Source organism: Streptomyces yatensis (assembly GCF_018069625.1).
GTDB classification, from domain to species: Bacteria; Actinomycetota; Actinomycetes; order Streptomycetales; family Streptomycetaceae; genus Streptomyces; species Streptomyces yatensis.
The window spans coordinates 4298540-4353896 of sequence record NZ_CP072941.1 but is presented as its reverse complement, the minus strand read 5'-3'; the positions used below and the strand labels follow the sequence as shown (position 1 = coordinate 4353896).

General features: G+C 71.3%; 53 protein-coding genes and 1 tRNA gene (2 of these 54 cut by a window edge). 31 read left to right on the top strand and 23 right to left on the bottom strand.

Features of this window, described 5'->3' with window-relative positions:
- Nucleotides 1-46 carry the 5' portion of a hypothetical protein gene (locus J8403_RS17880; protein WP_086709795.1) on the bottom strand. Its footprint begins 110 nt before the window's first position, so only the first 46 of its 156 coding nucleotides appear in the window; its start codon is at nucleotides 44-46; its stop codon lies off the left edge, out of view.
- Nucleotides 47-196: 150 nt separating this feature from the next.
- On the opposite strand from J8403_RS17880, the gene J8403_RS17875 reads away from it, so the two are divergent.
- Nucleotides 197-826, top strand: coding sequence for a TetR family transcriptional regulator (locus J8403_RS17875; RefSeq protein WP_211124073.1), 630 nt, complete (start codon nucleotides 197-199; stop codon nucleotides 824-826).
- On the opposite strand, the gene J8403_RS17870 is transcribed toward J8403_RS17875, so the two are convergent.
- A complete protein-coding gene (locus J8403_RS17870; RefSeq protein ID WP_211124072.1) occupies nucleotides 792-2123 on the bottom strand; it encodes a M6 family metalloprotease domain-containing protein in 1332 nt (443 codons plus the stop codon). The genes J8403_RS17875 and J8403_RS17870 overlap by 35 nt on opposite strands.
- A gap of 289 nt (nucleotides 2124-2412) precedes the next feature.
- On the opposite strand from J8403_RS17870, the gene J8403_RS17865 reads away from it, so the two are divergent.
- Nucleotides 2413-3063, top strand: a complete 651-nt coding sequence (locus J8403_RS17865; RefSeq protein WP_137967065.1) for a TetR/AcrR family transcriptional regulator — start codon at nucleotides 2413-2415, stop codon at nucleotides 3061-3063.
- 176 nt (nucleotides 3064-3239) lie between these two features.
- Nucleotides 3240-4748, top strand: a complete 1509-nt coding sequence (locus J8403_RS17860) for an MFS transporter (RefSeq protein WP_211124071.1) — start codon at nucleotides 3240-3242, stop codon at nucleotides 4746-4748.
- Nucleotides 4749-4907: 159 nt separating this feature from the next.
- On the opposite strand, the gene J8403_RS17855 is transcribed toward J8403_RS17860, so the two are convergent.
- On the bottom strand, nucleotides 4908-5408 hold the full coding sequence (locus J8403_RS17855) for a MarR family winged helix-turn-helix transcriptional regulator (RefSeq protein ID WP_211128305.1): 501 nt from the start codon (nucleotides 5406-5408) through the stop codon (nucleotides 4908-4910).
- A 120-nt stretch (nucleotides 5409-5528) separates the two neighbouring features.
- Between J8403_RS17855 and J8403_RS17850 the strand changes: the two genes are divergently transcribed.
- Nucleotides 5529-6311: a dioxygenase family protein gene (locus J8403_RS17850; protein WP_059148803.1), complete on the top strand. Its 783-nt coding sequence runs from the start codon at nucleotides 5529-5531 to the stop codon at nucleotides 6309-6311.
- A gap of 355 nt (nucleotides 6312-6666) precedes the next feature.
- Here the strand turns inward: J8403_RS17850 and J8403_RS17845 are convergent, their stop codons facing one another.
- Together J8403_RS17845 and J8403_RS17840 are read right to left on the bottom strand one after the other, a co-directional pair.
- Nucleotides 6667-7782 (bottom strand): questin oxidase family protein, encoded by a 1116-nt coding sequence (locus J8403_RS17845; RefSeq protein WP_211124070.1) that lies wholly within the window; start codon nucleotides 7780-7782, stop codon nucleotides 6667-6669.
- 166 nt (nucleotides 7783-7948) lie between these two features.
- Nucleotides 7949-8365: a hypothetical protein gene (locus J8403_RS17840; RefSeq protein WP_211124069.1), complete on the bottom strand. Its 417-nt coding sequence runs from the start codon at nucleotides 8363-8365 to the stop codon at nucleotides 7949-7951.
- Nucleotides 8366-8737: 372 nt separating this feature from the next.
- Between J8403_RS17840 and J8403_RS17835 the strand changes: the two genes are divergently transcribed.
- A complete protein-coding gene (locus J8403_RS17835) occupies nucleotides 8738-9742 on the top strand; it encodes a sigma-70 family RNA polymerase sigma factor (RefSeq protein WP_211124068.1) in 1005 nt (334 codons plus the stop codon).
- Between the two features lie 207 nt (nucleotides 9743-9949).
- Here J8403_RS17835 and J8403_RS17830 read toward each other — a convergent pair whose 3' ends face one another.
- Nucleotides 9950-10687: a 3-oxoacyl-ACP reductase family protein gene (locus J8403_RS17830; protein WP_211124067.1), complete on the bottom strand. Its 738-nt coding sequence runs from the start codon at nucleotides 10685-10687 to the stop codon at nucleotides 9950-9952.
- A 340-nt stretch (nucleotides 10688-11027) separates the two neighbouring features.
- Here J8403_RS17830 and J8403_RS17825 point away from each other — a divergent pair, with 340 nt between their 5' ends.
- The 3 genes from J8403_RS17825 (at nucleotide 11028) to J8403_RS17815 (ending at nucleotide 14951) form a co-directional block, all read left to right on the top strand.
- Entirely contained in the window at nucleotides 11028-11789 is a 762-nt protein-coding gene (locus J8403_RS17825) for a DeoR/GlpR family DNA-binding transcription regulator (protein ID WP_211124066.1), read from the top strand.
- A complete protein-coding gene (pfkB, locus tag J8403_RS17820) occupies nucleotides 11786-12730 on the top strand; it encodes a 1-phosphofructokinase (protein WP_211124065.1) in 945 nt (314 codons plus the stop codon). Before J8403_RS17825 ends, pfkB begins: the two co-directional genes overlap by 4 nt.
- An 85-nt stretch (nucleotides 12731-12815) precedes the next feature.
- Nucleotides 12816-14951 (top strand): PTS fructose transporter subunit IIABC, encoded by a 2136-nt coding sequence (locus J8403_RS17815; protein WP_211124064.1) that lies wholly within the window; start codon nucleotides 12816-12818, stop codon nucleotides 14949-14951.
- A gap of 7 nt (nucleotides 14952-14958) precedes the next feature.
- Here J8403_RS17815 and J8403_RS17810 read toward each other — a convergent pair whose 3' ends face one another.
- Nucleotides 14959-16020, bottom strand: coding sequence for an FAD-dependent oxidoreductase (locus J8403_RS17810; RefSeq protein WP_211124063.1), 1062 nt, complete (start codon nucleotides 16018-16020; stop codon nucleotides 14959-14961).
- 85 nt (nucleotides 16021-16105) lie between these two features.
- The gene (locus J8403_RS17805) at nucleotides 16106-17248 is read right to left on the bottom strand and encodes a P1 family peptidase (RefSeq protein WP_211124062.1); all 1143 of its coding nucleotides are present in this window, start codon (nucleotides 17246-17248) and stop codon (nucleotides 16106-16108) included.
- A gap of 202 nt (nucleotides 17249-17450) precedes the next feature.
- On the opposite strand from J8403_RS17805, the gene J8403_RS17800 reads away from it, so the two are divergent.
- Nucleotides 17451-17993 carry an AMP-binding protein gene (locus J8403_RS17800; protein WP_246585882.1) on the top strand — a complete coding sequence of 181 codons (543 nt, stop codon included), beginning with the start codon at nucleotides 17451-17453 and terminating at the stop codon, nucleotides 17991-17993.
- Between the two features lie 3 nt (nucleotides 17994-17996).
- A complete protein-coding gene (locus tag J8403_RS17795; protein ID WP_211124061.1) occupies nucleotides 17997-18185 on the top strand; it encodes a hypothetical protein in 189 nt (62 codons plus the stop codon).
- 7 nt (nucleotides 18186-18192) lie between these two features.
- On the opposite strand, the gene mscL is transcribed toward J8403_RS17795, so the two are convergent.
- The 5 genes from mscL to J8403_RS17770 form a co-directional block, all read right to left on the bottom strand.
- Nucleotides 18193-18660: a large conductance mechanosensitive channel protein MscL gene (gene mscL, locus J8403_RS17790; protein WP_211124060.1), complete on the bottom strand. Its 468-nt coding sequence runs from the start codon at nucleotides 18658-18660 to the stop codon at nucleotides 18193-18195.
- A 132-nt stretch (nucleotides 18661-18792) separates the two neighbouring features.
- Nucleotides 18793-19461 (bottom strand): RcpC/CpaB family pilus assembly protein, encoded by a 669-nt coding sequence (locus tag J8403_RS17785; RefSeq protein WP_211124059.1) that lies wholly within the window; start codon nucleotides 19459-19461, stop codon nucleotides 18793-18795.
- Nucleotides 19462-19633: 172 nt separating this feature from the next.
- Nucleotides 19634-20479, bottom strand: a complete 846-nt coding sequence (locus tag J8403_RS17780) for an S-methyl-5'-thioadenosine phosphorylase (RefSeq protein ID WP_211124058.1) — start codon at nucleotides 20477-20479, stop codon at nucleotides 19634-19636.
- A gap of 97 nt (nucleotides 20480-20576) precedes the next feature.
- Complete coding sequence (locus J8403_RS17775) at nucleotides 20577-20942, bottom strand: FmdB family zinc ribbon protein (RefSeq protein WP_211124057.1); 366 nt, start codon at nucleotides 20940-20942, stop codon at nucleotides 20577-20579.
- Nucleotides 20943-21108: 166 nt separating this feature from the next.
- The gene (locus J8403_RS17770; protein WP_211124056.1) at nucleotides 21109-22614 is read right to left on the bottom strand and encodes a potassium/proton antiporter; all 1506 of its coding nucleotides are present in this window, start codon (nucleotides 22612-22614) and stop codon (nucleotides 21109-21111) included.
- 234 nt (nucleotides 22615-22848) lie between these two features.
- Between J8403_RS17770 and J8403_RS17765 the strand changes: the two genes are divergently transcribed.
- Nucleotides 22849-25611, top strand: coding sequence for a penicillin acylase family protein (locus J8403_RS17765; protein WP_211124055.1), 2763 nt, complete (start codon nucleotides 22849-22851; stop codon nucleotides 25609-25611).
- Between the two features lie 126 nt (nucleotides 25612-25737).
- Here the strand turns inward: J8403_RS17765 and J8403_RS17760 are convergent, their stop codons facing one another.
- Nucleotides 25738-26337, bottom strand: coding sequence for a 5-formyltetrahydrofolate cyclo-ligase (locus tag J8403_RS17760; RefSeq protein WP_281427995.1), 600 nt, complete (start codon nucleotides 26335-26337; stop codon nucleotides 25738-25740).
- A gap of 85 nt (nucleotides 26338-26422) precedes the next feature.
- Between J8403_RS17760 and galU the strand changes: the two genes are divergently transcribed.
- The 7 genes from galU to J8403_RS17725 all read left to right on the top strand — a co-directional run bounded on the left by galU (nucleotide 26423) and on the right by J8403_RS17725 (nucleotide 31865).
- A complete protein-coding gene (galU, locus tag J8403_RS17755) occupies nucleotides 26423-27325 on the top strand; it encodes a UTP--glucose-1-phosphate uridylyltransferase GalU (protein WP_211124053.1) in 903 nt (300 codons plus the stop codon).
- Nucleotides 27326-27329: 4 nt separating this feature from the next.
- Nucleotides 27330-28649, top strand: coding sequence for a molybdotransferase-like divisome protein Glp (glp, locus tag J8403_RS17750; protein WP_211124052.1), 1320 nt, complete (start codon nucleotides 27330-27332; stop codon nucleotides 28647-28649).
- Nucleotides 28650-28714: 65 nt separating this feature from the next.
- A complete protein-coding gene (gene moaC, locus J8403_RS17745; RefSeq protein ID WP_014054375.1) occupies nucleotides 28715-29197 on the top strand; it encodes a cyclic pyranopterin monophosphate synthase MoaC in 483 nt (160 codons plus the stop codon).
- Nucleotides 29194-29745, top strand: coding sequence for a MogA/MoaB family molybdenum cofactor biosynthesis protein (locus J8403_RS17740; protein WP_211124051.1), 552 nt, complete (start codon nucleotides 29194-29196; stop codon nucleotides 29743-29745). The genes moaC and J8403_RS17740 overlap by 4 nt, the downstream gene beginning before the upstream one ends.
- Entirely contained in the window at nucleotides 29742-30365 is a 624-nt protein-coding gene (locus J8403_RS17735; protein ID WP_211128303.1) for a GNAT family N-acetyltransferase, read from the top strand. The genes J8403_RS17740 and J8403_RS17735 overlap by 4 nt, the downstream gene beginning before the upstream one ends.
- 142 nt (nucleotides 30366-30507) lie before the next feature.
- Complete coding sequence (gene sepX / locus J8403_RS17730; protein ID WP_246585881.1) at nucleotides 30508-31716, top strand: divisome protein SepX/GlpR; 1209 nt, start codon at nucleotides 30508-30510, stop codon at nucleotides 31714-31716.
- Between the two features lie 75 nt (nucleotides 31717-31791).
- Nucleotides 31792-31865, top strand: a tRNA-Ala gene (locus J8403_RS17725).
- Between the two features lie 191 nt (nucleotides 31866-32056).
- Here J8403_RS17725 and J8403_RS17720 read toward each other — a convergent pair.
- Genes J8403_RS17720 through J8403_RS17705 form a run of 4 tightly spaced genes read right to left on the bottom strand, consistent with a single transcriptional unit; the run spans nucleotide 32057 to nucleotide 34509 of the window.
- Nucleotides 32057-32566: a GNAT family N-acetyltransferase gene (locus J8403_RS17720; protein WP_211124049.1), complete on the bottom strand. Its 510-nt coding sequence runs from the start codon at nucleotides 32564-32566 to the stop codon at nucleotides 32057-32059.
- Entirely contained in the window at nucleotides 32563-32991 is a 429-nt protein-coding gene (locus tag J8403_RS17715) for an arsenate reductase ArsC (RefSeq protein ID WP_211124048.1), read from the bottom strand. Before J8403_RS17715 ends, J8403_RS17720 begins: the two co-directional genes overlap by 4 nt.
- Nucleotides 32984-34108, bottom strand: coding sequence for an ACR3 family arsenite efflux transporter (gene arsB, locus J8403_RS17710; protein ID WP_211124047.1), 1125 nt, complete (start codon nucleotides 34106-34108; stop codon nucleotides 32984-32986). Before arsB ends, J8403_RS17715 begins: the two co-directional genes overlap by 8 nt.
- Nucleotides 34108-34509 carry an ArsR/SmtB family transcription factor gene (locus tag J8403_RS17705; protein WP_211124046.1) on the bottom strand — a complete coding sequence of 134 codons (402 nt, stop codon included), beginning with the start codon at nucleotides 34507-34509 and terminating at the stop codon, nucleotides 34108-34110. Before J8403_RS17705 ends, arsB begins: the two co-directional genes overlap by 1 nt.
- Before the next feature lie 80 nt (nucleotides 34510-34589).
- Between J8403_RS17705 and J8403_RS17700 the strand changes: the two genes are divergently transcribed.
- Together J8403_RS17700 and J8403_RS17695 are read left to right on the top strand one after the other, a co-directional pair.
- Nucleotides 34590-35057, top strand: a complete 468-nt coding sequence (locus J8403_RS17700; RefSeq protein ID WP_211124045.1) for an ArsI/CadI family heavy metal resistance metalloenzyme — start codon at nucleotides 34590-34592, stop codon at nucleotides 35055-35057.
- A 202-nt stretch (nucleotides 35058-35259) separates the two neighbouring features.
- A complete protein-coding gene (locus J8403_RS17695) occupies nucleotides 35260-36315 on the top strand; it encodes a hypothetical protein (RefSeq protein ID WP_211124044.1) in 1056 nt (351 codons plus the stop codon).
- A gap of 70 nt (nucleotides 36316-36385) precedes the next feature.
- On the opposite strand, the gene J8403_RS17690 is transcribed toward J8403_RS17695, so the two are convergent.
- On the bottom strand, nucleotides 36386-36886 hold the full coding sequence (locus J8403_RS17690; RefSeq protein WP_211124043.1) for a Dps family protein: 501 nt from the start codon (nucleotides 36884-36886) through the stop codon (nucleotides 36386-36388).
- A gap of 336 nt (nucleotides 36887-37222) precedes the next feature.
- Between J8403_RS17690 and J8403_RS17685 the strand changes: the two genes are divergently transcribed.
- Nucleotides 37223-38389: a trypsin-like serine peptidase gene (locus J8403_RS17685; protein WP_211124042.1), complete on the top strand. Its 1167-nt coding sequence runs from the start codon at nucleotides 37223-37225 to the stop codon at nucleotides 38387-38389.
- A gap of 61 nt (nucleotides 38390-38450) precedes the next feature.
- Here the strand turns inward: J8403_RS17685 and J8403_RS17680 are convergent, their stop codons facing one another.
- Complete coding sequence (locus J8403_RS17680; RefSeq protein WP_211124041.1) at nucleotides 38451-39005, bottom strand: GNAT family N-acetyltransferase; 555 nt, start codon at nucleotides 39003-39005, stop codon at nucleotides 38451-38453.
- 63 nt (nucleotides 39006-39068) lie between these two features.
- Between J8403_RS17680 and J8403_RS17675 the strand changes: the two genes are divergently transcribed.
- Nucleotides 39069-39872, top strand: coding sequence for an exodeoxyribonuclease III (locus J8403_RS17675; RefSeq protein ID WP_211124040.1), 804 nt, complete (start codon nucleotides 39069-39071; stop codon nucleotides 39870-39872).
- Between the two features lie 48 nt (nucleotides 39873-39920).
- Here J8403_RS17675 and J8403_RS17670 read toward each other — a convergent pair whose 3' ends face one another.
- On the bottom strand, nucleotides 39921-40622 hold the full coding sequence (locus J8403_RS17670; RefSeq protein WP_246586346.1) for a MerR family transcriptional regulator: 702 nt from the start codon (nucleotides 40620-40622) through the stop codon (nucleotides 39921-39923).
- Nucleotides 40623-40810: 188 nt separating this feature from the next.
- Here J8403_RS17670 and J8403_RS17665 point away from each other — a divergent pair, with 188 nt between their 5' ends.
- From J8403_RS17665 to J8403_RS17650, 4 genes are all read left to right on the top strand, one after another.
- A complete protein-coding gene (locus J8403_RS17665; RefSeq protein WP_211128302.1) occupies nucleotides 40811-42340 on the top strand; it encodes a flavin-containing monooxygenase in 1530 nt (509 codons plus the stop codon).
- Entirely contained in the window at nucleotides 42337-43287 is a 951-nt protein-coding gene (locus tag J8403_RS17660; RefSeq protein WP_211124038.1) for an alpha/beta fold hydrolase, read from the top strand. The genes J8403_RS17665 and J8403_RS17660 overlap by 4 nt, the downstream gene beginning before the upstream one ends.
- On the top strand, nucleotides 43284-44189 hold the full coding sequence (locus tag J8403_RS17655; protein WP_211124037.1) for an SDR family oxidoreductase: 906 nt from the start codon (nucleotides 43284-43286) through the stop codon (nucleotides 44187-44189). The genes J8403_RS17660 and J8403_RS17655 overlap by 4 nt, the downstream gene beginning before the upstream one ends.
- Before the next feature lie 119 nt (nucleotides 44190-44308).
- The gene (locus J8403_RS17650; protein WP_211124036.1) at nucleotides 44309-44626 is read left to right on the top strand and encodes a hypothetical protein; all 318 of its coding nucleotides are present in this window, start codon (nucleotides 44309-44311) and stop codon (nucleotides 44624-44626) included.
- 169 nt (nucleotides 44627-44795) lie between these two features.
- On the opposite strand, the gene J8403_RS17645 is transcribed toward J8403_RS17650, so the two are convergent.
- Nucleotides 44796-48158, bottom strand: coding sequence for a S41 family peptidase (locus J8403_RS17645; protein WP_211124035.1), 3363 nt, complete (start codon nucleotides 48156-48158; stop codon nucleotides 44796-44798).
- Nucleotides 48159-48291: 133 nt separating this feature from the next.
- On the opposite strand from J8403_RS17645, the gene J8403_RS17640 reads away from it, so the two are divergent.
- From J8403_RS17640 to J8403_RS17620, 5 genes are all read left to right on the top strand, one after another.
- Complete coding sequence (locus J8403_RS17640; RefSeq protein WP_237513745.1) at nucleotides 48292-48909, top strand: TetR/AcrR family transcriptional regulator; 618 nt, start codon at nucleotides 48292-48294, stop codon at nucleotides 48907-48909.
- A gap of 135 nt (nucleotides 48910-49044) precedes the next feature.
- On the top strand, nucleotides 49045-51288 hold the full coding sequence (locus J8403_RS17635; protein ID WP_211124034.1) for an MMPL family transporter: 2244 nt from the start codon (nucleotides 49045-49047) through the stop codon (nucleotides 51286-51288).
- A gap of 194 nt (nucleotides 51289-51482) precedes the next feature.
- On the top strand, nucleotides 51483-52622 hold the full coding sequence (locus J8403_RS17630) for an energy-coupling factor ABC transporter permease (protein WP_211124033.1): 1140 nt from the start codon (nucleotides 51483-51485) through the stop codon (nucleotides 52620-52622).
- Nucleotides 52623-52624: 2 nt separating this feature from the next.
- A complete protein-coding gene (gene cbiQ, locus J8403_RS17625; RefSeq protein ID WP_211124032.1) occupies nucleotides 52625-53389 on the top strand; it encodes a cobalt ECF transporter T component CbiQ in 765 nt (254 codons plus the stop codon).
- Nucleotides 53386-54156 carry an energy-coupling factor ABC transporter ATP-binding protein gene (locus J8403_RS17620; protein WP_211124031.1) on the top strand — a complete coding sequence of 257 codons (771 nt, stop codon included), beginning with the start codon at nucleotides 53386-53388 and terminating at the stop codon, nucleotides 54154-54156. The genes cbiQ and J8403_RS17620 overlap by 4 nt, the downstream gene beginning before the upstream one ends.
- A 277-nt stretch (nucleotides 54157-54433) precedes the next feature.
- On the opposite strand, the gene J8403_RS17615 is transcribed toward J8403_RS17620, so the two are convergent.
- On the bottom strand, nucleotides 54434-55357 hold the 3' portion of the coding sequence (locus J8403_RS17615) for an ATP-binding protein (protein WP_246585880.1). 150 nt of this gene lie beyond the right edge of the window; only the last 924 of its 1074 coding nucleotides appear in the window; its start codon lies beyond the right edge, outside the window — the gene reads right to left on this strand; the stop codon is at nucleotides 54434-54436.

Genomic DNA, 55357 nt, shown 5'->3' with positions numbered 1-55357 from the left:
CCAGAAGAACTCCCATCAGGGCGAGTGCCGCGACGATGAAGAGCATGTGAGCCTCTCTCGAAGTGACGATCCGGATGCGGTTGGCGTGCGGATGGTAATTGTTCGGTGAACAGTTGGAATCACAACTGTTCACTGAGTTCTAGAGTACCCCTCCCGCCCCTGGAAAAATTCAGCGAACAGCTGTTTACTGAATGATATGAGTCACACGTCCGGGGTCCGGCAGGCCCAGAAGGAGAAGACCCGGCGCGCCCTGATGGACGCGGCGTTGGGGCTGCTGGAGGACCAGAGCCTGAGCAGTCTGGGGCTGCGTGAGGTCACGCGGGCGGTGGGGGTGGCGCCGGCCGCCTTCTACCGGCACTTCCGGGATCTGAGCGATCTCGGGGTCGCGCTGGTCGAGGAGTCCCTGGGCAGCCTGCACCATATGATCGGCGCGATACTCGCAGGTCAGGACGGTGACGAGGAGCGGATCGACGCCACCGTCGAGGCCGTCGCCGAGCATGTCCGCCGCTATCCCGCGCATATCCGCTTCATCGCACGTGAGCGGCATGGTGGGGTGCGTGCGGTGCGCGAGGCCATCGCCGCCGAGCTGGACCGATTCGCCGATGAGGTGGCCGCCGACTTCTCGCCGCGGCTGACGCCGGACGGGTGGCCGCCGGAAGATGTCCGAATGCTTGCGGAGCTGTATGTGGACCACATGGTGATGACGGCGACGGCGTTCCTGGAGGCGCAGCCGGATCATCCGCGGCTGGAGCGGCGGGTCGCCGACACCGCGCGCAAGCAGCTGATGCTGATCAGCCTCGGGCGCCGCCACTGGCGCGACGGGTGATCTCCACGCCGAAGTCCCCGGCCGCGTCCCGGCCGGTGACGCGGACGCGTATCCGCAGGCCGTTGGTCTCCGTGCGGAAGGTCTCGCCGGGCGCGTAGGTCGCGTCGCTGAGCCCGGGGTGGACATTGCGCTCCCGGGTGCAGCCGCGGCCGTGGGGGGTGGAGTCCATGATGGTGACGGGGCCGCCGCCGGAGTCGACACCGGTGTCCACCCGGGAGATCAGCACACCGGGCTTGCATATGGCCTCGTCGTTGCCGCCGCTCGCGCGCGCCTCGATCGCATAGCCGGTGGACGGCGAGACGGGGACGAAGACCAGCTTGGTGCCCTCCGGGCGGCTCAGTGGGGACAGGGCGTGCGCGAAGACCCCGGAGCGGGCGGCGCAGGCGATCTGCCGCGGGCCGAGCCAGCCCAGCTTCCACTTGTGCCAGGCCAGCAGGTCGTTGCCGGCGCCCCAGTCCTCTGACATCACATCCCAGTGGCCCGCCTTGTCGCCGCCGCCCCGGGTGTAGAGGTCGGGCAGCCCGAAGACATGGCCGTTCTCATGGGGCAGGACGCGGAAGCCGGTGCGGCGCAGCGAGCCGGAGCCGTCGTCCTGGCGGCTGTAGACGAAGGAGACATTGGCCAGCGGCACGCCGTCGGCGGTCGGGGCCTGCTGGTTGTCGGCGTAGGTGACGGAGAGCACGGCATGCGCGGCAGGCGGCCCGGCGTTCGGGGTGACCAGGACGTTCACCAGGTCGTAGCGGCGGAAGTCGACCTTGGGGTCGGCGGCCTTGGCGATATCGGCCACCAGTCTGCGATAGCCCGGGTCGAAGGGGCTGCCGCGCTTGATGCCGTAGGCGCGGAACGAGCGCGGCATCCGCAGCCAGTGGGTGATCGGCATCTCGGGGCGGTAGTCCAGCCGTCCGTAGGAGCTCTGCGTGAACCACCGGGTGGTCTGGGGGAAGAACTCCGCGAAGCGCTGGCGGGCGGTGCCCTGGCCGCGCACATCCGGGAAGTCGATCATGAGGTTGAGGGCGTGGACCTGGCCGGTGCTGCGGCTGTAGCCGCGGCCGGTGGGTATGCCCTCGGACATCTGCAGCCCCGGTCCCGAGGCCAGGGCGCAGGGGGCGAGCGAGCCGAAGGCCGGTCGCCCGGAGGGTGCCGGGGCCAGCTCGGGGGGTGCGGGGGACGCGGGGCGCGGAGTCGCCGCCGGGGCGACCACCGCCACCGTGAGCACGGCGGCAGTGGCGAATGCGCTGCCTCTGCGGGGCCGGCGTATTCGTATGCGGTGGCGGGTGGTCCCATGCGTCTGCCTCATTGCCGACCACGGTGTGACGGCTCGGGCCGGGGCGCTCGTGGGGTGCCGCCGAGAGAGGGAATGACCTGCTCCGTTTGGGCGACGAGGGGTGCCGAGCAGGTGTGAGGCAGGTCACCTACGGACGCGGAAATTCCGGGGAGTGATTCCCCGTTTAACCGGGTGACCGCATAAACGGGGACGGACTCCCCGGAAATGTTGAAGCTCGAACGTCTGGGCCGGGGCCTGGTGTCGCCACCAAGCCGCCGGAGAACCGTACGCATGGATGCCGTACGCAGAAAGGAGTGCTGTCATGGCCGCCGACACGATGACCGCGAAGTCCGCGCAGCCCCGGCTGCGTGCGGACGCCCTGCGCAATCGGGAGCGTATTGTCGTGGCCGCCCGCGAGGTGATCGTCGAATCCGGGGCACAAACCCCCCTCGATGAAATTGCTCGACGGGCAGGGGTCGGGAATGCCACGATCTACCGGCACTTCACGGACCGCCGTGAGCTCATCCACCATGTGGCGCTTTCGGTGATGTCCGGCGTCGCCGACCAGGCCGAAGCCGCCATGGCCGAGGAGGCCGACTCCTTCTCGGCGCTGCGGCGCTTCGTCCATGCCGCGGCGGACGAGCGCATCGGCGCGCTGTGCCTTCTGCTCTCCGACGGCCTCGACAAGGAGCACCCTGACCTCATTGCCGTCCGCGACCGTCTGTCCGCCGGAGTCGAGGCCCTGATGGGGGCCGCGAAGGCCGACGGCCGACTGCGCACCGACATCGGCGTCGGTGACCTGATGGTCGCGCTCAACCAGCTCACCCGGCCGCTGCCCGGCAGCTTCTGTGTGGACTTCGACGCCTTTGTGCACCGGCATCTGCAGCTGTTCCTGGACGGATTGCAGGCCCCGGCGCGCTCCGAACTACCCGGCAAGTCCGTGACCTTGGAGGATCTGCAGCACCGGCCGTGACATAGATCGCACCCGGCCGATCCCGGAGCACCGCTTATTTCGCGCGCGTTCACAAGTCTTCCCTACGTGCGTCGACGCCTCTCGCTACCTGTTACCCAACGCCCTGCGTCGGCCTGACTTCAGCCGGCCCCACTCGTCCCATTTATCACTCTCCGCACCGCTAGGTAGGCTCACCCATGCCTGAAACGGCACAATTCGTGGATCCCCGGCGCTGGAAAGCGCTGATATTCATCGCCCTCGCCCAGCTGATGGTCGTGCTCGACGCGACCATCGTGAACATCGCGCTGCCCAGCGCCCAGGCCGACCTCGGCATCTCCGACGGCAACCGGCAGTGGGTCATCACGGCCTACGCCCTCGCCTTCGGCGGACTGCTGCTCTTCGGCGGCCGGATCGCCGACCTGTGGGGACGTAAGCGGACCTTCATCGTCGGCCTGGCCGGCTTCGCGGCCGCCTCGGCCATCGGCGGCGCCGCGCTGAACACCGGTGTGCTGCTGGGTGCGCGTGCGCTGCAGGGTGTGTTCGGCGCGCTGCTCGCCCCCTCCGCGCTCTCGCTGCTCGCGGTGATGTTCACCGACCCCAAGGAGCGCGCCAAGGCGTTCGGTGTCTTCGGTGCCATCGCGGGTGGTGGCGGTGCCGTCGGTCTGATCCTCGGCGGTGTGCTCACCGAGTACATGGACTGGCGCTGGACCTTCTTCGTGAACATCCCGTTCGCCATCGTCGCCGCGATCGGCGCGGTCGCCGTGATCCGCGACCCGGTGGAGAGCCGCAACACCTCCCGGCTGGACGTCCCCGGTGTGCTCCTGGCCACCTCGGGTCTGGTCTCGCTGGTCTACGGCTTCACCCGCGCCGAGTCCGACGGCTGGTCCGCGGGGCTGACCATCGGTCTGTTCGTCGCCGCGGCCGTGCTGCTGATCGCCTTCGTGGCCGTCGAGTCGCGGGTGAAGGCGCCGCTGCTGCCGCTGCGCGTGGTCACCGACCGGAACCGGGGCGGTGTCTACGCCTCGCTGGGTCTCGCCATCATCGGCATGTTCGGCCTGTTCCTCTTCCTCACCTACTACATGCAGGTCGTCAAGGGGTACAGCCCGGTCAGGACCGGCTTCGCCTTCCTGCCGATGGTCGCGGGCATGATCACCGGCTCGACGCAGATCGGCGCCCGGCTGATGACCCGGGTCCCGGCGCGGCTGCTGATGGGGCCGGGCTTCCTGGTCGCCTCGGTGGGCATGCTGCTGCTGACCCAGATCGACCTGGACACCTCGTACCCCGCGCTGATCCTGCCCGGGTTCCTGCTGCTCGGCCTCGGCATGGGTACCGCCTTCATGCCGGCGATGAGCCTGGCCACGCATGGCGTGGAGCCGCGTGACGCGGGTGTCGCCTCGGCGATGGTCAACACCTCGCAGCAGGTGGGCGGCGCCATCGGCACCGCGCTCCTGAACACCATCGCGGCGAGCGCCACCACCGCGTACGCCAAGTCGCATGCTGCCGGGGCCCCTTCCCGCACGGCGCTGCAGCTGCAGTCGATGGTGCACGGCTACACGGCCGCCATCTGGTGGGCGGTCGGCATCCTGGTGCTGGCCGGGGTGATCGCCATCACGATGGTCAACGCCGGACATCAGGGAGGCGGCGGCGCGGTCGCCGGCTCCGATGAAGGAGCGGCGGAGGACGCCATTCCGGTCATGGCGCACTGACATGGCGCACTGACGCGCTGAGGCGGTTCGTACAGCGGAGATCATCCGTACGGAGGCGAAGGCCCCGTTCCCCTGGGGAGAATCCCGGGGGAGCGGGGCCTTCGTCCGTCCTGCCGTCGTCCTTTGGGCGTCGGTCCTGGGCGTGCTGGGGCGGAGGCGTCAGCGCAGCCAGGGCAGGTCGGCGCCCTCCGGCTGCAGACCGTCCGCGATGATCCGGCAGATGGTGCCGAACTGCTCGATCTGCTCGGGGGTGAGCCGGTCGAAGACGGCCGTCCGCACGGCGGACACATGGCCGGGGGCGGTCTCCTCCAGCACCTTGAGTCCCTTGTCGGTGAGGACCGCGTTCTGCCCGCGCTTGTCGTCGGGGCAGTCCTCGCGTCGGACCCAGCCGTCCTTCTCCATGCGCGCGATGGCATGGGACAGCCGGGATCGGGTGATCGTGGCGGCCTCGGCCAGTTCGGTCATCCGCATCCGGCGGCGGGGCGCCCAGGAGAGCTTCACCAGCAGGCCGTAGTAGACGTGGGGCATGCCGGCGTCCCGCTGCAGCTGGCGGTCGAGGTGATCCTCCAGAAGCATGTGTGCGTGGCGGTACGCCAGCCAGCTGCGCTGCTCGTCATCGGTCAGCCAACGCGGCTCGTCGGCGTCTGAGGGGGTCTTCATGGCGTTGTCCACGCGTCCATTCTAGAGAACACTTTTTGAACTTTAAACAAGTGTGCGATACAGTGATGATTGTTTGATTGAGACTTCAAGTACCTTGTCGGGCTCTGCCGAGGAGACTTCATGTCCGCGCTCGACGGGCGTATGCCCGCCCTCTACCTCAGCCATGGTGCTCCGCCACTCGCCGACGATCCGATCTGGCCCGGACAGCTCGCCGCCTGGGCCGCGGGCCTGCCCAGGCCCCAGGCCATTCTCATGATCTCCGCCCACTGGGAGGAGGCGCCCCTGGCGATCGGGGCCACCCAACAGGTCCCGCTGGTCTATGACTTCTGGGGATTCCCTCAGCACTACTACCAGGTGCGGTACGCGGCGCCCGGCGCCCCGGAACTCGCCGAGCGGATCCGCAAGACGCTGCGCACGGCGGGTACGCCGGTCCAGGACATCCCCGAGCGGGGGCTGGACCACGGGGCGTATGTGCCCCTGGTCGAGATGTATCCGGAGGCCGACATCCCGGTCCTGCAGGTCTCGATGCCGACCCTCGACCCGCGGAAGCTGATGGAGATCGGGCGGAAGCTGGCGCCGCTGCGCGACGAGGGCGTCCTGATCGTCGGCAGCGGCTTCTTCACCCACAACCTGGCCGCGATGCGGCAGACGGGCCCGACGCCGCCCAGTTGGTCGACCGAGTTCGACGACTGGGGGCAACGGGCCCTGGACGCACAGGACATCGACGCGCTGCTGGACTTCGAGCACACCGCCCCGGCGGGACGGCTCGCCCACCCGCGCACCGAACACTTCGCGCCGTTGTTCGTCACGCTGGGCGCGGCGGAGGCGGAGTTGCGCAGCCAGCGGAGCGTGATCGACGGCTTCTGGATGGGGTTGGCGAAGCGGTCGCTGCAGTTCGGGTGAGCCGGGGGGCTCCGTGAGGGGGTGGGTCGGGGTGGGGACGGACCGGCCCGGGTGGGCCCGAGCGGGTACGGACGGGCTCGTCGGGTACGAGCGGGCTCGTCGGGTACGAGCGGGCTCGTCGGGTACGGACGGGCTCGTCGGGTACGGACGGGCTCGTCGGGTACGGACGGGCTCGTCGGGTACGAGCGGGCTCGCCGGGTACGGATGGGCTCGTCGGGTACGGATGGGCTCGTCGGGTACGGATGGGCTCGTCGGGTACGGACGGGCTCGTCGGGTACGGACGGGCTCGTCGGGTACGAGCGGGCTCGTCGGGTACGGACGGGCTCGTCGGGTACGGACCCGGCTCGTGCCCGCCTCAGAGTGCCGGGTCGATCATCGCGCAGGCGTGCAGTGCCGCGGCCAGGGCCAGGGCGTCCGGGCCCTGGGCGACGTCGAGGGCGGTGTCGGTGAGCTTGATGGCGTGCTCGTCGCCGTGCGCGGCGGCGCGGGCGAAGACCTCCTCGGGGGTGACGCCGGCCGCGGACGGCAGCCGGTCGGCCGGGAGCGGCTCCCGCGGCGCGTACACCGCCGTGACCGCGGCGCTCGCCGCCCAAGCCGCGTCCAGACTCGGCGCCCACAACTCCCGCGGCAGCGCGGGCAGGACGCGCAGTACGGCGTTGGGCGCGGTGGCGGCGTGGACCAGCATGACCGGTGAGCCGTGGCCGTGGGTGGCGTAGCGATGGGTCGCGGCCCGTACGAGTTCGGTCAGCCGCCGGCGCGCCTCCTCCGCCAAGTCGGCGGCGTCGGGGGCGTCGGGGGCGGTCGTCCGGCCGGTGGGCTGTGAGACGGGCGGCTGATCGAGCGGCCGGGTGGGCGGCCAGGTGGGGAAGGCGGTGAGCCGGGCCAGCCGCGCCCGGATGCCACCGCTCTGGTCGGCGACCGGTTCCACGGCGGCCAGTGCGTCGGCCGCCGACCCCGAGGCGGGGCCCGGCTGCTGCCGGAGGGGCGGCAGCGGGGCGTGCCGGGCGGCCCAGTAGCCGAGGGCGTGGGCCAGTTCGGCGGTGCGGGGAGCGGTCGGCGTGCCCGGGTCGTCCAGAAGGGCCCGTACGGCGTGGCCGACCCGGATCACCGGATGCGTCGCGCCGCCCGCGATGCCCGGCAGCAGTCGTGGCCACCACACGGCGAGCACGTCCCGCCAGGGGCGGTCGGCGAGCTCCCGGTCGAAGTAGGCGGGCCAGTCGGCGAGACGGCGCGGATCGCCGAGCGCCTCGTGCCAGTTCTCCTCGGTGATCCGGGCGTACGAGTCCGGCATCTCCTCGAGCTTGTCGCGATAGCGGTCCAGCCACCGGTGCACGGTGCGCCCCTGGCCGTGACGCACCAGCGCCTCCACGGCCATCGGCGCGTGATTGCTCAGCCAACCCTCGCGCTCGGGGCCGGAGGTGTGCAGTCGCTCGAGGGCTTCGTCGAGGGTTCCACTCGTGTCGTCTGTCATGGGCTCACGCTAGGGAGGGCGGGGCGGCCCCGAATCGGGCCGGGGACGGAAGCGTGCGGGGACCAACGACCTAAGCCGGGGCCGGGGCGGGGGCCGGGGGGCCTCGGCCGGAGGCCCGGGGCGGGCGCTACGGCGGGCCGGGGCGGGCCAGCGGGCTGCCGCCGGGCTACTGCGGGGGGCGCTCCTCGCGTACGTGGAAGATGTAGAACGCGATGCCGATCATCGCGAGCCCCGCCCCGAGCCCGATCCCCGCGGACCGGTACACCGAGCCTCCGCTCACGGCGTGCAGAAAGCCGAGCGCACAGCCGAGGAGTGTCCCATAGAGCACGGCCCGGATCTCCGGCATCAGGCCCGGCGTCATCCTGCCGAGGGCGTAGCAGAGCACCCCGACCACCACCGCCGACACCACGCCGAGGACGGCGGACGCGGGGATGGTGGAACCCTGATTGTGGTCCACGAACATCACCCAGCCGCCGAAGAGCACCGCCAGAACGACGGGGATGCCCCAGGAGGCGGAGGGGTGCAGCGGGAGCTGGAGCCGCGGATGGTGGCGGTGGCTCACCGGGACTGTGGGGGCATTCATGACGAACCTCCTCGTCGCCGCGTCCCCGCCCTGACCTGTCACTTTCCAGCGCACACCCATGCGGAGGGCAGGGCAACCCGGCGCGATGGGCCATCCGGGCAACCGAGAGCCCGCGAGATTCGTCTTGACAGATGAGAGACGGGCGGGAAAGCCGTGAAAGACGGTGGTACAGGGGGTCTGACCTGCGCTTCCCGCCGCTTCGGCAGTGCGCTGAGCCCCGTGTGGGTGGACAGGATACTGCATGATCGTAAAAAGGTGGGGGCCTGATGGGAATTCTGTCCTGATTCCAGTCGTTGTTTCCTTCGGACGGGGCACCCGACACCGGAGAGTCCGTCCATAGTCCGCGCCCGATCCATCTGTAAGGGAGCACGCATGGCAACCCGTGCCGTCGCCCGTAATCAGTCCGCCGCCGCTGGTGGCGCTGATGGGGCCAACAGCGTTCGCGCCTCAGGCGGGGAGATCGCCGATCGCGACCTGGTCGGCATGTATCTCGACGAGATCGCTCGTACCCCGCTGCTGGACGCGGCGAAGGAGGTCGAGCTGTCCCAGTCCATCGAAGCGGGGGTGTATGCCCAGCAGATCCTGGACGGCGAGGTTGAGGAGGCCCCTGCCGCAGGTGCGAGCCGCGAGGAGCTGGAGGCGATAGCCGCCGAAGGTGCCCGCGCCAAGGACATCTTCATCCGCTCCAACCTGCGCCTCGTCGTGGCTGTGGCGCGCCGCTATCCGCGCAGTGGGCTGCCCCTGCTCGACCTGATCCAGGAGGGCAACGCGGGCCTGGTGCGCGCGGTGGAGAAGTTCGACTACACCAAGGGATTCAAGTTCTCGACCTATGCCACGTGGTGGATCCGTCAGGCCATCACGCGCTCGATCGCGGACCAGTCCCGTACGATCCGGCTGCCCGTCCACCTGGTCGAGGAGCTCGGCCGGATCCGCCGGGTGCAGCGGGAGTTCAACCGTGAGCACGGCCGTGAGCCGGAGCACGCCGAGATCGCCGAGGAGCTCGGCTCCACGATGGAGCGGGTCTCGGATGTGCTCGACTGGGCCCGCGACCCGGTCAGTCTGAACATGTCGGTCGACGACGAAGGGGAGACCCAGTTCGGCGATCTGCTGGAGGACACCTCGGCCGTCTCGCCCGAGCAGTCGGTGATGACGCTGCTGCGCAGCGAGGAGCTGGAGGACCTGATCGGCCGCCTCGACGACCGCACCGCCTCCATCATCAAGGCGCGGTACGGCATCGACGACGGCCGGGAGCGCACCCTGACCGAGGTCGGCAAGCAGCATGGCCTCACGCGTGAGCGCATCCGCCAGATCGAGAAGCATGCCTTGCTTGAGCTGAAGAAGATGGCCCGCCAGACCGGTTTCGACGCAGCGGCTTGAGTTCTCGGGACAGCAGACTCCAGCCGCCACCAGACCCCCTCTCACCCATGGACCGAGCCCCGGCGCCTCCCCCCTGGCGCCGGGGCTCGCTTGTGCCCGGAGACTCGGTTGTGTCCGGGGGTTCGCTTGTGCCCGGTGGCCCGCTTGTAGCCGGGGGCCTTGTGTCCGGGTGCTTGCTTGTGTCCGGGTGCGGTCCGGATGGGGCGGTCAGACGGCGAAGCCGCCGTCCACGGCGATCGACGCCCCGGTGATGTAGCGGCCGCTGTCGCTCGCGATATGGGCCACGGTCGCCGCGATCTCCGTGGGACGGCCGTAGCGGCCGAGTGCGGTGAAGCCGCTCTGGAGCGCGGCGCTCTCGCCGTCCGCCGGGTTCATATCGGTGTCCACCGGGCCGGGGTGGACCAGGTTGGCCGTGATCCCGCGCGGGCCGAGCTCTCGGGCCAGGGCCTTGGTGAGCCCGTTGAGCGCGGTCTTGCTGGTCGCGTAGAGGCTGCCGCCGGGGAAGGCGACGCGCTCGGCCATGCAGCTGCCGATGTTGATGATCCGCCCGCCGTCGGTCATCCGCGCGGCGGCCGCCTGCGCCAGGAGGAACGGCGCCCGGACGTTCACGGCGAGGATCCGGTCCACATCGTCCAGCGACATCTCGGCGAGGGAGCCGAGGACGCCGACGCCCGCGTTGTTGACCAGGATGTCCAGTCGGCCGAACTCGGCGGCGGCCCCGTCCACGGCGGCGCGCACCTCCTGCGCGTCCGCGCCGTCGACCCGCACCGCCCAGGCCCGTCGGCCGAGCGCCTTGATCCGGTCGACGACGTCCGCCGCGCGGTCGGCCTGGCTGTGGTAGGTCAGGGCGACATCGGCGCCGTCCTCGGCGAGCCGGATCGCCACGGCCTCGCCGATGCCCCGGCTGCCGCCGGTGACCAGGGCCGCCTTGCCGTCGAGTGTCATGTCTTCTCCCTGTATGCCATGTATCTGCTTCATGCGAGGAAATTCCGCTGTGCGGTGGTCCCTCCCGATGAGGGGGACATGACTCGATCCTGGCCGGGCGGGTCGCGGAAGTCCGGCGGGATACGGACGGTGCGCTGTGGCGATGCGCTGCGGCGATGCGTGGGGCGATGCGTGGGGCGTGCGTGGGGCGGGAGCTCGGGGGCAGAGGTCGCTGAGCGTTCGCGATCTGCCCATGCCCGGTCGAGTTCGTTTCGTGCCCGAGTCTGTTTACTTTCCGGCATCGCCCACGTAATCTGGCCGCGAAATCACAGGTTCGGGCATGGAAGGGACGTAAACCCACATGTACGCACCGGAGCGTCAGCAGGAGATTCTCCGGCTCGCCCGTGAAAGCGGGCGGGTGGATGTCCTGTCCCTCGCCGAGGAGTTCCAGGTCACCGCCGAGACCGTGCGGCGTGATCTGCGCACCCTCGACCGGGCGGGGCTCGTCCGCCGTGTGCACGGGGGCGCCATCCCGGCCGGCCGTCTGGACTTCGAGCCCGATCTCGCCGAGCGCGAGTCCACCGCCGCCGATCAGAAGGACCGCATCGCGCGGGCCGCCATCGCCGAACTGCCGTCCGACGGCAGCGTGATCATCGACGCGGGCTCGACGGCGGCCCGGTTCGCCGCCGCCCTCCCGCTGGAGGCCAACCTCACCGTCGTCACCCACGCCCTGCCGGTCGCCGCCCGCCTCGCCGACCACCCCGGTATCGCGCTGCACCTCGTCGGCGGACGGGTCCGCCACCGCACCCGGGCCGCCGTGGACGCATGGGCGCTGCGCGGCTACGGCGAGATCAAGGCCGATGTGGTCTTCCTCGCCACCAACGGCTTCTCGCTGGACGGTGGGCTCACCACACCCGATCTCGCGGAGGGCGCCGTCAAGGGCGCCATGATCGCGGCGGCCCGGCGGGTGGTGCTGCTCGCGGACTCCGCCAAGTTCGGCCGGGAGCACTTCGCCCGGTTCGGCGGCCTGGACGATGTCGATCTGCTCATCACGGACACCGGGCTCAGCCCGCAGGACGCCCTGGCCATCGAGCGTCGGGGCACGGAAGTGGCACGCGCATGATTCTCACCGTCACCCCCAATCCCAGCCTGGACCGTACGTACGAGATCCCCGCGCTGGAGCGCGGCGCCGTGCTGCGGGCCACGGCCGACCGGGTCGACCCCGGTGGCAAGGGCGTCAATGTCTCGCGCGCCGTGGCCGCCGCGGGGCATCGCACGGTGGCCGTGCTGCCGCTCGGCGGACCGGAGGGTGCGCTGCTCGCACGGCTGCTGGGGGAGCTGGGTATCGAGGCGGCGGGTGTGCCCGTGGCGGGCTCGACCCGGGTCAACATCTCCGTGGCCGAACCGGACGGCACCCTCACCAAGCTCAACGCGGGCGGGCCCGAGCTGAGCGACGCCGAGGCCGAAGCGGTGCTGGAGGCCGTCCGGACGAGCGCCGAGAGCGCCGACTGGATCGCCTGCTGCGGCAGCCTGCCCCGGGGGCTCGCGCCCGAGTGGTACGCCGAGCTGGTGGCGCGGGCCCACCGGGCGGGCGCCCGGATCGCCCTGGACACCTCCGGCCCCTCGCTGACCGCAGCCCTGCGTGAGCGTCCCGATGTGGTGAAGCCCAACGCCGAGGAACTGGCCCAGGCCGTGGGCCGTCCGCTGGCCACCGTGGGCGAGGCGGTCAAGGCGGCCGAGGAGCTGCGGGGGCTCGGTGCCCGCGCCGTGCTGGCCAGCCTGGGCGCCGACGGTCAGCTGCTGGTCGACGAGACGGGCGCCTACTTCGGCACCGCGCGGGTCGCCGCCGTGCGCAGCAACGTCGGCGCGGGCGACGCCTCGCTCGCCGGATTCCTCGCGGCGGGCGGCTCCGGGCCCGCCGCGCTCGCCTCGGCCGTGGCCCACGGAGCGGCCGCGGTGCAACTGCCGGGCAGCGCCATGCCGACCCCGGCCGACCTCGATCCGTCCGCCGTCGTCATGACGGCGGATATTCCGCTGGACCGTGTGCTCAAGGAGCCCGCGTGACCGGCCGACCCCACTCCCACCCCCCAATCCCCACTCCGTCCGCCCGCCTCCCCCAGGGCGGCACCGCACACAAGGGAGCCGCGAGATGAGTGAGCTGATCACCGCGGATCTGGTCGACCTTGACCTGTCCGCCGACACCAAGGAAGCCGCCGCCCGGTCGCTCGCCGAACGCATGGTCGCGGCCGGTCGCGTCACCGACCTCGACGGCTTTCTCGCCGATGTGGCCGCGCGCGAGGAGCAGATGCCGACCGGCCTGGACGGCGGCATCGGCATACCCCACTGCCGCAGCGCACATGTCACCGAGCCGACCCTGGCCTTCGGGCGCAGCACGGCCCGGATCGACTTCGGCGCGGCGGACGGCCCGGCCGATCTGATCTTCCTGATCGCGGCTCCGGCGGGCGCGGACAGCGACCATCTGACGATCCTGTCGAGCCTGGCGCGGCAGCTGATGAACGCCGACTTCACCGATGCGCTGCGCTCGGCCGACCGGCCCGAACGGGTGGCCGCCCTGATCCGCGGCGAGGAGCAGAGCGCACCCGCCGCCGAGGCGACGGGACCCGCGGGAACGGGGGCTGAGCGATCGGGGGGCGAGCAGCCCGCCGCGACGGGTGAGCCCGCCGCGACGGCTGAGCATGCGGCCGCTGAGCCCGCCGCCGCTGAGCCTGCCGCCGCTGAGGCCGCCGCCTCGGAGCCGGTGCCCCCCTTCCGGATCGTTGCCGTCACGTCCTGCCCGACCGGTATCGCCCACACCTATATGGCCGCCGAGTCGCTGGAGAACGCCGGTCGCGAGGCCGGGGTCGAGCTGGTGGTCGAGACCCAGGGCTCGGCCGGATTCGACAAGCTCCCCGCGGCCACCATCGCCGCCGCCGACGCGGTGATCTTCGCGCACGATGTGGAGGTCCGGGACAAGGCCCGCTTCGCGGGCAAGCCGACGGTGGACGTCGGAGTGAAGGCGGGCATCAACCGCCCCGCCGAACTCATCGCCGAGGCGCGCGGGAAGGCCGCACGTGGCGAGATCGGCGCACCGGCCGACGGCGCGGCGGGGGGCTCGGCGCCGATGGACGAGGACGGTCCCGCCGGTGACGGCTTCGGCACCCGACTGCGCAAGTGGCTGATGACGGGCGTCAGTTACATGGTCCCGTTCGTCGCCGCGGGCGGCCTGCTGATCGCGCTCGCCTTCGCGATCGGCGGTTACGAGATCGCGAGTGCCAAGTCGGTGGCGGACCACTTCGTCTGGGCCGAGAGCAGCAGCTGGGCTGCGCTGCTCTTCCAGATCGGCAGTGCGGCGTTCACCTTCCTGGTGCCGGTCCTGGCGGGCTATATCGCCTACGGCATGGCCGACCGGCCCGGTCTGGTCCCCGGTTTCGTGGGCGGCTACATCGCGACCACCATCAAGGCCGGATTCCTCGGCGGTCTGGTCGCGGGTCTGATCGCGGGTGCGGTCGTCATGGGCATCCAGCGGTTCAAGGTCCCGGCGGCGCTGCGCGGCATCATGCCGGTGGTGGTGATTCCGCTGATCTCCTCGGCGATCGTCGGCTTCCTGATGTTCGTGGTGATCGGCAAGCCCATCGCCTCCGCGCAGGAGGCGATGACCGACTGGCTCAACGGCCTCTCCGGCGCCAACGCCATCGGTCTCGGTGTCCTCCTCGGCCTGATGATGTGCTTCGACCTCGGCGGCCCGGTCAACAAGGTGGCATACGCCTTCGCGACCGGCGGTATCGCGGTGTCGGATCCCTCCACCGGAAGCCTCAAGATCATGGCCGCGGTGATGGCCGCCGGTATGGTCCCGCCGCTGGCGCTGGCTCTCGCCACCACCGTGCGCGGACGGCTGTTCACCAAGACCGAGCGGGAGAACGGCAAGGCCGCCTGGGTGCTGGGTGCCTCCTTCATCACCGAGGGCGCCATTCCGTTCGCCGCGGCGGATCCGCTGCGGGTGATCCCCTCCTCGATGGTGGGCGGTGCCGTGACCGGTGCGCTGTCGATGGCCTTCGACTGCACGCTGCGCGCCCCGCACGGAGGCATCTTCGTGGTCCCGCTGATCGGCCAGCCGTTCCTCTACCTGCTGGCCATCGTGGCGGGCACGGTGGTCTCGGCCGGTCTGGTGGTCTTCCTCAAGGGGCTGCGGAAGACGGCGGAGGCGGAGGGCACCGGCCAGGCGGGCGGCGAGGCCGCCCCGGGCGGTGCCACCGAGGACGAGTCGAAGGTGGCGGTCGCGGCCTGACCCCATCTCAGCCACCCCCTGCCGGGTCCGGCGGCCCGCCCACGTCCATGGGCGGGCCGCCGTTCTCTGTGGGCGGGCCGCCGTTCTCTGCGGGCAGATCCCCGGTCTGCGCGGACGGATCGCCGGTCGTTGTGGGCAGCCCGCCGGGCTCCGTGGCCAGGCCGCGCGAGGCGTAGTAGGCACCGAGCGCGGCCTCGCCACCCGACCCCATGGCGGTCGCGATCCGCTGGAAGCGAAGCGACCGCAGATCACCGGCGGTGAAGACCCTCGGATGCTGGCTCCCGGGAGGGCAGTACCCGGACGAGTCGGTGGCCACGGCCCCGGCCGGGGGCGCCGGGGCGCTGCCCAGGTTGAGGAAGGCGAGATCGGCCGTGAGGACCCGCCGCTCGCCGTCCACCGTCCGGACCTCGGCGGTGACCGGTGCCGAGGTGGGCCCGAACTCCAGCCGCCGCACGGCCACCAGCTCCACCCGAGAGTCCCGCCGGATCTCCTCGGTCTTGTAGGCGTCCTCGGGCGGATACGCCACCACAAAGCGTGTCCTCAGCTCCGGATGGGCCCGCGCCACGGTGCCCAGGGGCCGGTCCGCGCCCAGGACCAGCACCGTCCGGCCGTCGATCGCCGCAGTATCCGCCTCCCACAGCGGCGGCAGCCCCCGGTCCGCCACGCCCCCGAGCCATCCCGCGTCCTGAGGACCCAGCGGCCCGACCCCCGTGGCGACGACCACATACGGAGCGGTCAGCCGCGCTCCACGCGCCCGCGCGGGCCCCACCGGCGCCACGGGCTCCACCGTGACCTCGACGCGGTCGTCGAAGGCGTCGATCAGTGTGGCGCGGCTGCCCAGCTCCACCCGGCACAGAGCACATCGCGCCAGATCGGCCTCGATCGCCGCCGCCAGATCCGGGCCGTTGGTGACGCCGAGGACATTGCTCACCACCGGGATGCGCCGCAGCGCCCCGCATACCGCGCCGCCCGACTCGATCAGCACCGAGCGCATCCCCACGCTCGCCGCCATCACGGCGGCGGCGCAGCCCGCCGGGCCACCCCCGACGATCAGCAGATCGGTGTCCATGTGAAGCCCCCCTTCTCTCCGTCTCTGCGGCCCGTTTCTCTCCCGGCCGGACGCTTCCCTTCGGTCGGGAGCACAACGGGCCGGATCAGCGGCTGTAAAGATCCCGGTACGCGGGGAAGACACCGCCCGGGCCGTCCACGCTCTCCGCCGCGAGCACCGCCTTGACCAGGGCCCGGGTCAGCACATCCGCCCCGGCCGCCAGCACCTCGTTCAGCGCGCCGCTCTCCCGGTGCACCCCGAACGCCGGATCGTCGGCACCCTCGGTACCGCCCTCCGGTATCAGCGGCCGCCCACAGGTGGCCAGGGCGAAGACGGTGTCGCCGTCGGAGAGCAGATGCACCGGCCGGACGGCCCGCGCCAGACCGTCATGCGCGGTACCTGCCAGCTTGTGCGCCTGGGCCCGGGTGAGCACGGCATCGGTGGCGACCACGGCCAGCGTGGTGTTCAGCGGAGGCCGCACCGACGCGGCCTGCCGCCGCTCCGACTCGGCCCGCGCGGCGGCCAGCCGGCGCATCGCCTCCGCGTGCTCGGCCGCACCGGGCCTGTGGGGCCCGCCTTCGTCCGACGGCTCGTAGTACTCCCCGTAGAGCACACCCGTACCGGGATCCAGGACCGATCCCACGGCATTGACCACCGCCAGCGCGGCCACCGTGACACCGGACGGCAGCACCGTGGAGGCCGAGCCGGTGCCGCCCTTGAGCCCACCGGCCACCGCACCGGTGCCCGCTCCCACATTGCCCTGCGCGACCGGCGCCCCCGGCTCCGAAGCGGCCGCCGCCTCGATCGCCTCGCGCCCCAGCGCGGCGTCCGGGCGGGCCCGCCAGTCGCCGCCGCGGCCCAGGTCGAAGAGGGCGGCGGCCGGGACCACCGGAACGACCTGCGCCGGATCGGGACCGACCCGGAAGCCCCGGCCGTGCTCCTCCAGCCAGGATGCCACCCCCGAGGCGCTGTCGAGCCCGAACGCGCTGCCGCCGGTCAGCACCACGGCATCGACGCGCTGGACCAGATTCCGCGAATCGAGGGCATCGGTCTCCCGGGTGCCGGGACCACCCCCGCGCACATCGACCGCGGCGACCGCACCGCCCTCCGGGGCCAGCACGACGGTCGTCCCGGTCAGCCGGCCGCCGCCGGACCGCTGGGCATGGCCCACCCGCAGTCCACGGACATCCGTGAGGCCGTCGGCCGGACCGGTGGGGGTTGATTCGGAGTTTGTCCGCTCGGCTTCCATGGAAGCTATGCGTAGCACGGCAAGCCATGGCATGGTCGGGTGCCGAGGCGCGAACCACTCCCTTGTCCGCCCGCCCGCGATCGCCGGCGAAGGCCACAGGACGGGGTGAGGAGCTCTCATATAGAGGGCGTTCATCAGACGTTGATGGCGTGACAGCAGTCTGGGCCCTATGCCGTTCGCCCCCGTCCGAAAGAAGACCGCCGTGCCCCGTAGCTCTCGGACGGAGGAGCTCCCGACACTGGCCGCCGACACTCGGCGGGCCGCCCGGGTCGCCCTCCGCTGGATCAGCGAGCCGGACTGCACCGAGGAGCTCACCCACGCCGAGCTGCTCGACCAGGCGGCCCGGGCCGCCGCCGCACTGACCCGGCTCGGCGTCCGCGCCGGGGACCGGGTGGCGGTCCATCTGCCGCTGGTGCCCGAGTCCGTGATCGCCACGCTCGCCTGCGGCCGGCTCGACGTCGTCCGCGCCAGCCTCCCCGTGGGGCTGCGCCCCCATGAGCTGCGCGAGCGGATCAGGGAGGTCGACGCGAAGGTCGTCATCACCGCGGACGCCGGGCAGCACCGCGGGGAGCCGCAGCCGCTCAAGCGGCAGGTCGACCGGGCGCTGGCCGGCTGCCCCGGGGTGCGATCCGTGCTGGTCGTCCACCGGCTCGCCTGCCCGGTGTCCTGGACGCCCGGGCGTGACCTGTGGTGGCACGACGAGCTCGGCCGGTACACCGAGCCGCTGCCCGGGCCGTACTCTTGAGGCATGAGCACCGCCCCTGCCCCTGGACCGCGCGATCCGGCCGCCGCGCTGATCTTCGACGATCCCCTGGCGCAGCGGTCATCGGACGATACGGACCACGGGTGGGGTGAGCGGGTTCCCGGCGGCGACAGCGCCGACGATGCCGCTGGTCTGGCCCGGTTCCTCGACGAGAAGCCGCCCCACCACCTCTGACGGGTCCCTAGGCGCTGGAGCCGCTGCCGCCACCCTCGACGGCGGCGCCGCGCTGCGCCACCAGCTCGTCGCGGATCTGGCGCAGCAGAAGGATCTCCTCGGCCTCCGCGACGGCCTGCTCCTCCTCCGCCTTCTCCTCCTTGGCTGCCTTGCGCGCCAGATAGCGCGACATCGGCAGCACCATCAGGAAGTACACCACCGCCGCGGTGATCAGGAAGGTCAGCACGGCCGAGAGCACGCTTCCCCAGAGGATCGGAATGCCGTGGATGACATCGCCCGCGGCGTTGGTCTCGCAGGGCGCCTTGAGACAGGAGCGGTACTTCTCGAGATCCTTCGTGCCGAAGGCTCCGACTATGGGGTTGATGAGGCCCTTCACTATCGAGTTCACGACGGCGGTGAAGGCGGCTCCGATGACGACCGCGACGGCCAGATCGATCACATTGCCGCGCATCAGGAAGGCTTTGAACCCTTCCATGACGCTCTTCTTCTCCTCGGTTACCTTCTCCTGGCTCAACCCACTGCCTCTCTCTCGCCGCGTCGATGCTGGAGCGGACGGTTCCGCAACCTACACCCGCAGGTGAGAGGGGCATCAGGGGAGTCGGTGGAGTCAGCAGTGGCATAGCGTCACCGCCATCCGGGAGTCGGCCGCGGCCCCGGCCAGCGCCGTGGCGTCCGCGCGCGGCACCGTCAGCACCACCAGCGCCCCGCCACCGTCCATCTCTCCGTCCAGCACACCGCCGCCGTCCCGCGCGCCGCCGTCGATCTCACCGTCCGCCGAGCGGCCGCCCGCCGCGCTGCCGCTCCGGGATCCCGGCACCTCGGCCACCCGGACCCCACGTGCGACCAACCGTGCCGTGGCACCGGACGACCCGGCGCGTGTGGCGTCCGGAAGCGGGGTGGCCAGCACATCCACCCGGTCACCGGGGTCCAGCAGCCGCGCCGCGGCCGCGTCGGCGATCCGGACCGGCGCCGACACCATCGCGGGGCGCGGGCCGCCCCGCCGCTCCTCGCCCGCCGGAGCGGGCGCCCGCGAGGACTCCGCATCCGTGTGGCCCCGGCCGGGTGGTGCCGCGGCCGCGAGCGCGGCGGCCGTCAGCGCCAGCCCGGCCGCCATCGCACGGCGGCGCCGCCGCACGGCCCGCCGCAGCCGGAATCCGCCGGAGCGCTCGGTGCGCACCGGATCGAAGCGTGGCACCGCGCGGGCCGGGGGAGCGGAGCGGGGTAACGCGAGGGTGGGGGTGGGGGTGGGGGTGGGGGTGGGGGACGGATGGGACATGGCACATCACCGCCTGCCGTGAGGGACCGAGTGCTTCTGGCCCCCTCACCATGCCCGCCCCCACCCGATCCCGCTCGGGCCTGTGGACGGCCACCGGGCTGTGGAAAACTCGGTCACCCGGGCGAGCGATATCCGCCCCGGCGCGCCCTCCCCATAGCCTCCCGCGCCGCCCCTACGGAAGCTCGATCCCCAGGTCCCAGCCGTCATGGGCATGGGTGCACAGGCAGTCCCGCCCGGAGTTCTCCGGCAGCTTGCCCACCGCGTCGAAGAGCACCTCGCGCAGTCGGCCCACGTTCTCCCCGAAGACCTTCAGCACCTCGGTGTGGGTGACGCCCTCGCCGGTCTCCACTCCCGCGTCCAGGTCGGTGACCAGCGTCAACGACGTGTAGCAGAGCCCCAGTTCACGGGCGAGCACCGCCTCCGGGTGGCCCGTCATGCCGACCACCGACCAGCCCTGCGCCGCATGCCAGCGCGATTCGGCCCGGGTGGAGAAGCGCGGCCCCTCGATCACGCACATCGTCCCGCCGTCCACCGGCTCCCAGCCGCGTCCGCGCGCCGCGTCCACGGCCGCGTTCCGCCCCACCGGGCAGTACGGGTCGGCGAAGGTGGTGTGCACGACGTTCGGAATCCGGCCGTCCGGCAGCGGCTCGCCGTCGAAATAGGTCTGGGTACGCGCCTTCGTGCGGTCCACCAGCTGGTCGGGGACGAGCAGCGTTCCGGGTCCGTACTCCGGCTGCAGCCCGCCCACCGCGCACGGGCCGAAGACCTGCCGCACCCCGAGTGAGCGCAGGGCCCAGAGGTTGGCGCGGTAGTTGATGCGGTGCGGCGGCAGGTGGTGCTTGCGGCCGTGCCGCGGGAGGAAGGCGACCCGTCGCCCCTCGATGTCGCCGAGAACGAGCGAGTCGCTCGGCGCCCCATAGGGAGTCTCCACAGTGATCTCGGTCACGTCGTCGAGGAACGTGTAGAACCCCGATCCCCCGATGACCCCTATGTCTGCTTGCCTGCTGGTCTCGACCATGCGATCACCCTAGCCACCCGCGTCCGCACGAACGACACCCCGCCTCCTCCCGGTGGAGGTGGCGGGGTGTCGTTGAAGCCGAAGAGGGGTGGCCGGGTCAGGCGGCCGAACTCGACGACGAAGACGAGGAGGACGCCGAGGACGACGACGAAGAAGCCGACGACGAAGACGTCGAGGAGGAGGACGAGGAAGAAGAGTCCGAGGACGAGGACGAGGAAGACGACGAGTCGGAGCTCTCGCTCTTCGCCGCCGGCTTGCTGGAACCGCCGCTCGTGCTGCTGGACGAGGAGCGGCTGTCGTTCCGGTAGAACCCGGAGCCCTTGAACACGATGCCGACCGCGGAGAACACCTTCTTCAGGCGTCCCTTGCAGTTGGGGCACTCGGTGAGCGCGTCGTCGGTGAACTTCTGCACCGCCTCGAGGCCCTCGCCGCACTCGGTGCACTGGTACTGGTAGGTCGGCACGTTCTTCCTCCTGGCACTCTCACTCAATGAGTGCTAACGACGCTCCATAGTGCAGTATTCCTGCGCGTCAGTCCACTGGGACGGGATATACGGTGATCGAAGCCACCCCCGGGGCCCACTCCCGGCTCCCGGCCCGAAGCCTTCGCGGGCCCCCGCTCCCGCCCCCTCAGCCCGCTCCCGTGCCCAGCCAGCCCGCCAGCTTGCCGCCCCGGCCCACCGCCCGCAGCCGCCGCTCCGCCGCATCGCGCACCGGGTCCGTGGCCACCACGAGCAGCTCGTCACCGCGCCGCAGCATCGTCGAGGGCAGCGGCACGAAGCTGGTCCCGCCCCGGACCACCAGGGTGACCGCGGCCCCCGTGGGCAGCCGCAGCTCGCCGACCTCGACGCCGTGCATCTTGGACGACTGGGGGATCGAAACCGACAGCAGATGGCCGCGCAGTCGCTCCAGGGGCGCCGATTCGATGCCCAGGTCGGCGGGCTCGGGTTCCTCCAGCCGCAGCCGGGTGGCGAGCCAGGGCAGCGTCGGCCCCTGGACCAGGGTGTAGACGATCACCAGCACGAAGACGATGTTGAAGATCCGGTTGCTGCCGGGCACATCGTTGACCACCGGGATGGTCGCCAGGACGATCGGCACCGCCCCGCGCAGCCCGGCCCAGGACAGCAGCGCTTTCTCCCGCCAGAGCAACCGGAACGGCGCCGTGCTGACCAGGACCGACACCGGCCGGGCCACCACGGTCAGCACCAGCCCGACCACCAGGGCGGGCAGAACGTCATCGCCCAGCTCATGCGGGGTGACCAGCAGTCCCAGCAGGACGAACATCCCGATCTGGGCGAGCCAGCCCAGCCCCTCGGCGAAGCCGCGCGTCGCCGGCCAGTGCGGCAGCCGTGCGTTGCCCATGAGCAGCGAGGCGAGGTAGACGGCGAGGAAGCCGGAGCCGTGCGCCAGCGCACCGCCCGCGTAGGCGGTCACCGCGATGGCGATCACCGCGATCGGGTACAGACCCGAGGCGGGCAGCGCCACATGCCGCAGCCCGTAGGCGCCCAGCCAGCCGATCGCGAGGCCGATCACCGCGCCGATCGCCAGCTCCAGGGCGATCGTGCCGATCAGGGTGTACCAGGGCTCCATGTGGCCCTGGCTGGAGAAGGCGACCACCAGGATCACCACGGGGGCGTCGTTGAAGCCCGACTCGGCCTCCAGGATGCCCGTGAGCCGCTTGGGCAGCGGCACCGTGCGCAGCACCGAGAAGACCGCCGCCGCGTCCGTGGACGACACCACCGCGCCGATGATCAGCGCCTGCCGCCAGTCCAGTCCCACCACGTAGTGTCCCGCGGTCGCGGTGAGTCCCACGCTCACCGCGACACCCACGGTGGACAGGACGGCGGCCGCCGGCAGGGCGGGTTTGATCTCGCCCCACTTCGTGCCCAGACCGCCCTCGGCCAGGATGACGACCAGCGCGGCGTACCCGAGGACCTGCGTCAGCTCGGCGTCGTTGAAGGTGACGCCGATCCCGTCCGTGCCGATGGCGACGCCGATCCCGAGATAGACCAGCAGCGTGGGCAGCCCGCTGTGCGAGGAGATCCTTACGGCCACCACCGCGAAAAGCAGGACGAGCGAGCAGATCAACAGCAGTTCATTGAGGTGGTGAACAGTCAGGGGCCGACCCTTTCTCACGGGAGCGGAGGGGACGCCGCGAACAGGTCCCCTCCGACCGGAACTTCATTGCCTTACCTAACATTTTACGGGATCTTGACGCGAGCCTCCCACGAGGAGCCTTCGTCGAGGTGTACGAGCCCGGCCGGTGGCCGGTGCAATGCGTCAGTCATGACTCCGCGTAGGGGCGGCGACAGCGCTGCGCCTATGGTTGCTCCAGCACTCCAGGTTCACCCTGCCCCTCGAAGGACAGCGATGCCCGCCAACACAACCGGCTCTTCTCCCAAAAAGAAGAAGAGCCGACGTCTCCGCCTGATCGTGATCGCAGTCGTGCTGCTGCTCGTCGGGGGCGTCGGCTACGGCGCGTACTGGAGCATCAGTACAGTTCGTGCCTCATTCCCGGAGACCACGGGATCGCTGCAGCTGAAGGGGTTGTCCGGCCCCGTTCAGGTCAAACGTGACGGCTATGGGATACCCCAGATCTACGCCGGTACCTCCGAGGACCTCTTCCGGGCCCAGGGGTTCGTCCAGGCCCAGGACCGCTTCTGGGAGATGGACGTCCGCCGCCATATGACGGCCGGGCGGCTCTCGGAGATGTTCGGTTCCGGCCAGGTGGAGACCGACGCGTTCCTGCGCACCATGGGCTGGCACCGGGTGGCCAAGCAGGAGTACGACACCAAGGTGTCGCCGGCCACCAAGAAGTATCTGCGGGCCTACTCCGACGGCGTCAACGCCTATCTCAAGGACCACCAGGGCGATGCGCTCTCCGTCGAGTACGCGGCCCTGGACTTCAAGAACGACGGCTACAAGCCCGAGAAGTGGACCCCGGTCGACTCGCTGGCCTGGCTCAAGGCGATGGCCTGGGACCTGCGCGGCAACATGCAGGACGAGGTGGACCGCGCCCTGGCCTCCAGCAGGCTCAGCGCCAAGCAGATAGATGAGCTCTATCCGTCCTACCCGTACAGCCGGAACAAGCCGATCGTCCAGAGCGGCGGCGTCAACGAGCTGACGGACGAGTTCGACCCCAAGGCCACCCCGTCGGGCTCCACGAGCGGTACGGGCGGCACGGCGGACGGAGGGGCCACCGGAGCCGGCCAGGGGCTGCAGAGCCAGCTCTCCTCGCTCTCCAAGACCCTGGACGACGTCCCGGCGCTGCTCGGCCCGAACGGGACCGGTATCGGCTCCAACTCGTGGGTCGTCTCCGGCAAGTACACGACCACCGGCAAGCCGCTGCTCGCCAACGACCCGCACCTGGCACCCCAGCTGCCGTCCGTCTGGTACCAGATGGGGCTGCACTGCAAGCAGGTCACCAGCGCCTGTCCGTACGACGCGGCGGGCTTCACCTTCGCCGGTCTGCCCGGCGTGGTCATAGGTCACAACCAGGACATCAGCTGGGGCATGACCAACCTGGGCGCCGACGTCAGCGACCTGTACCTGGAGAAGGTCACCGACAACGGCTATCTCTACGACGGCAAGCAGCTCCCGTTCACCACCCGCGAGGAGACCATCAAGGTCGCGGGCGGCAAGAGCCGGACGATCACCGTCCGCACCACCAACAACGGCCCGATCGTCTCCGACCGCGACGATGAGCTCACCTCCGTCGGCAAGAGCGCCCCGGTGGGCAGCGGCGCCGATGACGTGGCCCCCGACCGCGGCGACGGCTACGCGGTGGCGCTGAAGTGGACCGCGCTGACCCCGTCCAACACCATGGACGCGGTCTTCAAGCTGAACACCGCGAAGAACTTCAGCGACTTCCGTAAGGCGGCCCGCGACTTCGCGGTCCCCTCCCAGAACCTCATCTACGCCGACACCAAGGGCAACATCGGCTATCAGGCGCCCGGCCAGATCCCGGTGCGCTCCAGGGGCGACGGCCGCTATCCGGCGCCCGGCTGGGACTCGCGCTACAAGTGGAGCAAGTACATTCCGCAGTCGGCGCTGCCCTGGGAGCTCAACCCCGATCGCGGCTATATCGTCACCGCCAACCAGGCCGTCGTGGACAAGAAGGACTACCCGTACCTGCTGACCGACGACTGGGGGTACGGCGCGCGAAGCCAGCGCATCACCGACCTCATCGAGTCGAAGACCAAGGACGGCGGGAAGATCTCCACGGACGACATGCAGTCCCTGCAGATGGACAACAGCAGCGAGATCGCCAAGGTGCTGACGCCCTACCTGCTGAAGATCGACGTCAAGGACGACTACGTACGGCAGGCGCAGAAGCTGCTGGAGAGCTGGGACTACACCCAGGACTCGGACTCGGCGGCCGCCGCGTACTTCAACGCCGTCTGGCGCAACACCCTCAAGCTGGCCTTCGGCGACAAGCTCCCCAAGGAGCTGCGGGTCAAGGGGGAGTGCCTGAGGGTGCGCCCGGCCGACGACTCGGGTCCGCTTGAGGACCTGAACGGCAACGCCCGGCTGGTGCGCGAATGCGGTAAGCGCGATGCCGACATGGCCCAGCCGGATGGCGGCGACCGGTGGTACGAGGTCGTGCGCGACATCATCAAGGATCCGAAGAACAGCTGGTGGAAGACGGCGGGCACCCGCAACAAGCCCGGCGCCACCAACCGTGACGAGCTGCTCGGGCAGGCCATGCGGGCCGCGCGCTCCGAGCTCACCGCCAAGCTGGGCAAGGACATCAACAGCTGGAGCTGGGGCCGGCTGCACCGGCTGACGCTGAAGAACCAGACCCTGGGCACCGAAGGCCCCGGCGTGGTGCAGTGGCTCCTCAACCGCGGCCCGTGGAACCTCTCGGGCGGCGAGGCGGCGGTCAACGCCACCGGCTGGAACGCGGCGGGCGGCTACGACGTCACCTGGGTCCCGTCGATGCGGATGGTCGTCAACCTCGACAATCTCGACAAGTCGCGCTGGGTCAATCTCACCGGCGCCTCCGGCCACGCCTACAACGCGCACTACACGGACCAGACCGAGAAGTGGGCGAAGGGCGAGCTGCTGCCCTGGGCGTTCAACAAGAGCGCCGTGGACAAGTCGACGGAGGACGAGCTGGCGCTCACCCCGTAGCGACCCCGGGGCCCCGAACGGGGCTCCGAAGGGCCCGGTGGCCGTCTGAGGGGCGTTCTCGCCTCCGGCCGGTGCCCCGGGCCCGCCGACCCTCGCGGCCCCGCCGGGAGGCGCCTCCGGGCGCCTTCAGCGGGGCCGCGGCGTGAAGCGGTGGAGGCCCGACGGGGTCACCGCCGCGTGCACCGGGCGGTCGTGGCCCTCCTCGGGCACCTCGTCCAGCAGTTCACCGTCGTACAGCAGCACCACCAGCGCCGGATCGGCCCCCGCGCCCGCCAGCCGGGCCAGCACCCGGTCGTACGAGCCGCCGCCGCGGCCCAGCCGCATCCCGCGCCGGTCCACCGCGAGCCCGGGCAGCAGCACCACGTCCGCCCGGATCACCGCCTCGGGGCCGAGCCGCGGCCCCTCGGGCTCCAGCAGGCCGCGCCGGGCGGGCGCCAGCCGCTCCGGCCCCTCGTCCTCGCCCCAGTCGAGATCGTCGTCCTCGAGCAGCACCGGAAGCAGCACCCGCACCCCCCGGGCGCGCAGGGCCTCCCTGAGGGCGTGCGTACCGGGCTCGCTCCCCACGGACACATAGGCCGCCACCGTGGCCGCCCCGGCGATCTCGGGAAGCTCCAGGGCGCGACACGCGAGAGCGGCGCCGGCCTTCTCGATGTCATCCGCCGTCAACCTGGACCTCACCGTCAGGTGACGTCTCCGCAATGCGCGCTTACTACCGTCAAAGTTGATCACTGGGTGCGCAATCTTCCTGTCTCATGCCATATTCACCGAATGCTCATCATTCGTCCTAAAGGGACCGGATAGGGTTCGGAACATGACTCAATCGCGTACTCGGATCAGCAAGGCTGTCATCCCTGCCGCGGGGCTCGGAACCCGCTTTCTTCCGGCCACCAAGGCCACCCCCAAGGAGATGCTGCCGGTCGTCGACAAGCCGGCGATCCAGTACGTCGTCGAGGAAGCCGTCACCGCCGGACTGTCCGACGTCCTCATGGTCACCGGTCGTAACAAGCGACCCCTGGAAGACCACTTCGACCGCAACTACGAGCTCGAAGAGGCACTGACCCGCAAGGGCGACGAGACCCGACTCGCCCGTGTCCAGGAGTCCAGCGACCTTGCGACCATGCACTACGTGCGCCAGGGAGACCCCAAGGGTCTCGGCCACGCCGTGCTCTGCGCCGCCCCGCACGTCGGTGACCAGCCTTTTGCCGTCCTCCTCGGCGACGACCTCATCGATGCCCGCGACCCGCTTCTGGCCCGCATGGTCGACGTCCAGGAGCGGCACGGCGGCAGCGTCATCGCCCTGATGGAGGTGGACCCGGCCCAGATCCACCTCTACGGCTGCGCGGCGGTCAAGCCGACCGTGGATGACGACGTCGTCCAGGTCACCGGCCTGGTCGAGAAGCCCGACCCCGCGGACGCGCCCAGCAACTACGCCGTCATCGGCCGCTATGTGCTCGACCCGGCCGTCTTCGGGGTGCTGCGCAGGACCGAGCCGGGCCGCGGTGGCGAGATCCAGCTCACCGACGCCCTCCAGGCGCTAGCCTCCAGTCCGGACCTCGGCGGCCCGGTGCATGGCGTCGTCTTCAAGGGACGCCGCTACGACACAGGCGACCGTAGCGACTATCTGCGTGCCATTGTCAGACTCGCGTGCGAACGTGAGGACCTGGGCCCGGAGTTCCGGGAATGGCTTCGCAGTTACGTCACTGAGGAGATGTAGCACCTTGAGCAGCACCGCAGCACGGGCCGCCGATCACGGCCCGGACCAGGACCGGGTCTGGACGGTGGCCGAGCACCTCGACGACATCCTCGGGCACGTCCACCCGCTGGAGCCCATCGAGCTGCAGTTGCTCGAAGCCCAGGGCTGCGTCCTGGTGGAGGACGTCACCGTCCCCGGCGCGCTTCCGCCGTTCGACAACAGCTCCATGGACGGCTATGCCGTCCGTACGGCTGACGTCGCGGCCGCGACCGAGGACCATCCCGCGGTGCTGACCGTCGTCGGCGACATCGCGGCGGGCAGCGGTGACCTGCCCGCCGTGGGCCCCGGCGAGGCGGCACGGATCATGACCGGCGCCCCGACCCCGCCCGGCGGCCAGGCCGTCGTCCCCGTCGAGTGGACCGACGGCGGGCTCGACAGCGGGCCGGTCACCCATATGCCCGCGCGCGGCTCGGACCCCCACGGCGGAAGCGGCAGGGTGCGCGTCTTCCGCCCGGTGAGGGAGGGCCAGCACGTGCGCTCCCGGGGCAGCGACGCGGACGCGGGCGAGCTCGCGTTGCGCGCCGGCACGGTTCTGGGCGCCCCGCAGATCGGGCTGCTGGCCGCGCTCGGCCGCGCCACCGTGAAGGTGCGGCCCCGGCCGCGGGTGGTCGTGCTCTCCACCGGCAGCGAGCTGGTCCAGCCCGGTGAGGAGGTGGGCCCCGGCCGGATCCACGACTCCAACAGCTTCCAGCTCACCGCCGCCGCCCGGGAGGCCGGCGCGATCGCCTACCGGGTGGGCGCGGTGGCCGACGACGCGGCGACCCTGCGCGCCGCCGTCGAGGACCAGCTGGTCCGCGCCGATGTCGTCGTCACCAGCGGCGGGGTCAGCGTCGGTGCGTACGACGTGGTCAAGGAGGCGATGCACGAGGTGCACTTCCGCAAGCTGGCCATGCAGCCCGGCAAGCCCCAGGGCTTCGGCCGCGTCGGCCCGGAGGACACCCCGCTGATCGCCCTGCCCGGCAATCCGGTGAGTTCGTACGTCTCCTTCGAGCTCTTCGTGCGCCCCGTCATCCGCACCATGCTGGGCGGCACCGACATCCACCGCACCACCGTGCAGGCGGTCTGCCCCGAGGGCGTCACCTCCTCGCCCAAGGACAGACGCCAGTTCCTGCGCGGGTGGTACGAGCCGGCCACGATCGACGGCCCGGCCACCGTCAGCCCGGTGGGCGGCGCGGGATCGCACCTCATCAAGGCCATGGCACACGCCAACGCGCTGATCGTCGTTCCCGAGGACGCCACCGAGGTCGCCCCGGGCGCCGAGGTGGACGTCGTCCTGCTGGCCTAGCCGCCACCAGCGGCGGGTACGGTGTCGTCCCACACAGGAGCCACCTGGCCCGGACCGGGAGAACGATGAGCAGCGCCCAGGACCATCTCACCCACCTCGACCCGTCGGGCGCGGCCCGCATGGTCGACGTCTCGGCCAAGGACGTCACCGCGCGCACCGCCCGGGCGAGCGGCCGCGTACGCGTCGCGCCGCGCGTCGTGGAACTGCTGCGCGGCGAGGGCCTCCCCAAGGGCGACGCCCTCGCCACCGCCCGGATCGCGGGCATCATGGGCGCCAAGCGGACCCCGGACCTGATCCCGCTGTGCCATCCGCTCGCGGTGTCGGGCGTCACGGTGGACCTCGCGGTCGCCGACGACGCCGTCGAGATCACCGCCACCGTGAAGACCACGGACCGCACGGGTGTGGAGATGGAGGCCCTGACGGCGGTCTCGGTCGCCGCCCTGACGGTGATCGACATGGTCAAGGCCGTCGACAAGGGCGCCGTCATCACCGACGTCCGGGTGGAGGAGAAGACGGGCGGTAAGTCCGGTGACTGGAGCCGGACATGAGCGGCTCAGCGGCGCCACACCGCCGCGCCCTGGTCGTCACCGCCTCCAACCGCGCCGCCGCCGGGGTCTACGCCGACACCGGGGGCCCGCTGATCGCCGAGGGGCTGGCCGCCCTCGGCTTCGCCGTGGACGGCCCGCGCGTGGTGCCCGACGGCGATCCGGTGGAGGCCGCCCTGCGGGACGCCGTGGCCGCCTCGTACGACGTCGTGGTGACCACCGGCGGCACCGGTCTCACCCCCACCGACCGCACCCCCGAGGCCACCCGCGCCGTCCTGGACCACGAGATCCCCGGCATCGCGGAGGCCATCCGCGCCGAGGGGCTCGCCAAGGTGCCTACCGCCGCACTCTCCCGGGGGCTCGCCGGGGTCGCCGGCACCACCCTGGTCGTCAACCTGCCCGGCTCCACAGGGGGTGTGCGTGACGGCCTCAAGGTGCTCGGCCGCCTCCTGGGCCACGCGGTCGACCAGATCCACGGCGGGGACCACCGCAGACCCGCCGACCCCGCCGCTCCCGCCGATCCCGCGGGGCCGGACGGGAGCGCGCGCTGAACGCCCCCTGGCCGGTCGCACTGGCGGACGGCGACACCGTCCTCCGCCCCATAAAGCTGCGCGACCAGCGCGCCTGGCGCGAGGTCAACCAGCGCAACCGGGAGTGGCTGCGGCGCTGGGAGGCGACCATTCCGCCGCCCCCGCCGGGCGGCCCCGTCACCCACCGGCCCACCTACCGGCAGATGGTCCGCCATCTGCGGGCGGAGGCGCACGCCGGGCGGATGCTGCCGTTCATCATCGAGTACCAGGGGCGGCTGGCCGGGCAGTTGACGGTTGCCGGAATCACCTGGGGGTCGATGTGCTCGGGTCATGTCGGCTATTGGATCGACCAGGCGGTGGCCGGGCGCGGAGTGATGCCGACCGCCGTCGCGCTCGCCGTCGACCATTGCTTCCGCACCGTCGGACTGCACCGCGTCGAGGTGTGCATCCGGCCCGAGAACCTGCCCAGCCGCCGGGTGGTGGAGAAACTCGGATTCCGCCAGGAGGGACTGCGGCCGCGCTATCTCCACATCGACGGCGCATGGCGGGATCATCTGGTCTACGCCCTCACGGTGGAGGAACTGTCCGAGGGACTGCTGAGCCGGTGGCACCGGACCCGACCAGGCGCATCGCAGAAATAAAATACCTGTTCGAATAACGGGAGAACATTTCCAGCCTGGTCATCTCATCAATCACAAAAAACTTTCGAGATATCAGCCAGATCGTGCGACACACCGCGCCAATTGGCAGATGGCCTCATGCGGACCCCTCTACCGTGTGAGCGTGAGCAGCAGTGGCCTCATCTACGCAGTCATCGTCGGGGCCTGGGCCGCCTATTTGGTGCCGATGTGGCTTCGTAGGCAGGACGAGCTCAATGAGGCCCGTCCGACGGAACGCTTCAGCACCGCCATCCGGCTGCTGTCCGGACGGGCGGGCATGGAGCGCCGTTACGCCAAGAGTCGCGCGGACCTCGAGCGGCCCGGGGACCCGGCGGACGACCCCACGGAGCGCACCGCCGAGGACGCGGACGCCCCCGCCGCGGGGGGCGCCTCCGCGCCCGGGCCGGGGCGCTACGCGGCCGACCCGGACGCGGTGACCGACGCGGTCGACGTCCGGGCCTTCGCCGACCCCGTAACCCTGCGCGCCCCCGCTCCCGCGGCCGCCGACGGCCCCGCCGAGGCCGCGCCGGCGCCGGCGGCCGGGGCAGCGGGCGGTGGGAGCGGTGCGCGCGGCACGGGCGGCACGGGAAGCGCGGGCGGCAGCGGGGGCTGGAGCGCGCTGGACCGTGGACGGCGCGCGCGAGTGCTCGCGCGCCGCCGCCGCACCACCGTGATGCTCTTCCTCGCCTTCACCCTCGGCGCGATCGTCGCCGCCGTCGGTGGTCTGGCCTTCCTGTGGGCCCCGGGCATCCCGGCCATACTGCTCAGCGCCTATATCGCCTACCTCCGCGCCCAGGAGCGCCGCCGCTTCGCGTTCACCATGGACCAGCGCCACGCCGAGCAGGCCGCGCAGCGGCTGCGGGAGCGCCGCCCCCGGGCCCATCCGCCCGCCGAGGGCCGGACCGCCGACGACGGCCCCGCGGGCCCTCCCGCGCCCGCCGAGGCCGAGCCCGCCCCCGCACCGGCGCCCTCGCGGCACGCGGCCGGGCGCCGCGCACTGGTCGAGCAGACCGATCACGCCGAGTGGGTGGACCAGGAGCGTGAGCGCGAGCGGGGCCCGGCCGCCGGGGCGGGCTGGGAGCCGGTGCCCGTCCCGCTGCCCACCTACGTCACCGCCCCCGTCGCCCCGCGCGCCACCGGCAGTGTCGACCTGGCCGCCCCCGACGCCTGGAGTTCCGCCCGCTCCAGCACCGTCGACCCCACCGCCGCACAGAGCCCCGCCCCGGCCCCGGACCCGGCCGCCACCCCGCCCCGCGGCGCCCGCGAGCGCGGCCGCACTCCCCTCTTCGACCAGTACGCCGACGAGGACCGGCCGCGTGCTGCCAACGAGTGACGGGCCCCTCACTGACCAGCGAGGAACGGATTACCAAGCACCCCGGAGGGGATGCTAGAGTTTCACTCGTTGCAAGGGCCTGTGGCGCAGACTGGTAGCGCACCTCGTTCGCATCGAGGGGGTCAGGGGTTCAAATCCCCTCAGGTCCACAGCAGCTCAAAGCCCCCGCCGGGGAAATTCGGCGGGGGCTTTTTGGTGCCGTACGGCAGCGAAGTACAGCAGCTACTTCCGATCTTGCTTACCCAGGCGTCTGCCGAGCCTCCGCGCACCAACAGCGCGACCTCTTCGACCGCGATCAGCCCCTAACCGGCCGAAGCCGTATCCGACTTCGCGGCTTTCGTCAGGTGACCCTTGGGCTTCGTCTCTCGATGAGGACGACGTCACGCCATAGGCCATGGTGGCGGCCGATGCGTTCGCGGGTGCCGATGACGCGGAAGCCCGCGCGCTGGTGCAGGGCAAGGCTTGCGGCGTTCTCGGGGAAGATGCCGGATTGGATGGTCCAGATGCCTGCCGCTTCCGTGGAGGCGATCAACGCGTCCAGAAGCGCGAGCCCCACGCCCCGGTTGCGCGCGGCGGGGTGAACGTAGAGGGAGTGCTCGACAACACCGGCATACGCGCAGCGGTCGGACACCTTTGTTGCGGCGACCCAGCCGAGCACGCGTCCGTCGTGGTTCACCGCGACGTGTCGGTGGTCCGCGAGTTTGGCGAGGTCGAAGGCTTCCCAGCGGGGTGCGGCGGTCTCGAAGGTGGCGTTCCCTTCGTCGATGCCGAGTTGGTAGATCGCCAGGACCTCATCGGCGTGTTCGGCCCTCAGGTCGGTGACGCGGATGGTCTCGGCGTGCGGGGTCACCCGCGGCCTCCAGCGGTGAGTTCACGGACGAGGTCCTGAACGCGAGCCCGGATCTCGTCGCGGATGGGCCGTACCGCCGCAACACCCTGCCCGGCCGGATCGTCGAGCTTCCAGTCGAGGTAGGTCTTGCCGGGGAAATAGGGGCAGGCGTCGCCGCAGCCCATGGTGATGACCACGTCCGAGGCGTGCACGGCTTCGGCGGTCAGCACCTTCGGGATCTCTGTCGCGATGTCGATGCCGACTTCCGCCATGGCTTCCACCACGGCGGGGTTGACGTGCTCGGCCGGTGCCGAACCGGCGGAGCGGACTTCGACGCGGTCGCCCGCGAGGTGGGTGAGGAAGGCGGCGGCCATCTGGGAGCGGCCCGCGTTGTGGACGCAGACGAACAGCACGGATGGCTTCTCGGGGGTGCGGGGGTCAGACACGGGCGGAACCTTCCTGGGCGGGAGCCTGTTCGGCGGCCATGGCGGTGGGCTGGGGGAAGTAGCGGCGGGCGGCGAGGGCCACGTAGACGAGGCCGATCAGTACGGGAACCTCGATGAGCGGGCCGACGACTCCGGCCAGGGCCTGCCCGGAGGAGGCGCCGAAGGTCGCGATGGCGACGGCGATGGCGAGTTCGAAGTTGTTGCCCGCGGCGGTGAACGCCAGCGTCGTTGAGCGCGGGTAGTCCAGTCCCACGGCCTTGCCCAGTGCCATGGACCCGGCCCACATCACGGCGAAGTAGACCAGCAGCGGCAGCGCGATCCGCGCCACGTCCATCGGCTGTGAGGTGATCGCGTCGCCTTGGAGGGCGAACAGGACGACGATCGTGAAGAGCAGCCCGTACAGGGCGAACGGGCCGATGCGCGGGATGAGCTTGGTCTCGTACCAGGCCCGGCCCTTGGCCCTCTCGCCGAGGCGCCGGGTGAGGAAGCCCGCCACCAGGGGGATGCCGAGGAAGATCAGCACGCTGCGGGCGATCTCCCACACGCTGATGTGGAGACCGGTCTGTTCCAGGCCGAGCCGGCCGGGCAGCACGGTGAGGTAGAACCAGCCGAGCGCGGAGAAGGCGATCACCTGGAAGACGGAGTTCAGGGCGACGAGGACGGCGGCGGCCTCACGGTCACCGCAGGCCAGGTCGTTCCAGATGATGACCATCGCGATACAGCGGGCCAGGCCGACGATGATCAGGCCCGTCCGGTACTCCGGCAGGTCCGGCAGGAGCAGCCAGGCGAGCGCGAACATGATCGCCGGGCCCAGCACCCAGTTCAGCACGAGCGAGGGGACCAGCAGGCGCCGATCCCGGGTGACCGTGTCGAGGCGGTCATAGCGGACCTTGGCCAGCACCGGATACATCATCACCAGCAGGCCCAGCGCGATGGGCAGGGAGACGCCGGTGACGGTCACCTTCGCCAGGGCGTCGCCCAGGCCGGGAACGAGCCGGCCCAGGCCGAGGCCGGCCGCCATCGCCAGCAGGATCCACACCGCGAGGAAGCGGTCCACGAACGACAGGCGCGCGGTGACCGGAGCAGCCGGGGACGCCGCCGTGGGGTCGGCGGTCATCAGACACCCCCCGCCGTTCCGGCAGGCTCGGGGAGGGGCTGTCCGGCGGGGCGGGTGAGGATCCCGGCGAGCCGGTCGGTCATCTCCGGCAGCAGCCAGTAGTAGACCCAAGTGCCCCGGCGCTCGCAGTCGATCAGCCCGGCCTGCCGCAGCAGCTTCAGGTGATGGGAGATCGTCGGCTGCGACAGATCGAAGGCAGGGGTCAGGTCGCATACGCACACCTCGCCCCCGGCCCGGGAGGCGATCATCGACAGCAGCCGCAGCCGGATCGGGTCGCCCAGCGCCTTGAACACCTTCGCCAGCTCGATGGACTGTGCCTCGTCCAGGGGAGCGGTCAGCAGTCCTGGGCAGCAGCCGTCGGCGTCGTTCTGGCCGAGCACCGCAAGCTCTTGTTTCGACATTCTTCTATGTTGACGTTTTTCGATCCAAGACGCAATCTTAGATCGAAGAACATCGATGCAACCAGATGGGAGCCCTCGTCGTGTCTCGTGTGCAGCTTGCCCTGAATGTGCCCGACCTCGAAGCCTCGGTGGTGTTCTACTCCAAGCTCTTCGGCGTCGAGCCCGCCAAGCGCCGCCCCGGATACGCCAACTTCGCGATCACCGAGCCGCCGCTCAAGCTCGTCCTCATCGAGGGTGAGGCGGAGCAGGAGACGCGGCTGGATCACCTCGGCGTCGAGGTGACGTCCACCGGCCAGGTCACCGCCGCCGCCGACCGCCTCGAGGGCGCGGGGCTCGCCACCTTCGAGGAGAACGACACCTCCTGTTGTTACGCCCTCCAGGACAAGGTCTGGGTCCACGGTCCCGGCAAGGAGCCCTGGGAGGTCTACGTCGTCAAGGGTGACGCTGATCAGATGGGCAAGAGCGCGGCACTCGACACCGTCGCCGCCTGCTGCGCCGGCGGGTCCGCCCCCACGGAGGCCGCCGCGAGCGGCGGGCGCCGAGTCTGACGGCAAGCCGCGGAGGTGCCTCCCTCGTCGTCGATGTGCCGGAGGGGGCCCGTAAGAGCTGGACCCGTTTGGCGGCACACTGGGTGAGGGCGCGATCACCTGTCGTTACAAAGGGAACGTCATCTTTCCATCCCGGTTGACCAGCATGGCCGCTGGCGCCGGTGATGTGCCGCTTCACTCCAGCGCTGAGGAAGGCGTAGCGATGAGGTTCATTTCGCGGTCCGGCACCATGACCGTCGCGGTCGGTGCGGGACTCTCCCTCGCGGTCCTGCCGACCGGGTCGGCCAGTGCCGCCGAAGACATTCAGGTGCGGTGCAACGACATCCCCGGCTTGGTGGACGCGATCGACCAGGCCAACACCAGCGGTGCCCGTATCACCCTCGCGCCCCGTTGCACCTACACACTGACCACGCCGGACAACCCGGACGACGGGCTCCCGGAGATCACCGGGGAGGTGACCATCTCCGGCAACGGCTCCACCATCCGACGCGACCCGGACGCCACGGAGGACTTCCGGATCTTCCACGTCGTGTCCGGCGGCACCCTCACCCTGAAGTCGCTCACGGTCAGCGGCGGGGTCAGCAGCGGCTCCGGCGGCGGAGCCCTCAACGAGCAGGGCACGCTGAACCTGGACGACGCCACCTTCAAGGACAACCTCGCGGATACCGGCGGCGGCGTCTCCAACGACGGTGGGCAGCTCAGCCTCGACCGCACCAAGGTGGAGCGCAACACCGCGACCAGCTTCGGCGGCGGAGTCCTCAACACCAGTGACGGCACAACGACGATGAAGCACGGCTCCCTGTTCAAGAACCGGGCGCTCACCAGCAATGGCGGCGGTTTTGAGAACCAACTGGGTACCGCGTCCCTGGAGTCCGTATCGATCAGGGGCAACACCGGAATCGAGGGTGGTGGCGTCCGCAACGTGAACAACTCCACCCTGAATCTGAAGTCGACCACCCTCAAGGACAACATCGCGGTGAGAGGCGGGGGCCTCTCAAACTTCTCCAGCCCCTTGGGCACCGCCACCGCCACGCTGGTCGACAGCCTGGTCACGCGCAACACGGCGATCACCGCCGGCGGCGGCATCGACAACCAGGCGGGTCAGGTGACGCTCACCAACACCAAGGTCATCGACAACACCCCGGACAACTGCGCCCCCGAAGGCAGCGTCCCCGGATGCACCAACCCCACCGCCGCGATGGACGCGCCCCCCACGCAGAAACTCCAGCCCGGCGACGACATCAAAGACCCCGAGTGAGACGAACAGAGAAGCTCGAAGAAGCCCCCGCCGGGGAAATCCGGCGGGGGCTTTCGGGGAGCGGCCGGTGTCAGACGGATCGGTTTTCCGCGCTGACCATCCAGGCGTGCTTTTCCAGGCAGTCGATGATGGCGTGCAGCAGGTCTGCTGTGGAGGGGTCCTCGTTGTCGATCCGGTCGTGGTGGGTGCGCAGGGTGTCGACGGTGGTGCGCAGGCGCGTGGTGACGAGGTCGACGACGGCGCTCACGTTCACCTCTCCCGCCGGGAACGCGGGGAGCGTGGTGGTCGCCGCGACGGTGTCGGAGCGGCCGTCCGGCACGGTCGCGAGGGCGCGCATGCGCTCGGCGATGGTGTCGGCCGACTCCCGGGCGTCGTCCACGATCTGATCCAGCTGCAGATGCAGATCCCGGAAGTTGTGGCCGACCAGGTTCCAGTGGGCCTGCTTCCCCTGGAGGTGCAGTTCGACGAGATCCACCACGATCTGCTGCAACGCCTCGGCGAATTGCGGCGAGGCCGTGAATCCGGCGGCGTCGGTCTCCGAGCGTCGGGAACCCCCGGAAGAAGCGGGCATGGCGTGTCTCCTTCGAAAGCGTCACGGCACGAGCGTCACGGCACGGCAGACCCCTGGGACAGAAGGCCGGCTTCCTATGCGATCAAGCCTATGGAGGTCTCTCTCCGCCGCCACTGCGCCTGATCCAGCCGGGTGGACCCCCGGGATGGGCGATGTCATGGAATCGTGCTGACCGCGTTCGTGTTTGGTGCGGGCCGGGGGACAGGTGATGGCCCAGGCCAGGGGCCCGGGCATAGTAGATGCCCTGTCCCGTGGCTCCGTGGCGTGAAAGCGCCGGAGGACAGACGCGACACAGCACAGCACAACAACTGCACCACAACAGGGGGATAAGGCTCCATGCCACTCATACGCCGTTCCACCGTGGCGGCCGCGGCCATGACCGCGCTGCTGGTGGTCTCCGCTTCCGCCTGCGGGCCCGGTGACGACGAGGCGGCTTCCACGTCGGACTCCTCGGCCGCGTCCGCCGGGCAGCAGGCCAAGGACGGGATCCAGCTGCCGGAAGGCGTCCCGACGAGTCTGGATGACCTGAAGAAGTGGAAGGAGGGCGGCTGGAAGGACTGGGACAAGTGGGCCCGCAAGGCATCGGAATTCGCCAATCCGATGATCAAGAACTTCTGGCAGCCGTCCCGGATGGCCAAGGCGAAGGATTCGTCGACCACCGTCTCCACGCAGAGCGCCGGCCAGAACCAGGCGGCCACCGACCCCGAGCCGCCCGCGGTGCCGGCCGAGCAGGTCTCGCGCCCGTACCACCAGAACATGGCGCCGGTCGGGAAGGTGTTCTTCGACAGCCCCGAGGGGCCGATGGTGTGCTCCGGGACGGTCGTCGACGACCCGGCGCATCCGGGGAAGTCCAACCTGGTGTGGACCGCGGGCCACTGTGTGCACTCCGGTGAGCAGGGCGGCTGGATGCGCAACATCGTCTTCGTGCCCTCGTACAACGACAACGGACTGGGGGCCGAGCAGACCCAGACGGCGGCCCAGAACGAGGTCAGCCCCTACGGCGTGTGGTGGGCGGACTGGTCGCAGACCTCGTCCGAGTGGATCGCGAACGGCGGTAAGACGGGCGGGGTGGGGTCGGCGTACGACTTCGCGGTGCTGCACGTGAAGCCCGAGGGCGGCGGTGGCAAGTCGCTGCAGGAGACGGTCGGGGCCTCGGTGCCGGTGTGGTTCGGGGCGCCGTCGGCGGACCGGGTGAGCTCGATCGGGGCGTACGGCTATCCGCAGGCCCCGCCGTACGACGGGGCGAAGATGTTCAACTGCACCAGCAGGCCGGGCCGGCTGTCGTTCTCGCCGGCCTCGCCGACGATGTACCGGATCGGCTGCTCGATGACCGGCGGCACCTCGGGCGGCGGCTGGTTCGTCAACAACGACGGCAAGACGGTGCTGGTGTCCAACAGTTCGATCGGCTCTTACGGACACACCTGGCTCGCCGGTCCGCATCTGGGGGCCGAGGCGAAGGGCGTGTTCGACGCCATCAGTAAGAAGTACGCCGGTCAGGGCTGACCGACCCGCGGCCGCACGGCAGACGTAAGGGGCCCGCTCCGGATCCGGAGCGGGCCCCTCGTCATGGCCTTACGGTTGGCTTCGCGGAGGGCTCTGCGGTCGGGCTTGCGGTCGGGCTTACGGATGGCTCCACGGGCGCGGCCGTAAGGAGCTTGGCGTAGCAGCGGCTGCTCTCCTCGAAGCGGTAGAGCCCGAACTTCGGCACCGGTGCGTAGCCGGAGGAGGTGTACAGCTCTATGGCCTCGGGCTGCTCGGTGCCGGTCTCCAGGACCATCCGCACCCGCCCCGCCTCCCGCGCGCTGTCCTCCAGCGCCGCGAGGATCCGCCGTGCCAGCCCCCGGCCGCGCGCCGCGCGCACCACGAACATCCGCTTGATCTCGGCGTCCCCGTCCTCGTAGCCCTCCTCGCTCCGCTCCTGGCTGCGCCAGCCGCCGGTCGCGACCGGGGTGCCGTCCGGGTCGTAGGCGATGAGGTAGAGGCCGTGCGGGGGGTCGAAGTGGGCCGCGTCCATGGGCGTCAGATCGCCCTCGCCGTAGCGCACGGCGTACTCCGCCTGCACTTCCTCGTCGAGTGTGAGGGCGTCGGGGTGGTCGTAGCGGATGGGTTGAATATTCATGCGAGAAATCGTACTTCTATGCAGTGGATGGGCGCGTGGTTTTTGTCGCGTATCGTGCCGGAGGTGCTCACCGTGACGACCGTGAATGTAAACGGGCTGCGCGCCGCCGCCAAGAAGGGCTTCGGCCCTTGGCTGGACGCTACCGCGGCCGATGTGGTGTGCCTCCAGGAGGTACGCGCCGAACCCAAGGAACTGCCGGAGGCGGTCCGCGAACCCGACGGCTGGCATGTGGTGCACGCCCCCGCGGCGGCCAAGGGCCGGGCCGGGGTGTCGGTGTACGCCCGGCGCGAGCTGGAGGGCGTCCGAGTCGGCTTCGGGTCGTCCGAGTTCGACGGCAGCGGCCGCTATGTGGAGGTCGATCTTCCCGGCGTGACCGTCGGCAGTCTGTATCTCCCCTCGGGCGAGGTCGGCACGGACCGCCAGGACGAGAAGGAGCGCTTCATGGCGGAGTTCCTTCCGTATCTGAAGGAGCTGCGCGAACGGGCGGCGGCCGGCGGGCGCGAGGCGCTGGTGGCCGGCGACTGGAACATCGCCCACCAGGAGGCCGACCTCAAGAACTGGAAGGCCAACCAGAAGAAGTCCGGGTTCCTGCCGGACGAACGCGCCTGGCTGACCAGCGTCTTCGAGGAGGCGGGGTACGTGGACGTGGTGCGCGCCCTGCATCCGGACGTGGCCGGTCCGTACTCATGGTGGTCCTACCGCGGCCGGGCCTTCGACAACGACGCGGGCTGGCGCATCGACTACCAGATCGCGACCCCGGGGCTCGCCGGGCGCGCGGTCAAGGCGGTCGTGGAGCGGGCGGCCGCCTACGACCAGCGGTGGAGCGACCACGCCCCGGTGACGGTGGCCTACGGCTCGGCTCACTGACCTTCGCGGGGGCGCCGGCCCCGTCGGCTCGCCCCGGCCTCCGTGGGCTCACTGATCCCCGGAGTGGCCGCCGGGTGGCGTCTCGTCGCCCTCCGTCCGCATGCGGCGGTTCATGGCCAGCGTCAGCTCGGCGTCCACCACGCTCGTGGCCAGCGGCCGCAGCCGCTCCACGGTCTCGCCGACGTCCTCGCCGCGCTCCAGGTCGTCCGCCGCCACGTGGGTGCGCAGCAGTGTGACGAAGGTCTCGGCGATCGCGTCCACATGCTCGCGCACCTCGCGCGCCGCGGCGAGCACCGCGGCCAGCGGGACGCCCTGTTCGACCAGGGTGTGGGAGACGTCCAGCAGGCGGCGGCTGAGGTGGACGATCTCGTCGCCGTCGACGGCCAGATAGCCGAGGTCGAGCGAGGTGGTGAGGTTCTCCGCGGTGACCTCGCCGTGGAAGTAGTCCGCGAGCGCCTCGGGGGTGAGCCGGACCGGGGTCTCCGAGGGCCAGGAGGCGACGGCTCCGGGCAGCCCGAGCAGCTCGCCGACGTCCCGGCGGCCGCTTTCGAAGGCGGCGATCAACTCGGCGATCCCGCCGAGGGTGTGGCCGCGCTCCAGCAGTCCCGCGATCGTCCGCAGCCGGGCCAGATGGTGGTCGTTGTACCAGGCGATCCGGCCGTCGCGGCGCGGTGGCGGGATCAGCTTGCGCTCCCGGTAGAAGCGCAGGGTGCGCACGGTGATCCCGGCCTTCTCGGCCAGTTCCGGCATGCGGTACTCGCGTACCTCGTCCGCTTCGCTCGTCGCCACGACGTCAGCCTATGCCGCGGCCGGTCGGGTGCGACCGTCGGTAACTTCGTTGTCCACAGCCCCTACCGCTCGGTAGATCCCTGTCCTACGCTCCCATCGTGCCAGTGATTGCTGGCACGGTCGTATTCGCGTTCGTGGGAGGCGGCGGCATGGCTGGGCTGACGCATGAGCATGTGCGGGTGGCGGTGATCGGAGCCGGATTCGGCGGTCTGGGTGCGGCGGTGCGGCTGCGCCGCTCGGGCATCACGGACTTCGTGGTCCTGGAGCGGGCGGAGGCGGTCGGCGGGGCCTGGCGGGACAACACCTATCCGGGGTGTGCCTGCGATGTCCCCTCGCATCTGTATTCGTTCTCCTTCGCGCCCAACCCCGACTGGCCGCGGAACTTCTCCGGCCAGCCGCATATCCGCGCGTATCTGGAGCGGGTCGCCGACACCTTCGGGCTGCGGCCGCACCTGCGCTTCGGCGCCGAAGTGCGCTCCCTGCGCTGGGACTCCGCGGCGGTGCACTGGGAGGTGGAGACGGCGCGGGGCTCGCTGACCGCCGATGTCGTGGTCAGCGCCACCGGTCCGCTCGCCGACCCCCGGATCCCGGACATCCCCGGGCTCGACGGCTTCCCCGGCGCCGTCTTCCACTCCGCGCGCTGGGACCACACCGCCGAGCTGCGCGGCAAGCGCGTGGCGATGATCGGCACCGGCGCCTCGGCCATACAGATCGTCCCCGCCATCCAGCGCGAGGTCGGCCGGCTCACCCTCTTCCAGCGCACCCCGCCCTGGGTGCTGCCGCGGATGGACCGCCGGATCAGCGGCCTGGAGCGATGGCTGCACTCGAGGATCCCGGCCACCCGGGCGCTGCGCCGCGGGGTGCTGTGGGGCATCCGGGAGCTGCAGGTGGGGGCCTTCACCAAGCGGCCGGGCGAGATGCGGTTCGTCGAGCGGCTGGCAGGTGCCCATATGCGACGGGCCATCAAGGACCCCGCGCGGCGCGCGGCGCTGACCCCGGACTATCGCATCGGCTGCAAGCGCATCCTGCTCTCCAACGACTACTATCCGGCGCTCGCCCAGCCGCATGTGGACGTGGTCCCGGCCGGGCTGAAGGAGGTGCGCGGCGCCACCCTCGTCGGGGCCGACGGCTCCGAGACCGAGGCCGACGCGATCATCTTCGGCACCGGCTTCCATGTGACCGACGTCCCGATAGCCCACCGGGTCACCGGGGCGCGCGGGACGACGCTCGCGGAGGAGTGGAAGGGCGGGATGGAGGCGCTGCGCGGCACCAGCCCGGCTGGCTTCCCCAACTTCCTGACCATCATCGGGCCCAACACCGGCCTCGGGAACAGCTCGATGATCCTGGTCATAGAGGCGCAGCTGGCCTATCTGGCGGACTATCTGCGCCAGTTGGACACCCTGGGCGGCAAGGTCGCGCTGGACGCCCGGCCGTCCGCGGTGCGCGCCTACACGGACATGATCCAGGAACGGATGCGGCGCACGGTGTGGAACACCGGCGGTTGCGACAGCTGGTACCTCGACAACGGCCGCAACACCACCCTGTGGCCCGGGACCACCAGCGAGCTGCGGAAGGTCACCCGGCGCGTGGACCTGAACGAGTACACGGTGCTGCGGCCGCACACCGGGCCCGTCAAGGCCACGGTGTCCACGGCCGGTGCGGGGAGGGGATCGCGGTGAGGCGGCTTCCTTCCCCGTCCGTCGGGCCGTACGCCCCGCCCGTCCCGGAGCGCGAGCTGACGGCCGTCTCGGCCGACGGGAGCCGGCTCCACACGGAGCTGCACGGCCCCGAGGACGCCCCTGCGGTCCTGCTCGCGCACGGCTGGGTCTGCTCCACGGCCTTCTGGGCGCCGGTGGTGCGCGCCCTCGCGGCCGACCACCGGGTGATCGTCTACGACCAGCGCGGCCATGGCCGCAGCCCGGCCCCGGGGCCCGGCGGCTACAGCACCCATGCCCTGGCCGACGACCTGGTGGCGGTGCTGGAGGCGGCCCTTCCGCCCGGTCGGCGGGCCGTGCTGGCGGGCCACTCCATGGGCGGGATGACGCTGATGGCCGCGGCCGACCGCCCCGCGCTGCGCGAGCGCGCGGCCGCCGCTGTGCTGTGCAGCACGGGCGCCTCACGGCTGGTGGACCGGTCGCTGGTGGTGCCGTTGCGCTCCCCGCGGGCCCGGGCGCGGATGCACCGCGTGCTCCTCGGCTCACGCGCCCCGCTGGGCCCGGTCACCCCGCTGGCCAAGCGGCTGGTGCGCTACGCCACGATGGGCCCCGGCGCCGACCCGGCCGCGGTGGACGCGTGCGCGCGGATCCTGCACGCCTGCCCCCGCGCCGTACGCGGCGGATGGGGCCGGGTCCTGCTCGACCTCGAACTGGAGGCGCGCGTGGGCGAACTGACCATGCCCACGGCCGTCATCGTCGGCACCGCCGACCGGCTCACCCCGCCCGAGCACGCCGACGCCCTGGCCGCCGCGCTGCCGCACTGCACCGGCCTCATCGAGCTCCCGGGGCTCGGCCATATGACCCCGGTGGAGGATCCCGAGGCGGTCACCGGCGTGATCCGCGGCCTGGTCGAGGAGTTCGGGACGTCCCGCCCCACAACAACAGCCGAAGCGAAGGAGCAGACGACATGAGTGCGCGCAGGAGCCTCGAGGGCCAGGTCGCGGTGGTGACGGGCGCGGCGCGGGGCGTAGGCGAGCTGCTCGCGCGCAAGCTCTCCGCACGCGGCGCGAAGGTCGCGCTGGTGGGCCTGGAGCCCGAGGAGTTGAAGCGGGTCTCCAAGCGGCTGCCGACCGACTCCGCCCACTGGCACGCCGATGTCACCGACGCCGAGGCGATGGCGCGGGTGGCGGCGGAGGTCGTGGAGCGGTTCGGCGCGGTGGACATCGTCTGTGCCAACGCGGGTGTGGCCCAGGCCGGTCCGTTCCTCGACTCCGACGAGACGGCCTGGCGGCGGGTGATCGAGGTCAATCTGCTGGGCAGCGTCACCACGGCCCGCGCCTTCCTGCCCGCGCTGATCGCCGGCCGCGGCTATCTGCTGCAGATCGCCTCGCTCGCCGCGCTCGCGCCCGCGCCCATGATGACGGCGTACTGCACCTCCAAGTCGGGGGTCGAGGCGTTCGCCCACAGTCTGCGGGCCGAGGTGGGCCACCGTGGAGTGCGGGTCGGCGTGGGCTATCTGAGCTGGACGGACACCGATATGGTGCGCGGCGCCGACCAGGACGAGGTGATGCGCGAGCTGCGGCAGCGGCTGCCCTGGCCCGCGGGCCGCACCTATCCGCTGGGCCCGGCGGTGGACCGGCTGGTGGCAGGCATCGAGCGCCGGTCGGCGCATGTGTACGCGCAGTGGTGGCTGCGCGGTATGCAGTCGGTGCGCGGCTATCTGCCCGCGTTCATCCACGCCGTGGGGCGGCGCGAGATGCGCCGCGCCGAACCACGGCTGGCGGCGACCCGGGAGAGGCGTGGCGGTTTGGTCGGCGAGGGCGGCGCGGCGGACGAGAAGGCGCGCACGGCGGGCACGGAGCGTTACCAGTAACGCTCCGTCAACCGCGCTGACCTGCGCTTTCTTCAACTCCTCCGATCCGGAATGCGGAGAAAGTCAGCACATGTAACTCTTGTCGGGCCCGACGCCATTCACCCGATGAGGAGTGACACATGGGCCCCAAGGACCAGCCGAACGACAAGGGTCAGCAGGCCAAGCGGAAGCCGCAGGGCGGGCGGAGCCAGGAGCCGCGGCGCGGCCAGCAGCCCGGTGAGCGCATGCAGTCCGGCGAGCGGATGCAGTCCGGTGACCGCATGCAGTCCGGTGAGCGTATGGAGGAGCGCTCCCGCCGGGAGCCGGGGCAGGAGCAGCGCCGCGGCCAGCAGGACCGGCCCGAGGCCCGCGGGCAGTCCCAGCGGATGAGCCGTGAGCGCCGTCAGCCGGGCATGGGCGACGAGACGATGGACCAGGAGCCCTTCGAAGAGATGTGACGCGCCAGGGCGGGAGGGGCGCATCCCCATGGGCGACCATGGGAATGCGCCCCTGCGCCTGTCTGTGCCCGGCCCCGTTCCTGCCCCGGCCCCGCTCCTGCTCCGGCCCCGCCCCGCTCCTGCCCCGGCCGCCTCCCGGCGGAAGCGCTCACTTCTCCTGACGCGGCGCTCACTTCCCCTTGCGCGGCGGCTTACTTCCCTTGCGGGTCGGCTTCTTCCCCTTGCGCGACGGCTTGCTCGCCTCGCGCGGCGGCAGTTGGGGACGCCGCAGATCGGGCACGTCCGAGTAGTCCGGCGGGGTCGCGGCCGGATGCCGCTCCAGCAGATCGAGCGCCGTACGGACGGCGACCCCCAGCTGCGGAGCGCGGCCCTCCGCCCAGTCCACGGGGGAGCGCGGCGCCTCGATGTCCGGCTCCACACCGTGGTTCTCCACGCCCCAGCCGTAGGCGTCGAACCACGCGGCGTTCATCGGCACCGTGATCGACGTGCCGTCGCCCAGGCGATGACGTCCGGTCATCCCGACCACCCCGCCCCAGGTGCGCACCCCCACCACCGGCCCGATGCCCTGGATCCTGAAGGCCGCGGTGATCATGTCGCCGTCGGAGGAGGTCGCCTCGTCGGCGACCGCGACGATCGGCCCACGCGGCGCGTTGCTGGAGTACGACACGGGCTCGGCGTTGCGGGTGAGGTCCCAGCCCATGACCTTGCGGGTGAGCTTCTCCACCACCAGCTCGCTGATATTGCCGCCCGCGTTGCCCCGGACGTCCACGATCAGTGCGGGCAGCGACATCTCGCGGCGCAGATCGCGGTTGAACTGCGCCCACCCGGAGCCGCCCATATCGGGGATGTGCAGATAGCCGCACCGCCCGCCGCTCAACTCCCGTACCACGGCCCGGCGCTGGGCCACCCAGTCCTGGTAGCGCAGCGGCCGGTCGTCGATCAGCGGGCAGACCGCGACCCGGCGGGCCGGCCCCTCGCCGTCCGGCGGCTCGAAGGTCAGCTCCACCGTCGTGCCGCCCGCGGCCGTCAGCAGCGGGTACGGACCGGCCACCGGGTCCACCGGGCGCCCGTCGACATGGGTGAGGACGGCGCCGTCCCGGATGCCCAGACCGGCCAGCGGCGAGCGGGCCCGGGAGTCGGAGGACTCACCGGGCAGGATGCGGGCCACCGCCCACCGGCCGTCCTTGGTGCGGGTGAGATTGGCGCCGAGCAGTCCGATGGGGCGCTGGTAGTGGCGCGGGCCCTCGTTGCGGCGCGCGGCGGCGACGTAGGCGTGCGAGGTGCCCAGCTCGCCCAGGGTCTCGCGGAGCAGATCGGCGAACTCGTCGGGCGAGGCGACCCGTTCGACCAGGGGACGGTACTGGTCGAGCACCCCGTCCCAGTCGACACCGCACATCCCCGGGTCCCAGAAGTAGTGCCGGGTGATGCGCCCGGCCTCGTCGTACGCCTGGCGCCACTCGGCCGCCGGATCGACGGTGTGCTGGATCCGCCGCATGTCGAGGTGGACCGTGGAGTCGCTGTCGCCGGTCTCGGTGGCGGGCATCGCGCGCAGATCGCCGTCGTCGTAGGCCACCAGCCGGGTGCCGTCGCCGCTGACCGCGAACCAGTCCAGCTCACCGGTGAGTTCGGTCCGCTTGGCCTTCGCCAGGTCGAAGTGTTCCAGGGTGGGGCGGCTCGAGGTCTCGGCCGGGTTGGCGAACGTCTCGCCGAGCGCGCCCGAGATCGGCCAGCGCAGCCACACCAGTCCGCCGCCGCTGACCGGGTGCAGCGAGGAGTACTTGGACGCGGACACCGGGAAGGCCGTGACCCGGCTGGCCAGCCCCTCCACCTCGACCGTCACCGTGCCGTCGCCGTCGTCCCCGCTGTCGTCCGGGTCCAGCCCGCCCGCCGCCGGGCGTCCCTCGGGGGAGAGCGCGAAGGGTGAGGGGGTGGCGGAGGACAGCGGTACGAGGTAGGGGCGGCAGCCGAGCGGGAAGGAGAGGTCGCCGGTGTGGACGTCGTAGACCGGGTCGAAGCCGCGCCAGGAGAGGAAGGCGAGATAGCGGCCGTCGCTGGTGAAGACCGGCTCCTCGTCCTCGAACCGCCCGTTGGTCACGTCCACTATGGTCCGGTCGGCCAGCCGCGCGATCTTGATCGAGCGCAGGGTGCGGCCTATCCCGGGATGCGACCAGGCGAGCCAGGCCGAATCGGGGGAGAAGGCCAGGTCGCCCACCGGGCCGTTGCCCGACCGGATCAGCTCGGTGACCTCGCCGTCCCCGTCGGCGGAGGTGTCCACCAGCAGCAGCCGCCCGTCGTCCGCGGCGACCGCGAGCCGGTCGCCGTCGGGCGAGGACTCCAGCTCATGCACCCGCCCCAGCAGCCCGGCGGCCAGCCGGCGCGGCTCGCCGGGGCCGCTGGCCCGGGGGAGCTGCGCGATCTCGATGGCGTCCTCGCCCTCCGCGTCGGTGAGATAGGCGACCCGGCCGGTCGAGCCCAGCATCACGGGCAGCCGCACCCGGACGCCCGGGGTGTCGGCGAGGGTGCGGGCGGGGCCGTCGCGGTGGGTGAGCCAGTACAGGCTGCCGCGGACGCACACCGCGCTGGCCCGGCCGGTGGTGTCCACCGACAGCGAGTCGATGTGCGAGGCGGCCGGCACCTGGTAGGGCCGCCGCCCGGTGCGCGCCCCGCCCAGCCGGATGTCCAGCTTGCGCGGCACGCCGTCCGGGCCCAGGTCGTCCACCAGCCACAGTTCGCCCGCGCACTGGTAGACCACGCGGGAGCCGTCGGTCGAGGCATGGCGCGCGTAGAAGTCGGCGTGGTCGGTGTGGCGGCGCAGATCGGTGCCGTCGGGCAGACAGGAGTAGAGGTTGCCGATGCCCTCGTGGTCGGAGAGGAAGGCGATCCGGCCGCCGACGAACATCGTCGCGTCCAGATGGCCGTTCAGCTCCTCCGCGAGCCGGGTGCCGTGCAGCCACAGCCGCCCCGTCGCACCGCCCCGGTAGCGCTTCCAGGTGGCGGGCTCATGCGGCGGCTTGCCGGTCAGCAGCAGGGTGCGGCGCTCGCCGTCGAGGTCGGCCACCGCGATATCGGCCACCGGCCCCCAGGGCAGCCGCCCGCCGGGGCTGCCGTCGGTGGGCAGCGTGTAGGCCCAGGAGAAGTGGGAGAACGGCTGCTCATGGGAGGAGACCGCGAGGATCTGGGAGACGCCGTCCTGGTCCGGCGGGGTCCAGCCGCAGACCTGGGCGTCCGTACTGCCCCAGTAGGTCAGCCGGCGGGCCGGGCCGCCGGCCGCGGGCACGAGATAGATCTCCGGGTCGAGGCTGCGCCAGGTGGTGAAGGCGATCTGGGAGCCGTCGGGGGAGAAGCGGGCAGGTCCGACGCGCGTACGGTCCACGGTCAGCCGCCAGGCCCGTCCGGGGGGCCCGCCGGGGGCGGTCAGCGGGGCGACCCACAGGTCGTCCTCGGCCGCGAAGCACAGCAAGTCGCCGTGCAGATGCGGAAATCGCAGATAGGCCAGGTCGTCTTCGCTTCCGTAAGGCTCCACCCCACCCATGTTTTCGAGCTACGCCATTTGGAGCAACTCGGTTCTGTGACCTAGACCACGAGCGAAACGGTGCTGTTTCGATAGCGGCGCGCTTATGCTGGAGAAGTACGAAACCGTTTCGTTCGGAGGGAGGCGACACGCCATGCCGGCCATGGACCAGGCAACGGAGGACCGGGACACCGTCCGGGTGCGTCGCAGCCGACTCTCCCCCGAGCGCGAGCGGGAGTTGTACGAGGCGGTGGTGGAGCTGCTCGGCGAGGTCGGGTACGACGGTCTGACGATGGACGCCGTCGCGACCCGTACGCACTCCAGCAAGGCCACGCTCTACCGCCAGTGGAAAGGCAAGCCGCAGCTGGTCGCGACCGCGCTGCGGCACACCAAGCCCGTTCTGCTCGAGGGTGTCGACACCGGAACGCTCCGCGGGGATCTGCAGGAGATCGTGCGGTGCTCGGAGAGCGCCCGGGAGCGGGACGCCGCGCTGATGAGGGGACTCGCCCACGCAAGCCACGACAATCCGGACCTTCATGAGGCCCTGCGAGAGTTGTTGATCTATCCCGAGATCGACGCGCTCAACGCGCTGCTGAGGCGCGCCGTCGACCGCGGCGAAATCGCCCCGGACCGGCCCGCCTTGAACTTCGTCGTGCACATGGTGTGCGGCGCGTTCATCGCCCGACCGCTCGTCGACGGTCAGCAGCCGGACCAGACGTATCTCCTGGACTACATCGACGCCGTGATCCTCCCCGCGCTCGGCGCCGCGTAGCCCTTCCCTCTCACTTCCCCCTCCCCGTTCTCCCCGCACAACCACATAAGGCCCCGACCGGCGCGCCGCTCTCGTCGCCGGCTCGGTCACCCATCCCTGCCCAGTGCCATCCAACCGACGGGAGCACCTCTTCTCGTGGCCACCTTCCTTTATAAACTCGGCCGGTTCGCCTTCCGGCGACGCGGCTTCGTCGCCCTGATATGGGTGGCGCTGCTCGCGGTCGCGGGCGTCGGCGCCGCCACCGCCTCACAGCCCGCCAACGACAGCTTCTCCATCCCCGGCACCGAGGCCCAGAAGGCATTCGACCTGCTGGAACAGCGGTTCCCCGGAGGTAACGCGGACGGCGCCACCGCCCGTGTGGTCTTCCGCGCCCCGAGCGGCGAGAAGATGACCGACCCGGACAACAAGGCGGTGGTCACCAAGACCGTCGCCGACCTGAAGGCGAGCTCGCCGCAGGTCGCCTCGGTCGCCGACCCGTACCAGGCCCAGGCCGTCAGCAAGGACGGCTCCACGGCGTACATCCTGACCAGCTACAAGGTCAACTCCATGGAGCTGAAGGGCCCCGCCAAGGACGGTCTGAAGGAGGTGGGGGAGAAGGCCGAGAAGTCGGGCCTGAAGGTGCAGATCGGCGGTGACGCGCTCCAGGAGATGCCGGAGACCGGATCGACCGAGATCATCGGTATCGCGATCTCCGCGGTCGTCCTCGCCATCACCTTCGGCTCGCTGGTGGCCGCCGGACTGCCGCTGATGACCGCGCTCATCGGCGTCGGCATCGGCATCTCGTCGATCACCGCGCTCGCCACCACGCTGGGGCTGTCCAGCACCACCTCGACACTGGCGATGATGATCGGCCTCGCGGTCGGCATCGACTACGCGCTGTTCATCGTCTCCCGCTACCGCGCGGAGCTCGCCGAGGGGCGGGACCGGGAGGAAGCCGCCGGACGTGCCGTGGGCACCGCGGGCTCCGCGGTCGTCTTCGCCGGCCTTACGGTGGTCATCGCGCTGGTCGGCCTCGCCGTCGTCAACATCCCCATGCTGACCAAGATGGGCTTCGCCGCGGCCGGTACGGTCGTCATCGCCGTCCTCATCGCGATCAGCCTCATCCCGGCGGTGCTGGGCTTCGCGGGCAAGCGGGTGTTCGGGCGCAAGGCGCGCCGGCGGCTGGAGGAGCGCCTCGCGGCGGGTCCGGACGCCTCCGCCGAGGAGAAGCCCAATATGGGCACCCGCTGGGCGCGTTTCGTGCTGCGCCGCCCGCTGATGGTGCTCCTGGTGGCCGTGCTCGGCCTCGGTGCGGCCGCCGTGCCCGCCGTCAGCCTGGAGCTCGGTCTGCCGGACGACGGCTCGCAGCCGGTCAGCAGCCAGAAGCGCCAGGCGTACGACGCGATCTCCGACGGCTTCGGCCCCGGCTACAACGGTCCGCTGATGGTGGTCGTGGACGCCAAGGGCAGCGATGACGCCAAGGGCGCGGCCCAGCAGGTCCGTAAGACCATCACCGGCCTGGACGGTGTGGCCGGTGTCAGCCCGGCCACGTTCAACAAGGCCGGTGATACGGCGACGCTCACCGTCATCTCCAAGTACAAGCCGAGCAGCATCGACACCGAGAACCTGGTCGGTGACATCCGGGACGAGGCGAGCGGCTTCAAGGCCGACACCGGCGCCGAGGTGCTGGTGACCGGCCAGACGGGGATGAACATCGACATCTCCCAGAAGCTCAACGACGCGCTGGTGCCCTATCTGGTGCTCGTCGTCGGCCTGGCCTTCCTGCTGCTGATGGTCGTCTTCCGGTCCGTCCTGGTGCCCCTCAAGGCGGCGCTCGGCTTCCTGCTCTCCGTCGTGGCGGCGCTCGGCGCGGTGGTCGCGGTCTTCCAGTGGGGCTGGCTGGCCGATCTGTTCGGCGTCGAGGAGACCGGCCCGATCATGAGCATGATGCCGATCTTCATGATCGGTGTGGTGTTCGGTCTGGCGATGGACTACGAGGTCTTCCTGGTGACCCGGATGCGGGAGGCGTACGTCCACGGCGAGCGCCCCGGCCAGGCCGTCGTCACCGGCTTCCGGCACGGCGCCCGGGTGGTCACCGCGGCCGCGATCATCATGATCAGCGTCTTCGCCGGGTTCATCGGCTCGTCCGAGTCGATGATCAAGATGATCGGCTTCGGCCTCGCCACCGCCGTCCTCTTCGACGCCTTCGTGGTCCGCATGGCCATCGTCCCGGCGGTGCTGGCGCTGCTCGGCAAGGCGGCCTGGTGGCTCCCGCGCTGGCTGGACCGGGCGCTGCCCAACGTGGACGTGGAGGGCGAGGGCCTGCGCAAGCAGCTCGAGGCGACCCCCGCCGCCCAGCAGCACGACTCCGACCCGGACGCCGAGCTGACCCGCGTCTGATCTGCGTCTGAACCGCGTCCGACGCCGGCGTTACGTTCCGGCCCGACGGCGGCCTTCCGATCCCGGAAGGCCGCCGTCGGCATGTGGGCCGGTGCGATTCCTCCCGATCCCGCGATGACCGCGCTCTTGCGAACGACTTGCAGGTACGGGCTACCATCGGGCCGATAGCAGCAGCTCAGGAGCGGAGTCCCGCCATGCATGTGCCCGACGGATTCATCGACGCGCCGGTGTCGGCGGTGACCGGTGTGGTCGCCGCCGGGGCCGTCGCGGTCAGTCTGCGCGGTGCCCGGCGGGAGCTCGACGAGCGGACCGCGCCGCTGGCCGGGCTGGTGGCGGCGTTCATCTTCGCCGTGCAGATGCTCAACTTCCCCGTCGCCGCCGGGACCAGCGGGCATCTGCTGGGCGGGGCGCTGGCCGCGATACTCGTGGGGCCGTATACGGGGGTGTTGTGCGTCTCCGTGGTGCTGCTGATGCAGGGCGTCCTGTTCGCCGACGGCGGCCTTACGGCGCTCGGCGTCAACATCACGGATATGGCCCTGGTCACCACGGTCGTGGCGTACGCGATCTTCCGCACGATCGTGAAGCTGGCCCCCCATCGCCGCCGTACGGTCACCGTGGCGTCCTTTGTGGCCGCGCTGGTCTCCGTACCGGCCGCGGCGGTGGCCTTCACGGCGATCTACGCGCTCGGCGGCACGGCCGATGTGGCGATCGGCAAGGTCTTCGCGGCGATGGTCGGGGTGCATGTGCTGATCGGCATCGGCGAGGCGGCGATCACCGCGCTGACGGTCGGTGCCGTCGTGGCCGTACGGCCGGATCTGGTCTACGGGGCGCGGGGCGTGACCGCGCGTCCGCTGGAGATCCGCGACAGCCCGCTCGCTCCGGCCGCGCCGGGAGCGGTGGCCCGGGCCGGGGCTCCGGCGGCCGAACCCTCGACGGCGACCTCCGAAGCCTCTGAGACGTCCGAGACCCCCGAGACTCGCGAGCCCGTCGCGACCCGTGAGCCCGCCGCCGCGCCGCGGCGGTCGGCACGGCGCGTGTGGTTCGCCGGGCTCGCCGCCGCGCTGCTGTGCGCCGGGGTTGTGAGCTTCTACGCCTCCGCCAGCCCCGACGGGCTGGAGAAGGTCGCCCATGACAAGGGCATCGACGCGAAGGAGGAGGACCACGCCGCCAAGGACTCCCCGCTCGCCGACTACGGCGTCAAGGACATCTCCGACGCCCGGCTCTCCGGCGGCCTCGCCGGGGTGATCGGGGTGGGCGCCACGCTCGCCGTCGGGTCCGGCGTCTTCATCGTCGTACGGCGGCGCCGGGCGACGGCCGACAGCGAGCGGGTCTGACGATGGGCGCGGGACACGCGCACAAGCTCTACCGGGAGGGCCGGTCGCCCGTCCACGCCCTCCCGCCGCACTGCAAGATCGCCGCCGTCTTCTGCTTCGTCATCGTCGTCGTCTCCACGCCCCGCGAGGCCGTCTGGGCCTTCGGGGCGTACGCGCTGCTGCTGGCCGGGGTGGCGGCGGCGGCCCGGATACCGGCCGGGTATCTGCTGCGGCGGCTGCTGATCGAGATCCCGTTCGTGGCCTTCGCCGTGCTGATGCCGTTCATCGCGGAGGGCCCGCGGGTGGCGGTGCTGGGGATGTCGCTCAGCGAGTCCGGGCTGTGGAGCGCCTGGAACATCCTCGCCAAGGGCACCCTCGGCGTCGCCGCCTCCGTCCTCCTGGCCTCCACGACCGAGCTGCGCGCCCTGCTGCTGGGGCTGCAGCGGCTGCGGATGCCCTCGCTGCTGGTGCAGATCGCCTCGTTCATGATCCGCTACGGGGACGTCATCTCCGATGAGATGCGCCGGATGCGGATCGCCCGCCAGTCACGCGGGTTCGAGGCGAGCGGGGTGCGCCACTGGGGGGCGCTCGCCTCCTCGGCCGGGGCGCTGTTCATCCGCTCCTACGAACGGGGCGAACGGGTCCACCTGGCGATGGTCAGCCGGGGCTATACGGGCACCATGCCGGTGATCGACGATGTGACGGCGTCCCGTGCCCAGTGGATGTACGCCGCCGCCCTCCCGCTGACCGCGCTGGCGGTCTGCCTGACCGGATGGATGCTCCCATGACCGACCCCGCCACCACACCGCCGTCCCTCCAGGTGGCCGGTCTGGCCTATGCGTACCCCGATGGCCATCAGGCCCTCTTCGGCGTCGATCTGACCGTGGCCCGCGGCGAGCGCGTCGCGCTGCTCGGCCCCAACGGCGCGGGCAAGACCACGCTGGTGCTGCACCTCAACGGCATCCTCACGGCGGGCGCCGGGACCGTCACGGTCGCGGGGCTGCCGGTGGCGAAGGCGCGGCTGGCCGAGATCCGCCGCCGGGTGGGCATCGTCTTCCAGGACCCGGACGACCAGCTCTTCATGCCGACCGTGCGCGAGGACGTGGCCTTCGGTCCGGCCGCGGCCGGGCTGCGCGGCCCGGAGCTGGAGGAGCGGGTGCGGCGCGCCCTGGAGCGAGTCGGGATGGCGGAGTTCGCCGACCGGCCGCCCCACCACCTCTCCTTCGGGCAGCGCCGGCGGGTGGCCGTGGCGACCGTGCTGGCCATGGAGCCGGAGATCCTGGTCCTGGACGAGCCCTCGTCCAACCTCGACCCGGCCTCGCGCCGCGAACTCGCCGACATCCTGCGCTCCCTGGAGGTGACCGTGCTGATGGTCACCCACGATCTGCCGTACGCGCTGGAGCTGTGCCCGCGCTCGGTGGTCCTCAGCGGCGGGGTGATCGCGGCGGACGGCGGGACGCAGGAGCTGCTGTGCGACGAGGAGCTGATGCGCGAACACCGGCTGGAGCTCCCCTTCGGGTTCGACCCCCGCTCGGTGACGGTGCCGGTGAGGTGAAGGTGCCGGTGTTTCCGGGTGGGAGAGGGCGCCGGTGAGATGACGGGCTTAGGCGTGTCCGCCGGGTCGTGGCGCCCGCGGCGCGCTGTTCCCCTCCCCGCCCCTTCCCGAAACTGGGGCTCCGCCCCGGACCCCGGAGCTGGGGCTCTGCCCCCGGACCCCGGACCGGGGCTCTGCCCCCGGGCCCTGGACCCGGGGGCGTAGCCCCTGTCACGCGGCGGAGCCGCGTATCGGTGCTGCGGGAAGGCGCGGGGATACGTGCCGGGGCGGCGCGCGATCACCCGGCCCCGCCGGACATGGACAGCGGCGTTGGCGCAGCTCGGTACGGCCGCCCGGCCTTGATCCGCTCCACCGCCGCCAGCAGATCCGCCTGCCGCACCCGCGGCTGTCCCGTCCGCAGCACCTCCGCCGCCGCGTCGATCACCGCACGGCGGATATCGCGCCCGGTCACCTCGTCGACCCCGGCCAGCCCCTCCGGGGAGACGTCCTCGGCGAGGGGGAGCGCGTCGGGCAGATGGCGCCGCCAGATCCCGGCGCGCGCCGCCTCGTCCGGTGCCGGGAAGCGCACATGCCACACCCGGCTGTCGAAGGCCGTGTCATAGCAGGCCACCAGGTTGGTGGCCAGGACGACCAGCCCCTCGTGGTGGTCCAGGGCGGTGAGCATCTCGCTGCGCATGGCGTTCACCGCGTGCTCGGCGCCCTGGCTGATGGTCTCGAACCGCGCGGACATGAGCGCGTCCGCCTCGTCCAGGAAGAGCACCGCGCCCTGCTCACGCGCCGCGTGGAAGAGCGCCGCCAGGTTCTTCGGGCCCTCGCCGTGGTATTTGCTCTCCAGCTGCGAGGCGCGGGCCGCGATCAGCGGACGTCCCAGCCGGTCGGCGAGGGCGTGGGCGGCCAGGGTCTTCCCCGTGCCGGGCGCGCCCTCCAGGTTCACCGCCGAGCCGGGATGCGGCTGTATCTCGCGCAGACCCCAGTCGTCGAAGAGCACCCGGCGCTGCTCCACGGTGTGCACGGCGCGCAGCAGTTGGTCCAGCGTCCGCTCCGGGAGCACCAGGCGGTCGAAGGTGTACAGCGGCCGCGTCGCGGTGAACTGCCGCGCCCGCTCGGCGATCGACGGCTCGTCCGGCTCCGGCCCGGCCCCCGATCCCGCCTCCGACCCCGATTGCCTTTCCCCGCCCGGCGGTTGGTTGGTGACCGTAAG

Excerpts from the sequence above, each read along its gene's own strand:
- J8403_RS17765 (WP_211124055.1), top strand. The coding sequence starts at position 22,849 with ATGCCCGCCAACACAACCGGCTCTTCTCCCAAAAAGAAGAAGAGCCGA.
- J8403_RS17810 (WP_211124063.1), bottom strand. The coding sequence starts at position 16,020 with ATGGACACCGATCTGCTGATCGTCGGGGGTGGCCCGGCGGGCTGCGCC.
- J8403_RS17695 (WP_211124044.1), top strand. The coding sequence starts at position 35,260 with ATGAGGTTCATTTCGCGGTCCGGCACCATGACCGTCGCGGTCGGTGCG.
- J8403_RS17825 (WP_211124066.1), top strand. The coding sequence starts at position 11,028 with ATGTACGCACCGGAGCGTCAGCAGGAGATTCTCCGGCTCGCCCGTGAA.
- J8403_RS17850 (WP_059148803.1), top strand. The coding sequence starts at position 5,529 with ATGTCCGCGCTCGACGGGCGTATGCCCGCCCTCTACCTCAGCCATGGT.
- J8403_RS17805 (WP_211124062.1), bottom strand. The coding sequence starts at position 17,248 with ATGGAAGCCGAGCGGACAAACTCCGAATCAACCCCCACCGGTCCGGCC.
- J8403_RS17815 (WP_211124064.1), top strand. The coding sequence starts at position 12,816 with ATGAGTGAGCTGATCACCGCGGATCTGGTCGACCTTGACCTGTCCGCC.
- cbiQ (WP_211124032.1), top strand. The coding sequence starts at position 52,625 with ATGGGCGCGGGACACGCGCACAAGCTCTACCGGGAGGGCCGGTCGCCC.
- J8403_RS17795 (WP_211124061.1), top strand. The coding sequence starts at position 17,997 with ATGAGCACCGCCCCTGCCCCTGGACCGCGCGATCCGGCCGCCGCGCTG.
- J8403_RS17785 (WP_211124059.1), bottom strand. The coding sequence starts at position 19,461 with ATGTCCCATCCGTCCCCCACCCCCACCCCCACCCCCACCCCCACCCTC.
- J8403_RS17640 (WP_237513745.1), top strand. The coding sequence starts at position 48,292 with ATGCCGGCCATGGACCAGGCAACGGAGGACCGGGACACCGTCCGGGTG.
- J8403_RS17620 (WP_211124031.1), top strand. The coding sequence starts at position 53,386 with ATGACCGACCCCGCCACCACACCGCCGTCCCTCCAGGTGGCCGGTCTG.
- J8403_RS17780 (WP_211124058.1), bottom strand. The coding sequence starts at position 20,479 with ATGGTCGAGACCAGCAGGCAAGCAGACATAGGGGTCATCGGGGGATCG.
- J8403_RS17740 (WP_211124051.1), top strand. The coding sequence starts at position 29,194 with ATGAGCGGCTCAGCGGCGCCACACCGCCGCGCCCTGGTCGTCACCGCC.
- J8403_RS17875 (WP_211124073.1), top strand. The coding sequence starts at position 197 with ATGAGTCACACGTCCGGGGTCCGGCAGGCCCAGAAGGAGAAGACCCGG.
- J8403_RS17670 (WP_246586346.1), bottom strand. The coding sequence starts at position 40,622 with ATGCCGGAACTGGCCGAGAAGGCCGGGATCACCGTGCGCACCCTGCGC.
- J8403_RS17870 (WP_211124072.1), bottom strand. The coding sequence starts at position 2,123 with ATGAGGCAGACGCATGGGACCACCCGCCACCGCATACGAATACGCCGG.
- J8403_RS17845 (WP_211124070.1), bottom strand. The coding sequence starts at position 7,782 with ATGACAGACGACACGAGTGGAACCCTCGACGAAGCCCTCGAGCGACTG.
- J8403_RS17685 (WP_211124042.1), top strand. The coding sequence starts at position 37,223 with ATGCCACTCATACGCCGTTCCACCGTGGCGGCCGCGGCCATGACCGCG.
- J8403_RS17645 (WP_211124035.1), bottom strand. The coding sequence starts at position 48,158 with ATGGGTGGGGTGGAGCCTTACGGAAGCGAAGACGACCTGGCCTATCTG.
- pfkB (WP_211124065.1), top strand. The coding sequence starts at position 11,786 with ATGATTCTCACCGTCACCCCCAATCCCAGCCTGGACCGTACGTACGAG.
- J8403_RS17630 (WP_211124033.1), top strand. The coding sequence starts at position 51,483 with ATGCATGTGCCCGACGGATTCATCGACGCGCCGGTGTCGGCGGTGACC.
- J8403_RS17835 (WP_211124068.1), top strand. The coding sequence starts at position 8,738 with ATGGCAACCCGTGCCGTCGCCCGTAATCAGTCCGCCGCCGCTGGTGGC.
- J8403_RS17680 (WP_211124041.1), bottom strand. The coding sequence starts at position 39,005 with ATGAATATTCAACCCATCCGCTACGACCACCCCGACGCCCTCACACTC.
- moaC (WP_014054375.1), top strand. The coding sequence starts at position 28,715 with ATGAGCAGCGCCCAGGACCATCTCACCCACCTCGACCCGTCGGGCGCG.
- J8403_RS17650 (WP_211124036.1), top strand. The coding sequence starts at position 44,309 with ATGGGCCCCAAGGACCAGCCGAACGACAAGGGTCAGCAGGCCAAGCGG.
- J8403_RS17855 (WP_211128305.1), bottom strand. The coding sequence starts at position 5,408 with ATGAAGACCCCCTCAGACGCCGACGAGCCGCGTTGGCTGACCGATGAC.
- J8403_RS17690 (WP_211124043.1), bottom strand. The coding sequence starts at position 36,886 with ATGCCCGCTTCTTCCGGGGGTTCCCGACGCTCGGAGACCGACGCCGCC.
- arsB (WP_211124047.1), bottom strand. The coding sequence starts at position 34,108 with ATGACCGCCGACCCCACGGCGGCGTCCCCGGCTGCTCCGGTCACCGCG.
- J8403_RS17705 (WP_211124046.1), bottom strand. The coding sequence starts at position 34,509 with ATGTCGAAACAAGAGCTTGCGGTGCTCGGCCAGAACGACGCCGACGGC.
- J8403_RS17865 (WP_137967065.1), top strand. The coding sequence starts at position 2,413 with ATGGCCGCCGACACGATGACCGCGAAGTCCGCGCAGCCCCGGCTGCGT.
- J8403_RS17840 (WP_211124069.1), bottom strand. The coding sequence starts at position 8,365 with ATGAATGCCCCCACAGTCCCGGTGAGCCACCGCCACCATCCGCGGCTC.
- J8403_RS17830 (WP_211124067.1), bottom strand. The coding sequence starts at position 10,687 with ATGACACTCGACGGCAAGGCGGCCCTGGTCACCGGCGGCAGCCGGGGC.
- mscL (WP_211124060.1), bottom strand. The coding sequence starts at position 18,660 with ATGGAAGGGTTCAAAGCCTTCCTGATGCGCGGCAATGTGATCGATCTG.
- J8403_RS17655 (WP_211124037.1), top strand. The coding sequence starts at position 43,284 with ATGAGTGCGCGCAGGAGCCTCGAGGGCCAGGTCGCGGTGGTGACGGGC.
- J8403_RS17665 (WP_211128302.1), top strand. The coding sequence starts at position 40,811 with ATGGCTGGGCTGACGCATGAGCATGTGCGGGTGGCGGTGATCGGAGCC.
- J8403_RS17860 (WP_211124071.1), top strand. The coding sequence starts at position 3,240 with ATGCCTGAAACGGCACAATTCGTGGATCCCCGGCGCTGGAAAGCGCTG.
- galU (WP_211124053.1), top strand. The coding sequence starts at position 26,423 with ATGACTCAATCGCGTACTCGGATCAGCAAGGCTGTCATCCCTGCCGCG.